This is a genomic window from Mycobacterium sp., assembly GCF_035697385.1.
Lineage (GTDB): Bacteria > Actinomycetota > Actinomycetes > Mycobacteriales > Mycobacteriaceae > Mycobacterium.
Map to the genome: position 1 here is coordinate 1 of NZ_DASSCY010000268.1, position 55,848 is coordinate 55,848.

Here is a 55,848-nt window from a genome sequence, read left to right on the forward strand (position 1 = left end):
AACGACCTGAGCAGGCGCTTTGACGGTACACGTTGCGGATATGCGTTCCTCAGTCACGAGGTGCGCTCGGCCAGCTCAGCCAGATGCTTCAGCGAGTTGTCCAGATGCTGCTGATCGAACGGCGGGAATGAAATTTCCTCCCGGATCGCCGGCGGCACGGCCGACCAGTCGTAGGTCAGCGTCACTGCTGTTTGATCCGGCCCGGCCGGCTCGAGGTCGTATCGCCAGATCCATCCGCCGAATTCGAGATTGGCATCGTCGGCACCTTGGCCGGGCAGCCACGCAATGGCGTGCGGCGGGTCGAACACCTCGACACGGTTGGCCACCTCGTAGTTCTTGTCGGCGTAGTTGGGGTTGTTGTAGTACATGGCCATCCGGAAGACCTGCCCCGTCTCGGTGAGCCGCTTGCCGACAAGCGGTTGCCGAACCCAGCCCGTCCCATCGATGGCCTGATGCTTCGACGGGTCTGCCAATACGTCGAACACCTTCTGGGCGGGCGCGTTGATCGTCGTGGCTGCGCTCATGGTTTGTTCAGTCATGCCAGTACAGACTGCGGGTGGCGCGAAAATTCATCGAAACTGCGCACAGATCGTCATTTCAGCGACGATCGCGATCTCACCGCAGTCTCGGCGCCAGGGCGGTTCCGCCACCGGTACACCTGAGCACGCATGGCGGCACCTATTTCTCGAAGCACGGGCTTGGCGGGGCCGTCGCGGACGCCTCGGCAGGCCGCCTTGATCAACCTGGTTGTCGTGAACAGCCCCGACGGGGGAAGCTCGTGGTTGAGCACCCGCAGCAGATCGCGGGTTGCGGTGGGATCGGTGGAAATATCGCGCAGCAGACGCGTGACGACCGGAGTGCACGCGCCAGGAGCACCCATATCCACTGCCAGCCAATACATTTCGTAGGCATCTGCATCTCGCCATCGCCACCACCGCTGGATCTCTCCATCGAGAGTGGTAGACCCAAAGCCCGCTTCGATGGCACCTGCCAGCCGTTCCGCTTGGCGGAACGCGTCGGAGATGCCTTGCGCGGGGGAGAAATCCTTGAAGTGGCCGGCATCGCCGACAAGTACCCAACCGGCACCGGCCGATTGCCGAAAGTAGCCGTGCCAGTTGGTCATCACCCGGATCGGCCCTTCGCGCCGCGCACCCGACAGTAGGTCGGCGAGCTCGGGCCAGCCGGCAAATCCCTTGCTGAAGTTGCGCTCGCGGTCGCTGTGGAACGCCTTCTGGTCGGCGACATCGACCGCGATTCCGGCCATATAGAGGCCCGAGTCTGTCGGGCTCGCAATGAAACCGAGCTTGCCTCGCCGACCCACGCGTAGGTGGCCTTCCCCGTCACTCACGCCGCGGAAGTACGCCCAGGCCGGTAAGCGACCCGGCGGCGTCGACAGGTATTCACCTGCGGCCACCGATTTGGCGATGATCGAGTTGCGTCCGTCGGCACCGACGGTCAACCGTCCGCGTATCGGGCCGTCGTCGGTACATACTCCCGCCACCCGGTTGCCGTCTGTGATGACATCAGTCACCCGGCAGCCGGTTCGAAGGTGCACACCGCTTTCTGCGGCCGCCGCCAGCAGGAGCGCATCCAAGGTCAGCCGCCGCATGCACAGACCCGGAGTGGGAAATTCCGGAGGATCGATCCGGCCGTCGACGCGGACGTCATCGTTAATCAGAGTGAATTTGGTGATCGGCGCCCCGCCCGCCGCATACGCGGAGTCAAGAACGCCGAGCCGATCGAGAATGCTCACCCCGACCGGCTGGATCACATGCGTCGACGGGGTTTCCCGCGGAAATTGCGCTTGGTCAATCAGACATACCTGCAGTCCGGCGCGGGACAGGAAGGTGGCTAACGGTGAGCCCGCGCAGCGCGCACCCACAATGACGACGTCATACGTGTCCATCTGCTCTCCCGTCAAGTCTTACCACTGGTAAGTATGCCTTCTGGTGTGGGAACTTATCAATGGTCAGATTGACGGGTAACTTGGATGCCGTGACGACCGATGCGAGCGCACCGCCGCCCTACCACCACGGAAACCTCCGACCGGTAGCGGTCGCGGCGGCAGTGGAAGAGGTGGAGACTGTCGGCGTTGCCGGGGTGAGTATGCGACGTATCGCGAGGCGTGCCGGGGTCTCGCACGCTGCGCTCGCCTACCAATTCGGCGACAAGACGGGCATCTTCACGGCGGTAGCCGCCGACGGATTTCGTCTTGCGGCAGAAATGATCGGCTCCGCGGCGACCGGGGCGGCGGGCTTTCTGCTCGGCGGGCTGAAGTACGTGGAGTTCGGCCTCACTCACCCCGGCCATTTCGAGGTGATGTTCCGTCCCTATCTCTATCGCGGTGACGATCCGGACCTCGCGTCCGCGCGTGACGCGGCATTCGATCTGCTGTACAGCAGCGCTCGCGCCAGTCTGGCCGCCGGATCCGATCACGTCACCGATGAGGAGGTCGCGGGTCTCGTCGTCGCCGGGTGGTCGTTAACTCACGGATTGGCGACCTTGGCGCTCACCGCGAATCTGCGGGATCGGATCGGCGACGACCTCGCGTCGTTCGCCCCTACTCTCATCAACGGAGTTGTCACCCTCGGCAACCTCATCCGACGAGACGGCCTGAACTTGGCGACAACCTAGAGGCCCAGCAGCTCCGGCAGGTCGGCCACCGAGTCGATCACGTGATTCGGCTGCATGGCGAATTCGTCTGCCGCCCAACGATCCAGCGTGTCCTGCCGGAACTTGCCCGTCCGGACCAGCACGCCGACCATCCCGACCACCTGCGCCGCAAGCACGTCGTTGTTGAGATCGTCGCCGACCATGTACATCTCGTCGGGCTCCACACCAAGGCGCCCCGCGGCGGCCAGGAATCCCTCGGGGGCCGGCTTGCCGACAGCCGTGGCTTTGCGGCCCGACGTCTCCTCCATCCCGATCAGGTACATGCCGGTGTCCACGCGCAGCCCGTCCGTGGTGGTCCACGCGGTACTCCGGTGCATCGCGACGACAGGCACGCCCTGGGCCATCCAGTCGTAAACCCACGACAGCGTCAGATGGCTGTACTCCGGGCCCGCGCCGCCGAGCAATACCACATCGGGGGTTTCTGGGGCTTTCGGGCCGCTGAATTCGTTCGAATAGACGATGTCGATGCCCGGCATGTCCTCGGCGATCTGGCCGCTGTTGACCAGGAAACACCGGGCGTCCGGATAGCGGCTGCGGACGTACTCCGCGGTCAGCACCGCCGCCGTGATCACCTCATCGGGCCGCACGGCCATCCCCGCCTCGGTGAGCAACTCGGCGATCTGCACCCGGGTGCGGGTGGTGGTGTTCGTCAGGTACGAGCACGCAATCTGCTTGTCGGCCAACGCCCGCACCGTTTCCGATGCGCCGGGAATCGGCTTCCATGAGGTCACCAGGACGCCATCGATGTCGAACAACACCCCACCGATAGCCATGGCCCGACAGTAAACGGCAAACGTCTCAGCGCAAGTCGGACCCCTCCTGTGCCCACGTGTTGTTGGCCACCCAAGGCGATGCGGCCGCCGCGATCGACCACGCCAGCTCCGCCGGGACGTCGATGACCTGGTAGCGCTTCACCCCCGCGGCGGTGGCCGCGATCAGCGTCGCCACCCCTGCCCGCCGCTGCAGCAGCGTCTGGCGCACCGTCCAGCCGATGATCCCCGCCGCGGCGATGCAGTCGCGGCGTCGTTCGGCGCTACCCGCCCGAGCCACCAGCCACCCGTCGCCCACCCGGTGCCCCAGCGACCGCGCCCTGTCGGCTGCCAGCGCTGCGCAGCACGCCGTCAGCACCACCCATCCCGGCCACACCCAAACCGGCCTCCAACCGATGAACGCCGCCACCAGCAGCACCGCCAAGACGACGGCAGGCACCGCAAGCGCCCTTGTCCATCGCCGTCGCGTCGCCGCGGGGCCGTGTGCACGCAGCGGGCCGCGCACCGCGTCGGGCCTGGCGATCAGGTCTGTCAACACGGCCTCGGCGGTGCCCTTAGGGCAGGGCGGCAGCAGCAGCGACGCCTCACCCGCGCCACCGACACCGGTCATCACTGCATCCAGGCGGGCGCCGCCGAACAGCCTGACCAACAACGGCTCTCGTATCGTGCCGCCGCGTAACCGGCGCATGTCGTAGGTGTGCTGACGCACCCGCACCAGACCGTGCTCGAGATGGAGCACATCGGCATCACGGCGCAGCACCAGGTTCCCGTATGTCACCAGCGACCGCACCACCGACAACATGACCGACGCGAACAACACGACGACCGCCACCACCGCCACGGTTGTGATGACACCGAATCGCTCGGCGGCGTCGCGCCCTGACTGCGCCAGCCGCGAATCTTCCAGTGTCACACCCAATCCCGCTTGATACGCCAGGCCAAACGCGGCGAGGATCATCGCCAGCCCGGTGAAGCTCAGCGGGCTGTAGCGCAGCCACGACGGCTGCCACCGGGCCAGTTCGCGGCCCGGCGAAGTCTGCGAGACCTCCGAGACTGCCAGTGAGTCGGCCAGCAGAATGGCCCGCAGCCGCGACACCTGCTCGGCCCGCACGGCGTCGAGCGAGAACGCTGCGTCAGCCCTGGCCTCCTGCCCGGTGCTCACCCGCAGCACTGCCAGCCCGAGCAGTCGGTGCAAAAGCCTGGCATCGGTGGACACCGACCGAATCCTGTTGCGCGGCACCGACAGAACCTTGCGTTGCAGCACACCAGTCCGCAGTTGCACCTCGTCGGGTGCGATCCGGTACGTCGTGGTGAACCACCGCGCAATGCCGAATCCGACGGTCAGCGCCAGCGCACCGATCGCCCACATCGGGTTGCCGGTCGCCGACCCGAGCACCAGCGACCCGATCAACACCGGGATCTGCCGCAGCACCTCGTGCACCGGATGCACCATCAGCATTCGCGGGCTGAGCCGCTGCCATTCCACGGCGGTCGTCACGTGGCGTCCTCGGCTCCGATCGCGGCGATGTCGGTGAGCTGCGCGACGATCCGGTCGGCGACGTCGGCGTCCAGCGCGACGATGCGCACCGCACCGGCCGACGATGCCGTCGTCACCGTCACATTGGCCAACCCGAACAGTTGATCCAGCGGGCCGCGCTCGGTGTCGACGGTCTGCACCCGCGAGATCGGCGCGATCCTGCGCTCCTGCACCAGCCAGCCGGAGCGGGTGTACACCGCTTTCTGATCGATGTCCCACCGGTGCACGCGGTAGCGCCACAGCGGCACCACGAAGACGAACACGATGATGCCCAGCACCGTGACCGCCGCGGCAACCGCGTGCAGCCATGCGAGGCGACTGTCGAGCAGGAACCACACCAGCTGGCCGATCACCAGCAGCAGCCACGGGATCGCGGCGCCGATCGCCCACACCAGCGGCGCTTTTCGGCTCGGCGGGTTCGCGGGATCGGCCAGCTTCGTCACGCCTGCGACGACGCCTTCTCCAGATGCAAACACTTGTCGACACTGAACAACTTCAACGTTCGCAGCGTCCGGCTCGGGACGAGGTCGGCCACGTCCGCAGTGGCGACGATGGTCGGCGCGTCGACCTCGAGGCGTTCACCATCGGTGACGACGGTGGCCGACCCTGCGGCGAGCACATTGCGCACCCAATCGGCCTGCGTTCCGTAGGGCAGCGCCACCAGGAAGCCGGTCTTGCTCGGCACGAAGTCGACCGGCGTCTGGTACGTCCTTCCCGATTTCCGTCCGACGTGCTCGATCACCGACGTTTGTTCACCGGCAGTGCCTGCGGTTCGGAGCACCCGCGGGTTCGTCACCGAGCGGTTGAAACGCCGGAGCGCATTGATCACAGGCGGAAGCTTCCACCGCATACCGATCACGAACGCTGTCAGCAGCAAAACGATGACACCGGCGATTGCCCCAACAGCCCGTATGGCCATGAAACCTCCCATTCGCGTTCCAGCGTAGGGAACCGCAGGCGCCTTACGCCCTGAGTATGTTGAACCCATGAGTGCCAAATGGACCGCGGCCGACATGCCGGATCAGTCCGACCGGGTTGCCATCGTCACCGGAGCCACCTCCGGTCTTGGATACGACACCGCAGCTGCCCTCGTAGGCAAGGGTGCACAGGTCGTGCTCGCGGTGCGCAATCTCGACAAGGGCAACCAAGCCGTCGACCGCATCAAGGAGGCGAGCCCGAACGCGGTTGTCGCGTTGCAGGAGCTCGACTTGACGTCGCTGGACAGTGTTCGAAAGGCGGCCGACGAATTGCGCGCCGCGTACCCGCGCATCGACTTGCTGATCAACAACGCGGGCGTGATGTACGTGCCGAAGAGAGAAACCACCAAAGACGGCTTCGAAATGCAGTTCGGCACCAACCACCTCGGCCATTTCGCGTTGACCGGGCAGCTGCTCGACAACATGCTGCCGGTCGAAGGCTCACGAGTGGTGACGGTCGCGAGTGTTGGGCACCGGATCATGGCCCGAATCCATTTCGAGGACCCGCAGTTGGAGCGCAAGTACAACCGCGTCGAGGCCTACGGGCAGTCCAAGCTGGCCAACCTGCTGTTCACCTACGAACTTCAGCGGAGGCTCAACGCAAAAGGGACTCCCACCGTCGCACTCGCCGCGCATCCCGGGTTCTCGGACACCGAGCTCATGCGGCACCTACCCGGCTTCATCCCCGACTTCCTCTGGCGCCCTTTCACACAGCCGGCCGACATGGGTGCGCTGCCCACTCTTCGCGCGGCCACCGACCCCGGCGCGCAGGGCGGCCAGTACTACGGACCCGACGGCATCGGAGAATCGACGGGCCATCCGAAAGTCGTTAAGTCAAGCGCACAATCGCATAACGAGGACATCCAGCGCCGGCTGTGGACCATGTCCGAGGAGCTGACCGGCGTCACGTATCCCGTCTGATGCGCTCCGTCGAAGAACACCGGCGCGTCGTCGCCGAGCTGATCACCCGCCGGCCACCGGTCGCCCTGCCGCTTGCCGAGACGCTGGGTCTGGTGCTTGCCGACGATGTCGTCGCGCCGCTGTCGCTGCCGGGCTTCGACAACTCGGCGATGGACGGGTACGCGGTGATGGCCGACGACATCGCCACCGCGACGCCTGAGCAGCCCGTGCTGCTGCCCGTCGCCGAGGACATCCCGGCAGGCCGCACCGACCCCCTCACGCTCAAACCCGGTACGGCACACCGCATTATGACGGGTGCGCCGGTCCCCACAGGTGCCACCGCCGTCATACCGGTCGAGGCCACCGACGGCTCGACGGACACCGTCGCGATCCGCTCGAGCGCGAAACCCAACCAGCACATCCGCCGCGCAGGCGAGGACGTCACGGCGGGCACCACGGTGCTTAGCGCCGGGCAGCTGCTCACGCCCGCCGCGTTAGGGCTTGCCGCCGCCCTCGGGTTGGGCGAGCTGACGGTCATCCCGCGGCAGCGGGTGCTGGTGATGTCCACTGGATCGGAGCTTGTAGCCCCTGGAACGCCGTTGCAGCCCGGCCAGATCTACGAATCGAACGCGGTGATGCTCGATGCCGCCGTCCGCGATGCGGGCGCGCACGTCGTGGCGTCACCGATGGCCGGTGACGACGTTGACGTCTTCCGCGACGTACTTGGCCGCTACACCGGCGAAGCAGACCTGATCATCACCACCGGCGGGGTGAGCGCGGGCGCGTACGAGGTTGTCAAGGATGCGCTCGGTAAAGAGGTCGACTTCGTCAAGGTCGCCATGCAGCCGGGCATGCCGCAGGGCGCGGGCACCGTGAACGGGACGCCGATCATCACGCTGCCGGGCAATCCCGTCAGCGCACTGGTGTCCTTCGAGGTGTTCATCCGATCACCGCTGCGCGCCGCGATGGGTCTGCCGAACCCCGAGCGTCCACGGCGCACGGCCGTGCTGACAGAAGCCCTCACATCGCCGCGCGGTAAGCGCCAGTTCCGCCGCGGCGTGCTCGACGCCGGGGCAGGCACGGTCACCAGTTACGGGCCACCGGCGTCGCACCATCTGCGCTGGCTGGCCTCGGCGAACTGCCTGCTGGAGATCGAAGAAGAGGTCGCCGAGGTGGCCGCGGGGTCGCGCGTGCACGTGTGGGACTTGGCGTAGGCGTATTGGCCGGGCGCCTCGCCCGTAGAATCGCTGCACGATGGCCAGACGCCCCGACCTCAGATCAGGCCCCGCGCGGCTCTTGGCGCTGGTGCGCACCACCATTCCTCCGATGCATCCCGCAGGCCTGCCCTTTGTGGGTGCGAGCCTTGCGGTCGCGGCACTCGGGCGAAAGAACCGCTGGCTGCGCTGGGTCGGTCTGACGTCGGCCGCTGCCAACGCCGCGTTCTTCCGTCATCCCCCGCGCGTACCGCCCACCCGCCCCGGTCTGGTCGTCGCACCCGCCGACGGGCTCATCTGCCTGATCGAGGAGGCGACGCCACCTGCCGAACTCGGCCTGCCCGCAACGCCGCTGCCACGCATCAGCATCTTCCTTTCGATTTTCGATGCACACGTGCAGCGCGCACCAATCGGCGGCGAGGTGGTCGCCGTCCACCATCGGCCCGGGAAGTTCGTCTCCGCGGAGCTGGAGGCGGCCAGCGAGGACAACGAACGCAACAGCGTCGTGATCCGCACCCCCGACGGCGTCGAGGTGATCGCCGTGCAGATCGCCGGTCTGGTGGCGCGCCGCATCGTGTGCGACGCAAAGGTCGGCGACAAGCTGGCGATCGGACACACGTACGGCCTGATCCGCTTCGGTTCCCGGCTGGACACCTACCTACCCGCCGGCTCCAACATCCTGGTGACCAATGGGCAGCGGGCGCTGGGCGGCGAAACGGTACTGGCCGAACTGCCATGATCAAACCCCGCGTCAGGGCACCCGTCGTCAGCCTTCGAATCCTGCCAAGCGCCATGACGGTGGCGGCCATCTGTCTCGGCTTGAGCGCGGTCAAGTTCGCGCTCGACGACCGGGCGACGGAGGCGATGGCCTTTCTGGCCGTCGCCGCCATTCTGGACGCGCTCGACGGCCGCATCGCCCGCGCGCTGAAGGCGACCTCCCGGATGGGCGAGGAGATCGATTCGCTCGCCGATGCCGTGAATTTCGGTGTCGCACCGGCATTTATCGTCTACGGCACGCTGCTGTCACAGTCGCGCGTTGGCTGGATCGTAGTGCTGTTGTACGCGGTGTGCATCGTGTTGCGGTTGGCCAGATTCAACGCGATGCTCGACGTGGATCAGCCCGCATACGAAAAGAAGTACTTCGTGGGTATGCCAGCTCCGGCGGGTGCCATCGGCGCGATAGGGCCGTTGGCCGCGAAAATGCAGTTCGGCGAGGGCTGGTGGACATCGGAACCGGCCGTGGTGATCTGGATGATCGGCGTCTCGCTGCTGGTGGTCAGCACCCTGCCGATGCGCAAGATCCACACGTTCTCGGTGTCGCCGAACATGGTCGCCCCGCTGCTGGCACTGCTGGCAATAGGCGTCGCCGCGTCAATCCTCTACGGGTACATCGTGATCCTGTTGATCATCCTGGCCTACGTCATCCACATCCCGTTCGCGATCCGCACCAGGCGCTTCCTGGCCGCGCATCCGGAGGTGTGGGACGACAAACCGCGACAGCAGCGTGCTGCGCGCCGGGCCATTCGCCGGGCACAACCTCACCGGCGGTCCATGATGCGGCTCGGGTTGCGCAGGCCGGGCTCTTGACGTGACCGGATTCGACTCTGGCAAGTTTCAAGCTGAACGGCCCGTGCCCAAGCAGCAACTCACTTTGACCGCGAGGCTGAACACCTCGGCCCTGGACAATCGACGAGGCGTCGTCCGGTTGCATCCGGAAGCCATTGCAGCACTTGGCATTCGGGAGTGGGATGCGATATCCCTGACGGGCGCGCGGACCACCGCGGCTGTCGTCGGGATGGCGCCTGCGGGGACACCGGCGGGCACCGCCCTTCTTGACGACGTCACGCTGTCCAACGCCGGCCTGCGCGAGGACACCACGGTGATCGTCGCCCCGGCAACGGTGCACGGCGCCCGGTCCGTGACGGTGGCTGGGTCGAATCTGGCCACCCAATCGATCTCACCGGCGACACTGCGTCAGGCGCTGCTCGGCAAGGTGATGACGGTAGGAGACACCGTCTCGCTGCTGCCGCGTGAGCTGGGGCCCGACATACCGACCTCACGCGCCACCTCGGCGCTGGCTTCTTCGGTCGGCATCACGTGGACGTCCGAGCTTCTCACCGTCACCGGCACGGACCCGGCCGGACCCGTTAGCGTGCAACCGAATTCATCGGTCAGCTGGGGCACCCCCGGGACCGTGGCCCCTCAGACGACGACGGGCCAGGCGGTCGTCACCACCCCGTCGAAGGCGCAGTCACAGTCGACGACGTTCAGCATCGACGATCTCAAGGGCGCCCAAACTCAGGCAGCTCGTCTCACCGAATGGCTCAAGCTCGCGCTCGACGAACCCGAACTCCTCAAAACCCTTGGCGCTACAGCCAATCTCGGAGTCCTGGTGTCCGGTCCCGCAGGTGTCGGCAAGGCGGCCCTGGTGCGGACGGTGTGCGCCGACAGGCGGCTGGTCGAACTCGACGGCCCCGAGGTGGGCGCGCTGCGCGCCGAGGACCGGCTCAAGAGCCTGGCGTCCGCGGTAGCGACCGTGCGCGACGGCGGTGGCGTGTTGCTGATCACCGACATCGACGCGCTGCTGCCGTCCACCGCGGATCCCGTCGCGACGCTGATCCTCACCGAACTGCGCACTGCGGTCGGCACCCCTGGCGTGGCGTTCGTCGCCACCTCCGCGGTGCCCGACAGTGTCGATCCGCGGCTGCGGGGTCCCGACCTGTGTGACCGGGAACTGGGATTGAGTCTGCCCGACGCGGCGATCCGCAAGCAGCTACTTGAGGTGCTGCTGCGCGATGTTCCCGCCACGGACCTCAACCTCGACGAAATCGCTGAGCGCACACCGGGTTTCGTGATCGCAGACCTATCCGCTGTGGTGCGCGAAGGGGCGCTGCGCGCTGCGGCGCGTGCCAGCGCCGACGGCAAGCCGCCGGCCTTGACGCAGGACGATCTGACCGGCGCGCTGAGCGTCATCCGCCCACTGTCGCGGTCGGCCACCGAAGAGGTGTCGGTCGGGTCGGTGACGCTGGACGACGTCGGCGACATGGTCGAAACCAAGCAGGCGCTCACCGAGGCGGTGTTGTGGCCGCTGCAGCATCCCGACACGTTCCAACGGCTCGGCGTCGAGCCACCGCGCGGTGTGCTGCTCTACGGGCCGCCCGGCTGCGGTAAGACGTTCGTGGTGCGAGCGCTTGCCAGCTCGGGGCGGCTGTCGGTGCACGCGGTCAAGGGTGCCGAACTGATGGACAAATGGGTCGGCGCCTCCGAAAAGGCTGTGCGGGAACTGTTCCGCCGCGCCCGCGACTCGGCTCCGTCGCTGGTCTTCCTCGACGAGATCGATGCGCTGGCGCCTCGGCGCGGGCAGAGTTTCGACTCCGGCGTCACCGATCGGGTGGTGGCATCACTGCTGACCGAACTCGACGGGATCGAACCGCTGCGTGACGTGGTCGTGCTCGGGGCGACGAACCGGCCCGACCTGATCGATCCCGCGCTGCTGCGCCCGGGGCGGCTCGAGAAGCTCGTGTTCGTTGCGCCGCCCGATGCCGATGCGCGGCGTGAAATCCTGCGAACGGCAGGGAAATCCATTCCCCTTGCCGAAGACGTGGACCTCGACGCGCTGGCCGATGACCTCGAAGGTTACAGCGCAGCGGACTGCGTGGCACTGCTGCGGGAAGCCGCGCTGACGGCGATGAGGCGGTCCATCGACGCGGCCGACGTGACCGCCGCCGACGTCGCGAAGGCTCGCGAGAACGTTCGCCCGTCGCTGGACCCGGTTCAGGTCGAGTCGCTGCGTGCGTTCTCGGCCGCGCGCTAGATCTGCGCGAGGACCCCTGCACGAGCAGACGCGAATGTCCCCAATTTTGCACGAAAATGGGGGCATTTGCGTCTGCTCGAAAATAGAACAAATGCCCTGGTCGGTGCTCCCGCCGAATCGGGGCATCCGCGAAAGTAGGGAAGTTGACGGAATCTGCCCGGAATCCGTCATATTTCCTACTCCCGGCGCAATTTTCATCCCCCACCGCGGAGCGGCACCTCCCCTTGGCGTCTGCTCGCGAGTGAACGGGCGACGCTCAGGGTGCCGGAATTCCGAACACCATTTCGACAGTGGTTCCGGTCGCGGAGTGGGTCAGCTCGACGCGATCGCTCAGGGCACGCATCAAGGGAATGCCACGCCCGCGGAACGGGTTGTCGCCGCCCGGTGGTTTCCAGGTACCGAAATCGACCACCGTCAAAATGATTTCGTCGCCCCGGACCTCCGCCTTGACCAACATTTCGCCGGAGTCGACCCCGCGATAGGCATGCTCGGCACTGTTTGTGCAAGCTTCGTTACCCGCCAGCACGATGTCCGCGGCGAGTTCTTCCGGCGCCCCCACCAGATCCAGCCACGCCGATAGCTGTGCCCGGATGTCACTGAGTCGATCCGGAGTCGCGGGCACTTCGATGAGAAGCGGAGCGGGCGGGCGCCGATGAATCACGATTGCCACGTCGTCGTCATACCCCTCAGCAGATGCGAGCTCACGCAGCACGGCGTCGGCGATCGTCTCAGCAGCCGAACCGAGCGTGTTGCTCAACACTTCCGCCGCGGTCTTGATCCCGGCGTCGATGGAGACTTCTTTCCGCTCGACCAAGCCGTCGGTGAACAGCATCAGGGTGGATCCCGGAGGCAGTTCATGGGTGGCCTGCGGGCGCGGATTGGTTCGCTGCACCGCCAATGGCACCGACCCTGCGTCGTCGAGCGAGATCGGCGCGGCGTCAGGCATCGCGAGCAAGGCAGGCAAGTGCCCGGCACTGCTGTATTGCAAAGTCCCAGAAGCGGTGTCGAGCAGCGCGACGAAGACCGTCGCGCAGTGGGCGCCTGGAATCAGGGCGGCCACCGAGTCCAATTCGTCGAGCAGTTGCCCCGGCTCGGCGCCGGTGAGCAGCAGCGCACGCGCCGAGCTGCGGAGTTGGCCCATCACCGCGGCGGCGGGTAAGCCCCGCCCGACGCAGTCGCCGACGATGATGCCGATCTGGCCATCGCGCACCTCGAGCACGTCATACCAGTCGCCGCCGATCTCCAACGGCGGCACCGCGGGCTCGTAGCGGACGGCGAAGCCGGCGGGGGGTTGCACGGCGGGCAGCATCGCTCGCTGCAACGTCAGCGAAGCCTCCCGCGCGTATTCGAACTGCTGGACGTGCTGCATGGCCAGGCTCAGGTGCCCGACCAGGGCCCTGACCAGGAGCCGATCGTCGGCGTCGATCCGGCGAGGAGCATTGTGTTCCAACCACAGCGCGACATCGCCGGCGCCGGAGAGCACCGTGAGTATCCCGCGGGCCCGCCCGGGCGATTCGGCCAACTCGACTGGCTGCACCGTCAGCGGCCTCCAGTGCCGCGCATCGGACAACGTATGGCGCAGCTGCGGATCGAGATCACGCCAGCTTGTTTCGGCAGGCTCACCCGCCGATTGAATGGTGGGGTCGGCATCGTTCTTCGGCCACATCACGGCCACCACACGGCGAAGGTCGATGGCCGAGCGGCACTCCTCGAGAAGGACGGCCAGCACCTCGGTCACACTTCGCGCGACACCGGCCGCCGTGGCCAGCCGGACCACCGCGCTGTCCCTGACCGCAGAAGCGCGCGCCCCGGTGATGTCGCGGATGGTTCCGACGTAGGCTCCCCGGTCAGCGCCGCCCTCCCTGACCGCGTTGATGCTGATCGCCACCCATGCGATATGGCCGTCGCCATGCCGAATCGGCGTCTCGTAGGACACGTTTCCCGTCTGCACCAGCGCAAGTAGCTGCTCAGCGGCCATCTGCTCGTCGACCACCCACGGGTGGTGCCATCCGTACGGCAAACCTTCGGCGCCGTAGCCGGTGATCTCGGCGAAGGCATCGTTGATCTCGATCACCGCGCCGTCTGGATCGGCGACGAAGAACCCTTCCTGCAGAGAGTTCACCAGCGCGCTGCGGAACGCGTCGCGATCGGCGAGGTCTTCGGCACGCGCCCGCTGCTCCGCGTAACGTCTTGTGCCATCAAGGAATCCGCGGGTGGCGACATCGAGAGGTACGAGCGTCTGAAGGAGGAACTGCAGCGCGGCCGAGCCGTCGTAAGGGGCGTTGGGGGCGAGCTCGTCAACCATCCGGAAATGGTTCTCGATGATCTCGAGCATGCTGACTTGTTCCATCAGCGCCTGCCTGCCGAGCTCGTACCCCGCCGCTAGCTTCGCCTCGTCACGCTCGCTTAGATAGGTGAGCAGCGCTGTGGCGTAACGACTTTGGAAGCCTTTGTCGGTTGTCATGTCGGAAGGCCCCGGTGGCGGGCGACGAGCACCAACGCGTCATCGGTCTCCCTGCCGTGCTCACGCAGGATCGTTTCGGCGAGCATGGCAGCTGATGCCGTGAAATCAACGCCGTCCAAATAGCCTTCGGCGATGCCGTCGCTGGCCATGACGAGCAGATAGCCGGGCCGGATCGGAATGTTCTCCGGGGGCGAGATATCTGGTATCTGGTAGCCGACGATCCCGCCGGCCAGGCGCGCCCCTGCGCGGCTCTCGACACCGCTGGGAGCCCTGACGAGTAGGTTGGCCGCAACGTTGCCGACGCCGGCCCATTGCATTGTCTCGGCGCCGAAATCGATGCGGGCCAACGTCATCGCGACCCCTCTGGTGGTGGCAAGTTGCCGATGGCACAGATCGATCAGCACGTTCAGTGGCTCACCCGCCGCACGGTTGATCACGCCGGCGGCACTTGTCGCGGCGGTGGCCGCAGCCGCACCGTGGCCCAGTCCGTCGATCACTCCAAATAGGGCGCCGCCGCCGAGCACGTCCACCGCGACCGGCTGGTCACCGCAGACCTCCTCGCCACCGACCGGACGGGACGCGGCTGCCCACTCGATCGGCCCGAACTGGCCGTGATCAATCATCGGAAGGAGTCCACTTCCACATCTCGACTATGGTGCCCTCCCCCGGCGCCGACTCCACGATCAACCGGTCCATCAGCCGGCGAGCGCCCGGCAAGCCGAGGCCAAGCCCGCGACCGGTGGAATAGCCGTCCTCCAAGGCCCTTTCGATGTCGGGGATGCCAGGGCCGTCGTCTTCGGCGCGCACCACCAGCGCCCGTCGACCATCGCGGAACTGCACACCCACCCGAACCTCGCCCTTGCCTGCGTAACTCGTGATGTTGCGGGCGACTTCGGAGATCGCCGTGGCGATCATCGTGACGTCCGTCAGTGAGAATCCGAGTTTGCGAGCGAGTTCATGGCCAGCTTGGCGGGCGGTGACGATGTCGTCGGGATGATTTACGTCGACCACGAAGTCAGACGTCACCGTCGCGCCCGATCGTCTGCTTCCGTGGCGCCAGTTGGCGGTTGAGCAGCGCGAGTCCCTCTTCCAAATCAAGTGCAGTGTGCATGCCGTCGAAGGCCAACCCCAGCTGAACCATCGCGAACGCGACCTCTGGCGCAAGTCCGACGATCACGGTGTCGGCGCCACGCAGCCGCGTCATGTACGCAACCGTCTGCAGCGAACGCGCGGCGTAGGAGTCCATGATGTCAATCGCGGTGAGATCGACGATGATTCCGTGCGCCCGAAACCGGCTCACATGCTCCATCAGGTCGTGCCGCAGCCGCTCTGTGTCGGAGTCAGTGAGCGCGGCCTGCACCGTGGCGATGAGGATCGTGCCCTGTTTGAGGATGGGTACTGGCATGGCGCTTTACGCGGCTCAGCCGTTCTGCTCGCCGGTGCGGGTGACCTCGTAGCCCAGGAGGCGTTCTGCCTCCTCGATGCCGCCCTGCAGGTCGCCGACGGCGTTCATCTTCGACAGGTCGAGGCCGATGGTCACCAGCGTCAGCGCGATCTCCGAGGACAACCCGGTGATGATCACGCTCGCGCCCATCAATCCCGACGCGTCCACCGTCTGCACCAAGTGGTTGGCCACCGTCGAGTCGATGGTGGGGACACCGGTGATGTCGATGACGACGACCTTCGCGCGGTTGGCGCGGATCGCGCGCAGCAGCTGCTCGGTGACCTGCCTGGCGCGCTGGCTGTCGAGAATGCCGATGATCGGCAGAATCAACAACTGCTCGCGCACCTGCAGCACCGGCGTTGACAGTTCGCGGATGGCTTCCTGTTGCTGGCGGATGATGCGCTCGCGCTCCTGGACGAAGCTGACGCCCACCGTGTTCGCGATGCGGTTGGCCGCAGGCTCATATGCGTCGAGAACACGGTTCAACAGGTCGAAGTCCGACTGATACTTCTCGAATAGCGAGCGCGCCAGCACGTCGCGTAGCAACAGCACGATGCCGAGCACCTCGTCGGTCTCGACACCCCGCGGGATGATGCGTTCGGACAGGTCACGCGCATAGGCCTGCAGCGCTTCGACGCTGCCGGTCTCGAGCACCTCGACGTAGTTGTCGTACACCGCAGTCGCTTCGGAGAAGAGCTCCTCCGGCGTCATCGCCGTGAGGAGTTCGGCCGCCGTGATGCGCCGAGCCCACTCCTCGCGCAACACGGTTCGGTTCTGCCGCAAATGCTTGACCAGCTGAGGCAGCAGGCCCTCAGTGGATATCCCGGCCTCTGTTGCGACATCGGTGACGGCGACGTCAGTCGACGATTCGGTCATCTGATCTCCCGGCTAGCGCTCGCGCGGACGAAGGGGTCGCGAGTCGCTAAGGGTGAGATTAGCTTGACGCTGCGGCCGGAATCCGGCGAAGTTTCATTCTCGGCGAATGCGCATGCAGGTTAGGCTCCACGGTGTCCGCCGTACGCGGCGAGTTGCCGGATAAGGAATGGGCATTTGTCTGAAACCGATGCGATCACCACCTCAGTCGAGCACCGCGACGACATCACGTTGCTCACGGTCGGTGAGGTAGTCGATTTGGCGACTGCGCCCGCTCTCGAAGATGCCATCGACGAACTGCTTTCCGAACAACCCAAGGCGCTGATCATCGACCTGTCCGGAGTCACGTTTCTGGCGTCGGTCGGCTTGAGGCTCTTGGTGAGCACGCATGAGAAGGTGAGCCCGTCGGGTCAATTCGCCGTGGTGGCAAGCGGTCCGATCACCAGCAGGCCGATTCAGCTGACGCGATTGGACGAGGTTTTCGCCATGTATCCGACGCTCGACGAGGCGTTGAGGAGCGTACGCGCGCGCATGGTCAACGGCCAGTAAACCCCGGCCGGCAGACATCTTGACAGTGACAAGTTAAGAGGACATAGTGTTCTTCAGAACTAGTCAGTGTCAAGATCCAGCACGGGAGGAACCATGACCGCTCCAACCGCCATCCGCGCCGGCGATCGCGAGCGTGAGCGCACTGCGGACCAGCTTGGGCAGGCGCTCGCGCAGGGCTACCTCGCCATGGACGAATACGAAACTCGGCTACAGGCCGCGTTTGCCGCCAACACCACCGCAGAGCTGCACCAGCTCGTCGGGGACTTGCCGCTCGCCCATCTGCGCCGCAACGATCCGCGGCGCCGGGCCGCCCGGCGCGCCGCAGCACGGCGAGGAGTGCGGATTCACGTGGCCGCTTACTTGGCGATGGTCGTCATCGTCCTGTCGGTGTGGCTTGCCGTCGGCCTGACGGCGGGCGCCTGGTATTTCTGGCCGGTCTGGCCGATCCTGGGCGCGGGCATCGGCGTGCTCTCCCATGCCATTCCGGTGCGCTTCGCGATGCCAGGGGCCATGTCATTCGGCTGTCACGCGGCTCCAATGATCGATTGCCGCTGACAGTTCGGCGGTATTGGGCATGCGTTCGCTGGCCCATGCGACGTAGCCGTCGGGACGAACCAGGATCGCGTCCGGCAGTTCGGGCTGCTTGTCGACGGTGTGCACAATGTCGGGCCTGTCGAGGTCGACCGCAACGGCGGTGAGCAATACGAACTTGCCTTCGCGCAGCAGCTCGTACACGCGCTTGCCGTCGGACTGGACGTCCGGCATTCGCCGGCCCACCAGCCAGTCCTCGTTACGCGAGCGCGGATAGGCGATGCCGATGCCGCTGAGGCGTTCGGCGAGCAGCCGCCGAGTTCGCGGCACCCTCGTCACGGTTCCGATGAGCACACTGCGCAGCAGGCGGCGAGGTTTCGAGTTGCCAAGCACCACCTGGTTGAACACGTCCGTCATCTTCAGCACGCCAGCTCCGACCGGATGGCGTTCCCTTTCGTAGGTGTCCAACAGCCAGTCCGGCGCGCGGCCGCGTGCAGCGGCAGCCAGCTTCCAGCCGAGGTTCATCGCGTCGCCGATACCGGTGTTCATACCCTGGCCGCCGAGCGGGGAATGCACGTGCGCGGCGTCGCCTGCGAGAAACACCCGGCCGTCCCTGTAGTGCCGAGCTTGCCGGCGCTCACTGAGAAACCTTGAGCTCCAGCGTATCTCGGTCATGCCGTAGTCGTCGCCGGCAATGCGCCCGAAGGCGTCGCGCATCTCTGCTTCCGTGACGGGTTCGGTCAACGGCGCTTGCTCGCGCAATCGGTCCCACACGATGGCACGGAACCAGCCGTCGCCGAACGGGATGACGAGCACCACGCCTTTCTCGTTGGCGACGCCGGCCAACGTCTCGGCAGGTGGCCGATCCAAGTGCACGTCCGCCAGCAGGATGTGCGTCTCGTACTGCTTGCCAACGAAGTCGATGCCAACCAGCCGTCGCACGGTGCTGTGTGCGCCGTCGCATCCGACCGCGTAGTCCGCGCGCACGGTGTCACCGCCGGCGCACTCGAGGCTCACCCCATCGGCGTCTTGCGTCAGCCCGACCACCTCCGCGCCCCGCACGATCTCAACGCCAAGTTGCTCGGCACGGGCCTGCAGTACCTTCTCCGTTCCGCTTTGCGGAACGATGAGCACCATCCCGAATCGGGTGTGAAGTTCACGAAGATCCAACTCCAGGCCGCCCGGCGGGGCGACCTCGTATACCGGCACACCGCGCGGAATGAGCTCGTCGGCAAGGCCGCGCGCGTCGAGCAACTCCAGGGTGCGCGCATGCACGGCGAATGCCCTGGTGATGTTGGGCATATCGCTGCGTTCTTCGAGCAGCCGTGCCTTGGCGCCGCCGAGCGCAAGCTCGCACGCCAGCATCAGGCCGGTCGGCCCGGCACCCACCACGACCACCTCGGGCATTGGCACATGGACAAGTTAGCCCGATGCCGCGTCCGTAGACTGGGTTTAATCCAAAGCCCAATAAGGCTGACACCCCGTTATCTGCTCTTCGCCCAAGAGCCCATCGCCGACCCGACGAGATCCGGAGTGCCATGCTCGCCATCCTGGTTGCCCACGCGGTCGCTACCGCGTTGGCTCCCCTGCTCGTCTACCGCTGGGGCCGGATGGCGTTCTACCCGCTGGCTTTGGTGCCGCTGGGTTCGCTGATCTGGGTTGCGCTGAACTGGCCGCGGGATGGCCACGCGCCGACAGCCAACCTCGAGTGGCTGCCGGAACTGTCGATGGACATCAACCTGCGGTTCGACGCGCTCGCCGCGATCATGAGCGTTCTCGTCCTGGCGATCGGCGCCCTGGTGCTCTTCTACTGCGCCGACTACTTCCACCATCACGACGGGCATGCCGAGAAGCGGCTTCCGAGTTTCGCCGCCGAGTTGGTCGCGTTCTCCGGTGCGATGTTCGGGCTCGTGGTCAGCGACAACATGCTGGTGCTGTACGTGTTCTGGGAGCTCACCACGGTGCTGTCGTTCCTGCTGGTGGGTCACTATGCAGAGCGCGCCAGCAGCCGGCGCGCCGCCACGCAGGCGCTTCTGGTGACGACGTTCGGCGGGCTGGCGATGCTGGTGGGCATCATCGTGCTCGGCAACATGGCCGGCACCTACCGGTTGTCCGAGCTGATCGCTTCGCCACCGACGGGCACGGCCGCGTCGATCGCCGTGGTGCTGGTGCTCATCGGTGCGCTAGCCAAGTCGGCGATAGTGCCGATGCACTTCTGGCTGCCCGGCGCGATGGCGGCGCCGACACCGGTCAGCGCGTACCTGCACGCCGCCGCGATGGTCAAAGCCGGTGTGTACCTCGTCGCCAGGATGACGCCAGGATTCGCCGACCTGCCGCCGTGGCGGCCGATGGTGATCAGCCTGGGTGTGCTGACCATGCTGCTGGCCGGCTGGCGCGCGGTGCGGGAGTACGACCTGAAGCTGATCCTGGCGTTCGGAACCGTGAGCCAACTCGGGTTGATCACCGTGATGGTCGGAACCGGCGGCGGGGACATGATGCTGGCCGGGCTGGCGCTGCTATGCGCTCACGCGATGTTCAAGGCCGCGCTTTTCATGGTCGTCGGCGTCATCGACCACGCCACCGGAACTCGTGACATCCGGCGGCTGGCCTGGCTCGGCCCGCGCAGCAGGCCGCTGCTGGTCATCGCCGTAGCCGCGACCGCCAGCATGGCGGCACTGCCTCCCTTCCTCGGCTTCGTCGCCAAAGAGGCCGACCTCGAAACGGTGATGCACAGCCCCGCGCTTGGCGCGTGGGCACCATGGGTGCTCGCGGGCATCGTCCTGAGTTCGGTGTTCACCACCATCTACAGCCTGCGGTTCCTATGGGGTGCCTTCGGCCGCAAGGGATTACCCGGGCCGAGCAGGCGGGTGTCAGAAATGCACCAGCCGCCTGCCACTTTCCTTGCCGCCCCGGCAATCCTGGCCGCGGCCGGTCTGCTGTTTGGATTGTGGCCGACCCCGCTCGACGGCGCGCTCGACGCGTACGCCGACACGGTGCCCGGCGAGGGCGACGAGTATCACCTGGCGCTTTGGCACGGGCTGGGCGCGCCGCTGCTGCTGTCCGCGCTCGTCCTTGCCATCGGCGTGGCGGCATTCTTCGGCCGAGCACGGCTGAGGCGATTGCGAACACTGCGAGCGCCGCTGGGCAACGCCGACCGCATCTACGATGCCGCCCTGCGCGGCGCCGACCTGATGTCCGTGCGACTCACCGCCGTCACTCAGCGCGGATCGGTCCCCGCGACGCAAGCGGTGATCCTGTCCACGTTGGTGCTGGTGCCGCTGGTGGTTTTGGCGCTCGGCGCCCGTGATCGCCCCGAATTCGCGCTGTGGGATTCGCCGTTGCAGGTGGTGGTCGGGCTGCTGATTCTCGCCGCCGCGGTCGGCGCCACGGCGATGCGCAACCGCCTTGCCGCGGTGCTGCTGGTCGGGGTGACCGGCTATGGCTGCGGCGCGATATTCGCGTTCCACGGCGCACCCGATCTTGCGCTGACCCAGTTCCTGGTGGAGACGCTGACGCTGGTGATCTTCGTGCTGGTGCTGCGAACTCTGCCCGCCGAGGCCGACAGCGCGAACATCAAGCGGTACCGGCTTCCACGCGCCGTGCTGGCGCTCTCGGTGGGCGCTACGGTCACCACGCTGGCCGCGTTCGCGATGGCCGCGCGCACCACTCGCCCGATTGCCGAATTACTGCCCGACGCAGCGTATTTCCGCGGACACGGCGCCAACACCGTCAACGTGCTGCTCGTCGACATCCGGGCATGGGACACCATGGGTGAAATCTCGGTGTTGCTGGTGGCGGCCACAGGGGTGGCGTCAATGGTGTTCCGGCACAGGCGTTTCGGGGCCGCCCCACGGGTTTCCGACGCGGGCCAGCCCGACATCGGGCGCCTATACGCGAGCGCCGACAACAGCCCTGCGGCCGGCGATATCACTTGGCTGCGGGGCAGCCAAGTGCGCGACCCAAAGTACCGCTCGCTGGTTCTCGAGGTGGCCACCCGGATGATCTTCCCGCTGATCATGGTGTTGTCGGCCTACTTCTTCTTCGCCGGGCACAACACTCCCGGCGGCGGCTTCGCCGGTGGGTTGACCGCGGGTCTGGCGTTGGTGTTGCGCTATCTTGCCGGCGGGCGTTACGAACTTGGCGAGACGCTGCCGCTGGACGCGGGCAAGATCCTCGGCGTCGGCCTTGGATTGTCCGCGGGCACCGCGGTCGGGTCGCTGCTGCTGGGTGCGCCGGTGTTGTCGTCGGCGTTGATCGAAATCGACGTGCCCGTGCTGGGCACGGTCAAGTTCGTCACTGCGCTGTTCTTCGATCTCGGTGTGTACTTGATCGTCGTAGGGCTGGTGCTCGACGTGCTGCGTAGCCTGGGTGCCCGCGTCGACGTCGAGATGAGCGAGGCGGTGGCGGCGCGATGACCACCTACCTGGTTCCGTTGGTCCTCATCGGCGGACTCACCAGCGCGGGCGTGTACCTGCTGCTCGAGCGCAACATGACCCGAATGTTGTTGGGCCTGTTGCTGGTCGGCAACGCGATCAACCTGCTGATCCTGACCGTCGGCAGCCCGTCGGGCAATCCGCCGGTCCGCGGCCGCACCAGCAACGGCGAGACCACCACCGCAGATCCGTTGGCGCAGGGCATGATTCTGACGGCGATCGTCATCAGCATGGGCATCGCGGCGTTCGTGCTGGCCCTGGCCTACCGGTCCTACCGGTTGACCACCGAGGAGGAAGTCAGCGACGACCCCGAAGACACCAGAGTCTCGCGGATGTCGGGCAAGGAAGCCGGCGCGCTCGACGAGGACCGACCGCGGCCCGAGCCCGCGCGCGACACCGACCTGCCCGACGAACTGGACGCGCTGCCGGGACTGGAGGGTTCGCGATGACGGCCAAGCGAGAAGCGAAGGCGGATCGCGCATGAGCACAGCTTCCGTATTGACGCCACTGCCGGTGCTGATCCCGACACTCGCGGCCGCGCTGACATTGTTCGCCGGTCGCAGGGCGCGGCTGCAGCGGGCGATCGCGCTGGCCGCACTGTCCGTCGTGGTGGCGGTGTGCGCTGCGCTGCTCTATCTCTCCGATCGCGACGGCACGCTGGCACTGCATGTCGGGGGTTGGGGTCAGACGGTGCCCGGCATGGGGCCGCTGGGAATCACGTTGGTGGTGGACCGGCTCTCGGCGCTGATGCTGGTGGTGTCGTCGATCGTGCTGCTGGCGGTGGTCGTTTACGCGATCGGGCAGGGTATCCGCGACGGCGATGTCAACCAGCCGGTGTCGATCTTCTTACCCACCTATCTCGTGCTGTCTGCTGGCGTGTGTACGGCGTTCCTCGCGGGCGACCTGTTCAATCTGTTCGTCGGGTTCGAGGTGCTGCTCTCCGCGAGCTTCGTGCTGTTGACGATCGGTGCCAGCCGGGAGCGGGTGCGCGCCGGAATTGCCTACGTGATGGTGTCGATGGTGTCGTCGATGGTGTTCTTGTTCGGCATCGCCCTGGTCTACGCGGCGACCGGAACACTGAACATGGCCGAGCTCGCGGTGCGGCTGGACGACGTGACAGCGGGCACCCGCACCGCATTGTTCGCCGTGCTGTTGGTCGGCTTCGGCATCAAGGCGGCCGTCTTTCCGCTGTCGACCTGGCTGCCCGATTCCTACCCCACCGCGCCTGCGCCCGTCACCGCCGTGTTCGCCGGCCTACTGACGAAAGTCGGTGTGTACGCGATCATCCGGGCGCACTCGCTGTTGTTCCCCAGCGGGGGCCTTGACCCGCTGCTGCTTGTTGCCGCGCTGTTGACGATGGTGGTTGGCATCTTAGGGGCGATCGCGCAGAGCGACATCAAAAGGTTGTTGTCCTTCACGCTGGTCAGCCACATCGGGTACATGGTGTTCGGGATCGCGCTGTCAAATGAGCTCGGAATGTCGGGCGCGATTTACTATGTGGCGCACCACATCGTGGTGCAGACGACGCTGTTCCTGGTGGTCGGCCTCATCGAGCGTCAGGCGGGCGCGTCGACGATGCAGCGGCTGGGCGGGCTGGCCGCCGCGAGCCCGCTGCTGGCGTTCGTATTCGTGGTGCCCGCGCTCAATCTGGGTGGTATTCCGCCGTTCTCGGGGTTCATCGGCAAGGTGGCGCTGCTCGAGGCCGGCGCCCAGAACGGCTCTGTGCTGGCATGGCTGTTGGTGGGTGGCGGCGTGGTCACCAGCCTGTTGACGCTGTACGTGGTGGCCAGGGTCTGGACCAAGGCGTTCTGGCGCTCCCGCGAAGACGCGCCGGAAGGTCATCTGGCGGCGGGGTCGCCTAGTGCGCTGTTGGACGACTCGGAGGAGATCGAACTGGTTCACCGTGACGACGTTGGCAGGATGCCGGTCGGGATGCTGTTGCCGACGGGCGCACTCATCGCGGTGGGGTTGACGCTGACCATCATGGCCGGGCCGATCTTCTCGTTCAGCGGTCGTGCCGCCGACGAGGTGCTCGACCGCAGTCAGTACATCACTGCCGTGGTGGGTCCGCGATGATGAGCGCTCGCGCGAAGAACGGACCGCAGATGAGACGCTACGCGCTGCGGGCCTGGGTTCTGTGCTGGCTGATCATGGTGTGGATTCTGTTGTGGGGCAGCATTTCTGCGGCCAACATCCTGTCCGGCCTGGCGATCGCGCTGGTGATCACGGTGCTGTTGCCGCTGCCTGCGGTGCCGGTCGAAGGCAGGGTTCATCCGCTGTCGCTGCTGCGCCTGATCGGCACCGTCACGTATTACTTGGTGCTGTCGTCGGTGCAGGTGGCGTGGCTGGCGGTCAAGCCGGGCCCACCTCCGCTGTCCGCGGTGTTGCGAGCCCACCTGGCGGTGAAGTCGGATCTCGTCCTGGCACTCGCGGTCACCATCTTCAACCTCATTCCGGGATCCATCGTGCTGGAGATCGACCAGTCCCGCCGGATGCTGTACATGCATGTGATCGACGTCGGCTCCGAACGCGGCATGAACCGCTTCTATCGACAGGTCGCCGATGTCGAGCGACTTCTGGTGAAGACGTTCGAGAGGCAGAAGGACTGGCGTCCGGCGGCTCGAGAGGAGACCCAGTGACTGTCGTATGGATCATCGCCGCGGTGATGTTGACCGCCGCGGCCGTCATCACGATGTTCCGGCTGCTGGCCGGGCCAAGCACGCTCGACCGGCTCGTCGCACTGGACACCCTTGTCGCGGTGACGATGTGTGCGATCGGCACGTGGGCGGCATTCAGCTTGGACACCACCGTGACGTACGGCCTGACCGCGCTGGCACTGATCAGCTTCGTCGGCTCGGTCAGCGTCGCGCGGTTCCGCGTGCCCGACATCGACAAGCCCGGCGCCGCAGGGAGATTGAGATGACCGCACTCGACGTCGTCACTGGCGTGCTGGTGCTCGGCGGCTCGACTCTCGCGCTCACCGCCGCGATCGGTGTGGTCCGTTTTCCGGACACCTTGACGCGGATGCATGCGGCGACCAAGCCGCAGGTGCTGGGTCTGCTGCTGGTGTTGGTCGGCGCAGCGATCCGGCTACGCGGCAATGCGGATGTGGGCATGGTCATTCTGACGGGCTTGTTCACGTTGATCACCGCTCCGGTGGTGGCAAACCGCGTCGGCCAACTGGCCTACCGGGAGCAGAACATTCGCGATGACCTGCTGACCAGGGACGAAATGCTTGAGGTCGCCGAAAACGGGGAAACCCGGGGCAATGGTCAGGACTGACGGCGACAGCTGGGACATCACCGAAGGCGTGGGTGCGACCGCGCTGGGCGTGGCGTGGGCGCGGTCGGAGGAGACGACGTCAGACTGCCCGCTGTTCACCGACCCCTACGCGCAGCTGTTCGTCGATGCGGCCATCGAGCGCGGATGGCGGCTTCCGCCTGAGTACATGCGTGAGCGGATCCGGGCGATCTCAGGCTACGCCGCGTCGCGCACGAAGTGGTTCGACGAGTTCTTCATTGCGGCGGGCGCCAACGGCATCGAGCAGGCCGTCATCCTCGCCGCTGGCCTGGACGCCAGGGGTTGGCGGTTACCGTGGTTGGGCGGCACTGTGCTCTATGAGATCGACCAGCCGAAGGTGTTGGAGTTCAAGACCGAGACGCTGGCTCGTCACGACGCCAAGCCGACTGTCGCGCGCTACGTCGCCGTGCATGCGGACCTCAGACAGGACTGGCCGAAGGCATTGCGCGAGGCGGGTTTTGATGCAGCTGAGCCGACAGCCTGGGCGGCCGAGGGGTTGCTTCCGTATCTGCCCGCCGACGGCCAGGACCTATTGTTCGAGCGGATACATCAACACAGCGTCAACGGCAGCCGCATCGCAGTCGAGGCGTTCGGCGCCGACTTCTTCGACTCCGACTATCTGGCCAGTCGTCGCGAACAGTTGCGGAAGATGAGGGAGGCCGCGGGCACCGACGATGACGAGATCCCGGATACAGAGGATCTGTGGTTCATCGAGGAGCGCACCGACATGGCCGATTGGCTGGCGGAGCATGGCTGGGACGTCACGTCATTCGGAGCGGCCGAACTGATGACGCGATACGGCCGGTGTTCACCAGGGCAGGCCGACGATGCATCGCCGCGCACCGTGTTCGTCGAGGGCAAGCTGACCTGTTAGGGCGCAGGCAAATTGCCGTCAGGTTGGGTCGCCTGTATCAGGTAACTTCAAGTGCATGCTGGTTGATCCCGAGATCCTGCGGGCCTTCGCCGGTCAGGTGGATACGGCGTCGTCGACGATCCGTGAAGCCGACGCCGGTAACAAGGTGAGCACCGCGGCCGATGGTCTGCCCGGGTCCACCACACAGTGGGCGGCGCGACTGGTCGGTGGGCATGTCACCGAGCAGGCCAACGCCATCGCGGCGAACGTCACCAAGATGGGCCAGGCAGTACGCGGCGCGGCCAACACCTACGAGGTCACCGACGAGGCGCTTGCGGGAAGCTTCAAGGGGATCTTCTAGAACCGTGCTCCCGTCACGTTCCCGGCTTGAAGGCTGGAACCCCGACTCGCTGGCGTACACCGGCCCGGCCGTCAAGACCGCCGGTGAATCCGTCGAACGGGCCGTGGACACGATCAACAGCAACATCAAGATCATGCCGGAGACGAAAGCGTGGTCCGGCGAGGGACACGAGGCGGCATCCGGGATGTTCGACCGCGCGCACAAGACAACGACCGCGTTCAGCGACTACACCGCCGCGATCGGTAACGTCCTCAGCGAGGGTGCCAGCACCATCGGCGCCGCCCGAAAAGCCCTGCTGGACAAGGCCGATCAGGTCGACGCGGGGCCGCTGAATGTTTCGGAGGGTTGGGTGGTGTTGATCGATTCGGGATCTCAGACAGCCGAGCAGATCGACCAGCTGATGAATCGGGTCGCGATCGAGCAGGCCGTCATCAACGCGCTCTTGGTGGCGGTCGGTGACGCCGATACCAGCACAGCTGACAAGGTGATGGCAGCGGCAAAGCCGTTTGGCTTCGTCGCCCCTGTCCCCGGTGGCCTGCCCGGCATGATGGTTCCCGGTGCGCAGCGGCCGGCGGACGAGGTGCCCAATCCCCGGGACGCCCTGGGGCTGGTGCAGCAAGCGACGGTCCGCGGTGAGGAGATGGCCACGACGGTCCGGGAGACAACCTCGAGGTACAACGAAGACGGTAACTTCGAGAAGACCCTCATCATGCAAGACGGAAGCAAGCATGTCGTCACCGAATACGCGCCCAACCCTCACAACCGCATTACCGACACAATGATCACCGAGGGTCACTATGACGCCGACGGCAATCTGATCTCGTGGACCACCTCGACGAGCACGCCCAGCGGCTACAAGAAGACAATCATGGACTGGGCGGACGGGACGCAATACGTCATCGACGAAACACCCGAAGGCGTGCGAAGTGGAGCGTTCACCTTGTCTGACGGCCGATATGGCGTTCTCCCACCGGATAGCCCGCTACTGGTGCAGACCATTCCTGACCGCGTTGGCGATGTGTTGACGGGTTTGGAAACGCACATCGATCGCGGCGGCAAGATCCCGATGCTTTCAATGGACGCAGTGGATAAGGTGGGGGTCGGCGCTAAATATGGCGGTCCCGCACTGGGCGTCATGTCATCGATGTATGACTTTCTCGCAGCGCCGACACCCGCCGACAAGTGCGTCTCGGTGTTCGCCGGCACCTTCGGGCTCGCCGGGAACGCAGCGGGTGCGGCGGGAGGCGCATTTGTGGGCGGCCTTATTCCCGCTCCTGGCACAGCTCCTGCGGGTGCCGTCATCGGTTCGATCGCCGCCGGCGAGTGGATGAAGTCCGTGGGAACCAAAGTCGGTGAGGTGCTGTGCGGCCCATAGACGCACTGCCTCCACCACCCAACTGGGACGCCAGGCTTTCCGCGATGGCGAAGTTCGGGGTGCTGATTCTCGCGGGCGGGGTTGTGTACAGCCTCGCTCAAACGGTGATCGCGTTGCAGCGTGGCTCCGCCCTAGCTGCTCTCACCGCCGGTGGAATGACAGTGACGTTCTCCGGATTCCTTGCCACTTTGGCCATCACTTGGTACGCCGCTCCGACGCACTATGCCGGGTCAGGTGACAGCGGAACGACGGTGCGCATCAACCCATTTATCCTCTGGTGCTGGGGAGTCACGTTGGTCGGTGCCGCAATCGGCTCGGCGTGCTACCTCGCGTTAATTTTGCGAGGACTGGACGAGTTGCCGTTGACGACCCCGGGGCGAGCGACTGTCACCAGGTACTTGATGATCACTCTGCTGGTCCTGTCTGTGACCGGATTGGTTGCGATGCTCAGGCGTCGCGGTCGCGCCTACCTGCGAATCGGCCCGGACGAAGTCGAGCACGCCGACATTTTTCGAACCCGCACCGCCCGCTGGGACGACATCGTCGACATCTCCGACAAAGCCGATCGACGGACCCGCAATCCGGTCGTCTTCGTGTTGAAGGACGCCAAACCGATCATCGTGCCCAACGCCGACCGCTATGAAACCAACTTTGGAGCACTGTATTGGATGGTCCGCCACTACTGGAAACATCCCGAGAACCGCGACGAACTCAGCGACGGCCGCGCACTCGAGCGGCTATGCAACGAGCAGTTCGCACCGGAGTAACTCGGGCCACCCCCAAAACCCAAGGCCGAAATCTCCTGCATAAGCTCCGTTTCGGCGACGAAAGCTACTCCGACAGCTGAAACTCGACCATCGCCGTGACGGTATCGACAGCGTCGCTCAGCGCCGCGAGTCTCGCCGCCACGGTCGGCGCGGAAAGTACCGCGTACCTATCCGCCTGCCCCATCGGGAGCCGGGAAGCCAACGCGTACAACCACATCGCGGCGTCACCTGACGCGTCCGCTCCGACCACGATGTCGCGCCCGTCGACCTCCGTACCTCGCGCGGCGGCGATGCGCTCGAACAGCGCGATCATCCGGTCCTCGACATCTCGGATCGCGTCGACATCAACTGCACCGGGCTCGTCGGGCCAGTGTTCGATCGTGGCCCGCGGGTACGGATCGTCGGGTTGCCATTCGAGCACCCGTATCCGCTCGCCCATCACACAGCGCAGGCGATAACGTCCGACGCCGAAATCGGCGCACTCGGTGATGTGGGCGAGCGCCCCGACGTCACTGCGCGTGTCCCCGCCACCGACCTCGCGGCCCGCCGCGATCAACACCACACCGAACGCCGGGTCCTCTGCGGCCAAACAGTCCGAAACCAGTGCGGAGTACCGCGGCTCGAAGATTCGCAACGGCAGTTCCTCGCCCGGCAGCATCGACACCTCGAGCGGGAACATCGGCGTGACGGCCACGACTAGATGTCCAGCTCTCCGACGAGCGCGTCGACCACCGACCGCAGATCGCCGTCGTGTTCTTCGGCGACGCGGCGCTGCCGTTGGTACGACGCGCCCAACCGATAGATGTCGGCGACGCCGGCCAGTTCGTCGACACAGGACAGCGACTTCGCCACCGGCTCCAAGCGATTCAACAGCTCGTCCAGATCCTCGGTGACAAGACGTTCGTTGCTTTCAGCGTCCAGGATGATCACCGCGTCAAGGCCGTAACGCGCTGCGCGCCATTTGTTTTCCTGCACGTGCCACGGCGGCATGCTTGGAAGCCGCTCGCCGGCATCGAGACGCCGGTCCAGGTCCGCAATCAGGCAGTGCGTCAACGCGACCAGCGAGCTCAGTTCGCGAATGTTGGAGACGCCGTCGAATATCCGGACTTCCACAGTGCCCAGATGCGGCGACGGCCGGATATCCCAACGGATTTCGTTCATGTGGTCGATGATGCCGGTCTTCTTCTGGTCGTAGACGAAGCGTTCGAACTCCGCCCATGTCTGGAAGTGAAACGGCAGACCTGCCGTCGGCAACTGCTGAAACATCATCGCCCGGTTGCTCGCATAGCCGGTGTCCTCCCCCGCCCAGAACGGCGAGGACGCTGACAACGCAAGCAGATGCGGGTAGTGGTTTAGCAACGACGTGATGATCGGCATCACCTTGTGCGCCGACGAGATGCCCACGTGCACATGCACACCCCAGATCAGCATCTGCCGACCCCACCACTGCGTGCGCTTGATCAATTCGGCGTAGCGCGGCGCGTCGGTCAGCTTCTGCGACGACCATTGCGCGAACGGATGTGTTCCGGCGCAGAACAGTTCCATCCCTCGGTCCCGCACGATCTTGCGCGCAGTACCCAGTGTCGACCGCAGATCGCCCATCGCCTGCGGCACGGAATCGCAGACACCGGTGACGATCTCGACGGTGTTGCGCAGCAGTTCCTTGTGCACTCGGGGGTTGTTCTCGCCGAGTTCCAAGATGACCGCGGCGGCCTCATTGCTCAGGTCGCGAGTTTCGGTGTCGACGAGGGCGAACTCCCATTCGACACCAACGGTCGGCCGGGGTGACCCGGCGAAGTCGATGTGGCTGCTAACCGGTGCCGATAACACCGCAGGCCACGCGCTTTCCGGCATCGCCGGTCGCCAGAGTGGTTTCGTCTGGCGGCGGGTTGCCGTTCACCTGCTGGTAGCGCTCAGGCGGAATGTTGGCGAAGTTGTCCGCCTTCTCGTGGATGATGATCGCCGTCTTCGCGCCGGCGAGCAGTTCCTCTGCGGTGAAGGCGTTCGTCGTCGTCACCAGCTGAGCCGAGCCGTCCTCACGAACCTGCAGGGAGGTCAGGTCGCCGCTGGCGGGATGTCCGGCGTGGCCGGGGACCTGGAAATGTCCACCGGCGGAGTTGAAGTCAGCGGGCGCACCGCCGGTCGGGGCGACCGAGTTGGCCTCGCATTTGCCGACCGAGTGGATATGCAGGCCGTGGAATCCCGGCGTCAGCTCGCCGGCCGCGGTGGTCTTCACGGTGACGGTGGCGTACCCGTTGGCGAATTCGATATCTGCAGTGGCCACCGTGGTGCCGTCGGCCATTTTCAGCTGGGCGGTGAGCTTCTCACCACTTGCGGCTTCACTGCCGCCGTGTCCGCCCTGGGCCTCGCCTCCGTGCTCGCCGCCGCCGGGCGATGCCGACGGTGACGGCGAGCCGGTCCAGATCGCGGGCGTGGTGCCGGGCTGCGTCGCCACCGGCTCATTGGGACTACACGCACTCATGGCGAGAACGGGGACAGCGAACAAGGACGCAGCGGCGACGGTCTTGAGCATGTGCAGAAGCCTAACCGGTGACCACCACGACTACGCCTGGCGGTTGCTCGGCCAACCCGGGGACCCGCGGCTCCACCGGCGCCTCGATCAGCCTGCCCACTTCCTCGGCGGCCTCTCGCTCGCCGGGGGCGTCACTGAAATACACCGTGGTGGCTGTCACGTCCGGCAAGGTCAGGTTGCCCGTCTCGGTGACGTTCCAGCCGGCCTCACGCAACCGGTTGGCGGTGCCTTCCGCGGCACCTTGAGTCTCCGAGATGTTGAACACCCGCACATCAGCCCTGGCCGCTTCCGCCGACGGCGACGGCGTCGGCGTCGCGGAGCTGGTGCTGACGGTGGTTGTGGCGATCGGCGACTGATCATCGGCGGAGTCGTCGCCCGAGCCCATTGCCTGGAATCCGACCAACAGAAACACCACGCCCAAAAACAGCAGCACCATGACCATGGCGCGCAGAGGCAGCCCGGAGGAATTTCGCTGGTTCATTACCGCCCACTGTATCGAGCCAGGGGCCTACGCCCGAAAAGGTCAGGTGAGGTCGAAGCCGAGCCGGCGCGCCGCCCGGGCCTTTTGCCGACTGGCCCGCAGCCGCCGCAGTCGCTTGACCAGCATCGGGTCCGCTACCAGCGCCTCAGGCCGGTCGACAAGCGCGTTCAGCACCTGGTAATACCGGGTGGCCGACATCGAGAACAATTCCTTGATGGCGTCTTCCTTGGAGCCGGCGTACTTCCACCACTGGCGCTCGAATGCCAAGATGTCGTGTTCGCGCCGGGTCAGCCCATCGCGGGGATCAAGATCATCCCCGGATTGCTCATTCCTCGCAATCGCGCCGTCCATCTCGCTTCTGGGCCCTTCCAACACTCGAAATGACATTGCTGTGTTTCGCGGCTCATTCAACCACGGGTTTCGAAGCTGAGGCGTCAGCTACACCCGCGAGTCGGGTGACAAGGATTGCCGACTTAAGCTCTCCCCCGTGGCTGTCGTACCCATCCGCATCGTAGGAGATCCCGTCTTGCGCACCGAGACCGAGCCGATACCCGTCGGCGACGACGGTTCGCTGCCTGATGATCTCGCGGACTTGATCCAGGACCTGTACGACACGATGGACGCCGCCAACGGGGTGGGGTTGGCCGCCAATCAGATCGGCGTCTCCAAGCGAGTCTTCGTCTACGACTGCGCCGACGCACGCGGACGAACCACCCGGCGGCGCGGAGTCATCATCAACCCGGTACTCGAGACCTCCGAGGTGCCCGAGACCATGCCGGACCCCGACGACGATGACGAAGGCTGCCTGTCGGTGCCCGGCGAATCGTTCCCGACCGGCCGGGCGGACTGGGCCCGGGTGACCGGCCTCGATGCCGACGGCACCGCCATCACGCTGGAAGGCACCGGGCTGTTCGCGCGAATGCTGCAGCACGAGACCGGTCATCTGGACGGGTTCCTTTACCTGGACCGGCTTGTCGGCCGGCACGCCCGCAGCGCAAAGCGGGCGGTGAAGTCGAACGGCTGGGGAGTCCCCGGCCTGAGCTGGACGCCGGGCAAGGATCCCGACCCGTTCGGCCACTGATGCAATTGCCTGCCGTCGGCACCCGGGTGAGTCTGCGCTACCGGCTGCCGGCCGGATCGGTGCCGCCGCTGACGGATGTGATCGGGCACCTGTTGGACGTCGGCCCGACGCTTCGGGTGCGCACCAAACGCGATGACATAGTAGAGATCGCCGCGGCCGATGTCGTCGCGATCAAAGCCCTTGCGGCAGCACCGGTGCGGACGTCCCAGATCCGGGCGACGGAGCACGCCGCCGCGTTGGCGTGGCCAGGCGTCGAGCATCAGTGGCTCGACGGGTGGCTGCTGCGGGCCGCCGGTGGGCATACGCATCGCGGCAATTCGGCTGTGCCGCTTGGTGTCGAGGCCGACCTTGGGACGCTGCCCTCGATCGTCGAGTGGTACGCATCGCGCGGCTTGACGCCGTGGCTATCGGTTCCGGATCGGCTGTTGCGGTTGCCCAGTGGTGTCGAGCCGCATCTCGAAACGGTGGTGATGGTCGGCGATCCGCCGACGGGCGAACCAGATTCGACGGTGACGCTGATCGCGCAGCCCGATACGCAGTGGCTGCGACTGTATGAGCGTGACGTTCCCGTCGACGTGCTGACGGCCGTCGTCGACGGCGAGGTGACGTTCGCGTCGATTTCCGGTGCGGCAGTGGGACGCGCGGCGGTGACGGATGCACCCGACGGCACCCGATGGGTGGGCATCTCGGCAGTGCGAGTGACCGAGGGCCAACGCCGCCGCGGCCATGCCCGAACGCTCTGCGCGGCATTGCTGGGGTGGGGTTTGGGGCGCGGTGCGACGCGCGCGTATGTGCAGGTTCTGGTCGACAACGCCGCGGCGATCGCGCTGTACGAGTCGATGGGCTTCAGTACTCAGCACCGGAGCCGCTACATCGATGCTCGTAGCCTGTAGCCATGCGGCTCGCCACGTGGAACGTCAACTCCATCCGCGCCAGGGTGGACCGCGTCGTGGACTGGCTGGAGCGTGGCGATGTCGACGTGCTGGCCATGCAGGAGACCAAGTGTTCTGACGAGCAGTTCCCGGCGATGCCGTTTCTTGCGGCGGGCTACGAGGTGGTGCACTGCGGATTCAATCAATGGAACGGCGTGGCGATCGCGTCGCGTGTCGGGTTCGACGACGTGCAGGTCGGCTTCGACGGCCAGCCGACGTGGAGCGACAAGCCGGAAGTGGAAGCCGCTGCGGAGGCGCGGGCTTTGGGCGCGACGTGCAACGGCGTGCGGGTGTGGAGCCTCTATGTGCCGAACGGTCGATTCGTCGGCTCGCCGCACTATCAGTACAAGCTGGAATGGCTTGCGGCGCTGCACGAAGCAGCGCGCAAGTGGTTGGCAGACGATCCGTCTGCGCAGATCGCGTTGGTCGGCGACTGGAACATCGCACCCACCGACGAAGACGTGTGGAGCGTGGAGTTCTATCAGCACAGCACCCATGTCACCCCACCCGAGCGCGCGGCGTTCAACGCGATTGTCGATAGCCAATTCAGTGACTTGGTAAGGCCTTTCACTCCGGGTCCTGCGGTCTTCACCTACTGGGACTACACCCAGCTGCGGTTCCCGAAGAACCGCGGCATGCGCATCGACTTCATCCTCGGCTCCCCTGCGCTGGCAGAGCGTGTGACCCACGCAGAAATCGTGCGCGAGGAACGCAAAGGCAAGGCACCCAGCGACCACGCACCGGTGATGGTCGAACTCGCGTGACCACCTGTGGATAACCTTCTTCTTGTCGGCGGTCCAACGACACGGACCGGTGCACGTCAAACTGCGCAATTGGTTGTCGACCGCAGGTTCAAAACCCGCAAATTGCATTCGGCCCAAGATTAAACTCACGTCCTTGTCGGCCGGTTTGCTAGCCCGGGGACGAGGGGGCCAAATGAAAAACGACAATGAAGCCGAATTGCGCTTGGCGCTCGTGTGTTACGGCGGCGTCTCGTTGGCTGTGTACATGCACGGCGTCACTAAGGAACTGCACAAACTGATTCGCGCCTCGCGCAGATTCAACGAACACCCAGCAGAGAATCCGTTCCGCGGCGGCTCCGAGGCGGTGTACTTCGAGGCATTAAAGGACCTCGCTGCCGCTGGCCGAAGGGTCGATGTGAGCATCGACATCATCGGCGGCGCCTCGGCGGGCGGCATAAACGGTGTTGCCCTCAGCAAGGCGCTCGCCCAGGACGCGGACCTGGAACCGCTGACAAAGATATGGATCGAAGAGGGCGATTTCCGCAAATTGTTACGCGCTCCGTCGTTCGCCGGCCTGCACGCCCAAGTCGCCATGGACCTCGTGGCACAGCTCGCCAACCTGTTCAAGCCACGCTCACCTCTGCGTGGCGAACGGATGTCAGAGTTGCTTCTCAGCGCGTTGAGGGATATGGACCAAAACCCCGACACATCCGGCCTGTTGCGCTCGGACGGGAAGCTCCAACTCTTCGTCACCGCCACCGATTTGACCGGATTCGAGGTGCTGGTTCCCTCTGGGGCCGGCGGTGCGAGTCAGCGCGATGCATATAGCGCGCAAGTATTCGAATTTCATGGTGAACCCGGCGACCTCACCCACTTCGGACCTGAATACACAGCCACCCTGGCTTTCGCCGGACGAGCAACGGCGAGTTTCCCAGGCGCATTCGCTCCCATCGGCCAGAAGTCCTTCCAAGCCGAGACCAGAGAGCCGCATCTGGCGTTGCACACCAACGTGTTTCGCTACGACTATCCCGACCCCGAGCGAGCGGAGAGCGCGGTATTCGTCGACGGCGGTGTGCTCAACAACGCTCCGTTTGACGTCGTAATCGATGCGATTGGTCGGCGGTCCGCCGAAACGCAGGTATACCGCCGACTGGTCTACATCCAACCCGATCCGGGTCGCAGACTCGATGAGATGGCCAATCAGACGGTTTCACAGGACCGGCGCTGGCTGCCGGATCTGTGGGCTGTGTCGGGGGTTCGCGGCAGCCACCCGATAGTGCTGGATCTGCTGAAGCTTCGCGACATGAATTGGCGCATCGCCGAAGTCGCCGCCATCGCGGATCGCCAGATGAACTACGTCCAGATGCAGATCGCCGAGGCGCGAAAAGCGATGACGCCTCATGTCGGTGCGACGGTTCCGAGAGGGAGTGCAGAATCCCAGCGCGCGGCGACGGCGGAGACGCTCACAGAAATCAAAGCCGCGCTCGGCGGCAACGACGACGTGCAGGAACTGTCGGACAAGTTGCACAAGCGGGCAGAACTCGCCCTCGGGCCTGCATGGCAGACCTACCAGCGGCTGAAGTTCGAGGCCACCGCCCGCCGCCTAGCGGTCGAGCTGGCCTTCCGCTTCGGGTTCCCCCACAAGTCCGGGCGAGCGAGCTTCGGCCGCGCCGCCATGTTGGCGTGGGCTCAGCGGACGGCGGATTGGATTGACGGCGGAGACGCGCTAAGCGAAGAATTGCGGGCGACCGATGTGCCCTATCGCGAGCGGCGGTTGATGTTCATCATCGCCGGAATCAACGATCTGTACCCCAAGGACGGCCCCAACCGCGGAGCTCCTCCGCCGCGGGAGTCATTGGATTCTCTGAAGACGCAAGCGTGGGGGATTCTCACCGGCCTTCGGGTCAAGACGAAGAACGTCGTGCAGGCCCTCCCACAGGAGAAAGTGGAGTTCCTCTCTGACTTCGACAATAAGACGATGCTCGACAAGCCCGAGGACTTCGCCCTCCAACGTAGGTCAGAGTTCGACGCGCTGTTCGATGCGTACCGCGTCGCCTTGGCCGGCGTACTGGGAAACGACAGTGCTCGCCTCTGGGAAGAGTTTCGGAAGGGCACCGCCACTTGGACCAACGAGGAGGCCGAGCAGGAATTGCTCAGCCGCTACCTCGGCTTCCCGCTGTGGGACGGCATGATATTTCCGACGATCACATTGACTGAGCTGCCTCAGTTCACACCGATCGGGGTATCGCAGTTCAGTCCGCTTGAGGCCCGCGCCCTCACGGCGGTCGACGAGCACGGCAATGAGGTCCCCAAGCTGCAGGGCATTCCGCTACATCACTTCGGCGCCTTCCTGGACCGGAAGGCTCGCGAAAATGATTACCTCTGGGGAAGATTGGATGGAGCCGAACTGATCCTGCGCACCCTGCGAGACGTCGCTCCGCAGACGTCGGGTGCAGGTGCGCTGGGACGCTTGGGCGACGTGCTCACCGCGGTCCTCGACAGCGAGCGCGGGCTCAAGAAAGTCCCGCAGTACCTGTGGGACCACCTCGACAAGCAAGTCAAAGAGCTGACCAACACTGACACGCGTTGACCGAGCCGGGTGTGACGGGACAGTCCATCACCCGAACAGCGGGAACGCGCGCTTGCGCGCCAAGGCATCCATGCCGCGCTGGATGGTGTTCTGCACTTCCCAGTACTTCTCTTCGACGTACCCGTCGTCGTCGGCACGCTGCGGATCATGATCCAGTTCGACGGCCGGCATCAGCCGAGTGCGGATTTTGGCCGGCAGTGGGAACTGCGGCAGCGCCGCCGGCGCGATGCCCCACGGCAGCGAGACCGCAAGCGGAAACACCTTGATACGCAACAGTTTGTCCAGTTGCAGCGCACGCGACAACTGATCGCCGCGAATCAGCACCGGCATCGCGTCGCCACCGCCGACGGTCGCGATCGGCACGATCGGCACACCGGCGCGAATCGCCATCTTCACAAAGCCCTTGCGGCCGGCCAGATTAGCGCGATCACGCTCAGCCCATGGCCGCAGCGAATCAACCTCACCGCCGGGCCACACCGCGACGTCGCGTCCCTCTGCCAACGCTGTGGCCATCGAGTCCGGCGCCGCCGGGAGCACACCCATCGCACGGAAGTAGCGGCCGATCAGCGGGATAGCCATCAGCGCATCGTGGGCGGTTCCGTGCAGCGGCCTTTCCTCACCGAACCGACGCCACCACTGAACGCCGACTGTCCACGCGTCCCACACGAAGGGCGCACCCGAGTGAATTCCCACCAGCAGGACTGGCGGCTCAGGAAGGTTCTCCCAGCCGTCGAACTCCATCCGGAACCAATAGTCGACGAGCGCGTTCCAGAAGTATTTCTGCCGCTGCATCGTCGCCTCGTCCGGCCCGCTCAGCTCCCATTCGCCGGCGCGTTTGTTCAGCCAGCCGGTAAGACCTTCGTCGTGCTGACGACGCCGGGCATTCATCTGCACGCGCGCTTCTTCGGCTTGCTGCTGTGCCTGCTGTCGAACTTCGCGTGGCCTGCTGTCGCTCGTGGTTGTCATGTGAATCGGGATACCCGGGCTGGCTGTGGATAACTCGTAGTCAACCTACTTGGCGGTGGCAGTGCTGGTCGCGACGCCGCACCATCAACCGGTCGACTCCGTAGTGCGTGCGATCGACCCGGAGGCAGCCAAGGAATGCCAGGTGGGGCCGATGATGACGCCACATCAGCATCTCCGCGCAGAATGCCCAACCTTTTCAATGTCGCGAGCCAAGTACCTCTTCGCATACCCGTCGTCGTGAATCCGTAGCGGTGATGGGCGGGTAGTGGTCATGTCGCGACCCGCTCGGTTGGCTGCTCAGATCTGGTCGCGGCGCGGCGATTTCGCCAGTGCTCTAATCGCGAAGGCAGTTGCCGGATGATTTCCGGTGAGACGAACGCGAGATACAGCACGAACATGGCCGGGCTGAAGAAACCAACGGCAACGGTGACCAGAATGATGGAGTGCAGTACCAGGCCGACGACCAGCACCACGGGCCGGCATCGCCGGTTCCAGACCAGTATCCCGATCATCAGCTCGACAAGCAGTGTGCCCCATGTCGCGACGTTCATCAGGAGCGCACTGGTGGAGATCCATTGCGGGGTCGGGATTATCAACATGTCTTCGAGCCGAAGCGCATACGACATCGCTGTGCCGTCGGGCCATTTCTCGCCGGTCATCCGGCTCTGGAAGGTGGCCAGGTAGATCAGCGTCAGCTGAACTTGCATGAGCCGAATCGCCCACGGCGCACGGATCTGGGCCGACCAGAACGACCCGGTCGTCCGGCGCTGATCCAGTGATAGCGCTGTCCCGCACGGCGACAGCGCGAGAATCAGCGCCTCGACGCGTATCAGGTTGTCACCTGAGTTGAAAACGTAGGGATTGCGGAATTCGAACGACATGACGAGGACACAAACGATCAGCGCGGCCAGTCTGCTGTGCCACCCGACTGTCAACGCGATCGCGGACACCAGCAGTAGCGTCCAACCGATGATCAAAGCCCGGTCATCGGTCCAGATCTCGAAAACCCCCCACTCGAAGGGCCTCGTGGGTTGCTGTGCAACGACGCCGTCCGAGCTGAAGAGAGCGTCCAAATCCGGCGTCAGCGACAGCGTCCACAGTGTTGCGAGAGCGCCGAAGGCAATTCTGACGGCGCCGAGGGTGTAAGCGGGTTCGGGGCGAAACCAGAATGTCCGCCACCTGTCAGTGAGTGCTCTGATGAGGGATCCGGAGGTGCGAGCCGATTCGGTCATGGCCGGCCGTTCAGGGCTTCGTCGTAGATCGTCTCCACCGTTACGGTTTTGGGACCATCCTCGCCCGGAGCCGGCAGGAGTTCATTGCTGAACAACATCTGAACGCGCACAGGACGTTCCGCGGGAGTGGTGAGCTCGCGGACGACCCAGTGCGCGATTCCCGGCCGGCTGGCGGGCACGCGGATCGCCTGCTCCTTGAGTTTTTGCCAGTGATACCAGGCAAACGGGCCGATCACCCGATCGCCGCGATGCCAGGTCCACACGCGTTCAGAGCCGTCGGCCATCGTGACGCGTACCTGCATGTCCTCGAGACTCGAAACCGGCTCTGGCGCATACATTCGCCAGTTTTGCTGCAGCCCGGTCGCGGCGGCGATCGGACGCAGTGTTGGCGTCATCGTCCGCTTGATTGGGGAATCCGGCAGGTTCCACACCACCCCGATGAGGACGATCAGGGTCACGATCCCGCTGATTATCGCCTCGCCGACAACTGACCTCTCAAACCGTTGCCCGAGGCCCGACAGCTTGTTGACGACCGGGCTGCGGTGTCGTGTCGGGCCTTTGCCTAGAAGAACCACCATCCGCCACTGCCGCTGCGGCCGCCCGGGCGGCCCGACAGCCCGAGCAAGCCCAGGAATGCACTGATGAGTCCGCCAAGGAAGGCCAGCGCCCGCGAGACGAGATCCCCGAAGAAGCCGAAGAAACCGCCCGGAGTTCCGGAGGTGTTGCCACTGGTCCCACCCGAGGCGCTCCCACTCGTCCCACCCGAGGCGCTGCCACTCGTCCCACCCGACGCGGTCCCACTCGTCCCACCCGACGCGGACCCACTCGTCCCACCCGAGGCGTCGCCGGTCGTAGCGTTGGTCAGCACTACGGGTGATGGCGGCTCGGCCGGTTGGTACAGCGCGAGGCCACAGACGGCCAGTCCACCAGCGAACAACACCACGCCACCTCTGCGACGCATGGCCGCGAACGACGATTGTCTACGCGTGGCGGCGGGATCCAAACGGTGTCTGGGCAACGGGCGTTCGGCGGCCGGTCGGACGGCGGAAGATTTGCGGGTGGGCACTCGTCATCGCCTCCGTGTAGACGCTAAATCCAGCGGATTTGACGCTAGTGACAACGCGGTATCGCTTGAATCAGGTGATTCCCTACGTTTTGCGCCAGAACCGAGCATCAACCGCGGCGGTGACTCGCTGAGCAGGAAATCCTGCTTCGCGACACACGTCGGCAACGGATTGCTCGGACGCGGAATCGAACACAGCCAAGACGATCTCGTCGCTGGGTATGGCAAGCGTGGCAAGCAGGCTCACGGGGGACCCGGAGGCGGAGACGGACGCCGCACACTCCATGAGGCGCGCGACGCTGAGATCGAGCGGCTCATCGGCGATTGCGGGCCGATACCACTCGACGAGGAAATGCTCGAGTGCCGGCGCGGCGATGCTCATCGCGTCAAGCTAAGTCAAATGCTCGCACGGTGAATCAGGTGTTTCCCTACTCATCGGCTCTGCCCATGAGCCGCCCGAGCTCGGCCCGCGAGCGGATACCGAGCTTTTGATAGATGCGAGACAGGTTGGTCTCCACCGTTTTCGGGCTAATAAACAACGCCGCTGCCATCGCGCGATTGGTGACACCTGTGGCCGCGAGTTCGGCGACACGTTGCTCCGAAGCGGTGAGTTCGGCTCGTGTCCGGGTGCCGCTGGCCCGATTCAGTTCTGCGCGTGCACGTTCCGCCCACAGCGGCGCGCCCAAATCCTCGAATGTCGCCAACGCCTCCCGCAGCGTCGTCGACGCGGCGTCCCTCTTCCGTTGGCGACGCTGGAGCTGACCAACCAGCAACTGAGTGCGGGCGCGTTCGAACGGCATAGGCAGCCGATCATGGTGGGCCATCGCCGCCTGGGCGGCAAGGCTGGCCGCGTCGACGTCGCCGTGGGCTGCCAGCAGCATGCCGCGGCACCGAGCGCCCACTGCCTGCATCCAGGCGCGGTCAAGCCGGGCGCCGTTGCGTTCGAGCACGCCGACGAGCGGCTCCGCGTCGGCGAGCCTACCCAGTGCAACCAGGGATTCGACGGCGTCAGGGACGAACGATGCGGCGGGAATCTCCGTCGCATCGGGTGAAACGTTGAGGTTGTACAGCAGGGGCGCGACGGCGCTCAGCGCGGCGCCGTAATTGCCAAGGGACACCTCGAGGAAACCCAACGTGGTGAGCGTCCAGACCACCAAAAGGTTTGCGCCGCTTCGCTGGCTGGCCGCGAGCGCCTCGCTGGTGTCGTGCCGGGCCTGGGCCTCTCGGCCGGCGTAGGTGGCCAGCGCGGCCCGAATGGTCATCGCCACAAACAACGGGACGTCGCCGCCCAGCTGCAGGGCCCGCTCCACGGTGTCCTCAGCGATCAGGGCGGCGCCGGTGAAGTTGCCCCGCCAAATTTCGACCAGAACACTGTGCACGGCAACGAACATCAGTTCGTTCTCTTCGCCGCGCTCGACGCAGCGCCGCCGAATGGACGCCAACTCGTGGTGGGCCGCATCGAGCCGCCCGGTCCAGCCCAGCAGCATGGCGTTCTGCATGCTGGGGCGGAAAGCCATCGGGATGTCGGCGTGGTGGTCCTCCAACTCCACCGCGCGGGCCAGGCTGGCCTCGTCAAGACCGTCGCCGCGCAAGAACCACAGAATGGCCCGCATGCTGAGTGCCTGACTCAGAGGATGCGGCTGCCCAAGCCGTTCGGCATGAACGACGGCGTCCTCGATGCTGCGCGCAGCGGCACCGAAACGCCCCGCGTTGTATCGGATGTACGACAGTGCAATCAAGAGCCGCGTTCGCAGCGCGAGATTGTCTCCCGCGTCGTCCAATGCGCGCTCGAGCACGCTGGCGGCCTCCACGAAACCGTCGTCGAAAAGATGCACAAAACCAAGCAGGCTGGACGCCTGTGCCCGCAGCGGGCCGGGGCCCAGCTGCGCGATGGTGTCCAGGAGCAGAGCCCGTGCTCGCCCGGTATCGCCGGCGTTGAAGTGGTGGCGTGCCAACTCGATCCGGCGTTCCGGGGTGTCACCGCCGAGTCCGATTGCGAGCTCCAGGAGTTCTGCTGCGGCGGCAGGAGCTCCTCGCTTGCGCGCCAATTCTGCGGCGGTATCCAGCGAGTTCAACGTGAGCTGGTCGCCTGTCGCGGCAGCCAGCGCCAGGTGCCTGGCCTTGAGTTCAGGCTCCTCGATGATCTCGGCCAGGCGGCGGTGCATCGCACGGCGGCGGGCTGTGGTGGTGTCGCTGTACACCCCACGGGTCAGAAGCGGATGGCTGAAACGCACACGGTGTCCATCGATTTCGACAATGCCCTTGTCCTGAGCCTCCTCGAGAACCGCCAGTATGTGTGCGACGTCAGTGTTGTTCGCTCGCCCTATCAACTCGACCGTGGGATCGCCGAGGCACGCCGCGGCAAGCAATACCTCCCGAGCGTCGACTGCCAAGGCACCGATCCTGGCCCGCACCAACTCGGCGAGGGTATTCGGCAACGATGCTCTACCACGCGTCTTCTGGCTATCCATTGCCCTCGCCAGCTCGATGGCATAAAACGGGTTACCACCCGAAACATCGTGAATCTGGGTCATTTTCGGTCGCGAGAACGACCGCCCGAACCGCTCGGATAGCACCGCATGCAATGCGCCTGTGCTCAGCGGACCCACGCGAATGCGGTTCAGCCCGTCTGGCCGACTCAGTTCCAGGCCCGGTCCTACCCGGCCACTGCCCGGACCGGTGCGCACAGTCGCGAGAAAACCAACCGGGCAGGTAAGCCGTCGCGCGGCCCACGAGACAATGCCCAAGCTGGTCGGATCGAGCCACTGCAGATCGTCGACCGCGATCAACACCCGCGACTCTTCGGCGAGCCGCTCCACGACGGAAATAAAGCCTGCTGCCACGGCACGCCGATCGGTCACCGGGCCGTCGGCGCTGACCCGCAATAGAACCCGGTCGATCGCAAGTCGCTGCGGCGGCGGGAGATGCCCAAAAGCAGCCTCGTCCAACTCCTCCAACAGCCCTGCCAATGACGAATATGCCAACACTGATTCCGCTGCCGTCGCCCGCGACGACAACACCCGAAACCCAAGGTCGTACGCGCGTTCCAGTGCTGCCAACCACATGGTGGTCTTGCCGATACCGGCCTCACCCTCCACCATGAGCGCCGCAGGCCCCGATGAAACCGAGGCGAGGAAGTCGTCAACCGCCCGCGATTCCGCCTGACGGCTAACCACCTGCGTGGACACGAACGAATACTGGCAGCCGGCTGCTCGCACGTCCACTCGGGCTAACTCCTTACGCAGGCGTGAATGGGGTACGAACAGCTAAATAATGCAGAATTCTCCAGACTCGCAACTCCTGGATTGGAAAGAACGCTGCTCGCACGGAATCACTCTTCGGTGCGCCGGGGACCGGCGCACGAGTACCCCACTACCTGTATTGCGCGGCGCGCCGTATTCGCGCCACCAGGTGTTTCCTATTCATCGGCGCCGCCCATGATCCGTCCAAGTTCAGCACGCGAGCGGATGTTGAGCTTGCGATAGATCCGGGAAAGGTTGGCTTCCACTGTTTTTGGGCTGATGAACAGCGCAGAGGCCATTTCGCGATTGGTGATGCCTGTGGCTGCGAGCTCTGCCACCCGCTGCTCCGAGGCGGTGAGTTCGGCCGCCCCGGTCCGGGTGCCGGTGGCCCGTTTCAGTTCTGCGCGAGCCCGATCCGCCCACAGACGCGTGCCCAGGTGCTCAAAGGCCGCCAGCGCCTCCCGCAGAGTGGCCCCCGCGGCGTCCCTATGTCGCTGGCGACGCTGAATCTGTCCCATGACCAACTGTGTTCGTGCCAGCTCGAACGGCATCGGGAGGCGTTGATGTTCACGCAGCGCGCGCTCTGCGGCCGATCTGGCCCCTTCGAGGTCACCATGAGCCGCCAGCAGCATGCTCCGGCAGCGTGCGCCAACGGCGAGCATCCACGCGCGGTCGAGCCGATCACCGTTGCGTTCAAGCACATTGACGATCTGCTCTGCGTCATCGAGTCGTCCGAGTCCAGTCATCGCCTCGGCCGCATCGGGTAGATACGCTGCGGTGATGATCTCGGTGGAATTCGGCAGCCGCTCGAGACCGGCCAGCAACGGCACCAGCGTGCGCAACGCCGCCTCGTAGTTGCCGAGTGACACCTCGAGGAAACCCAGGCTTGTGATCGGCCATTCGGACAATCGCTGCGAGCCGCAACGCTTTGCCCCTGCGAGAGCGTCCATCGCATCGCGACGAACCTCATCCACTCGGCCGGCGTACGCCCCGTTCGTTGCCCTGATCGCGAGGGCGATGCACATCGGCAGGTCGCCATTCAGTTGGAGCGCCCGTTCCGTGCTGTCCTCCGCGATGAGTTCGGCTTCGGCGAGCTTGCCCCGCCACACCTGAATGAGCGCGATGTGAAAACCGAGATAGATGAGTTCACTCTCCTCACCGCGTTCAATGCAGCGTTTTCGGATCACGGCCATTTGGCGTGCCGCGTCGTCCAGCTGTCCGGTCCATGCGAGCAGAAAGGCATTCTGCACAGCGGGGCGAGCGGAAAGCGGAACATCCGCCGCCTCGTCGCCCAGCTCGAGAGCGTGTCGCATTTCTGCCTCGTCGACACCTTCACCGAGTACGAAGCGCAACGTCACGCGCATGCCGAGTGCTTGACTCAGCAGGTTCGGCTCGCCGAGGCGGTAAGCAAGCGCCACCGCATCGTCGGCGCGGCGGCAGGCCGACTCAGGTTCCCCGCCGTTGAGCAACGCATACGCCAGCATGACCGACATCCGCACTTGGCTGGTGACGTTGTCCTCTGCCTCGGCCATGGCACGTTCCAGCAGGGCCGCAGCCTCGAGGAAGCTGTCGTCCTGCATTCTGACGGCGGCGAGCAGGAGCATAGCCTCGGCGCGCATCTCACCCGGTGCCAGTCGGTCGATGGCTGACTCGAGCAGACTCCTCGCGCGGGCTGGATCCCCCGCTTCGAAGTGATGGGCGGCAGACCGGATGCTGCGCTCTGGTGTGTCGCCGCCAAGTCCTATCGCCAGTTCGATGAGGTCAGCCGCCGCGTCCGGCGCACCCCGAGTTCGTGCCATCTCGGCTGCTGAATCAAGCGCACGTAATGTGCGGTCGTCGCCGCTCGCAGTGGACAGCGCCAGATGCCTGGCCTTGAGCTCCGGTTCGCTAACAACGTCGGCGAGGCGACGGTGCATTTCTCGGCGGCGTGAGGGTGTGGCGTCGGTGTACGCACCTCGACTAAGCAGAGGATGGCTGAAATTGACTCGGTGACCGTCGATTTGGACGATTCCCTTGTTCTCCGCCTCCTCAAGGACCGCCACGGCATCAGTATCGGTGGCACGCGCGATCAATTCCAACGTGGGTGTAGCCAGGCAGGCCGCCGCAAGCAGCGCCTCGCGACCGTCGGCGCTCAGACCACCCAATCTGGCTCGCACCAAATCTGCGAGGCTGCCGGGCAGCGCCGTCTCATTACCCCAGGTGTGGTCCTCCATGGCACGTCCCAGTTCCAGCGCATAGAACGGGTTGCCGCCCGAAAACTCATGTATACGACGCATTTTCGGCCGTGAGAACGACCGGCCGAGGCGCTCAGAAAGGACGGCGTGCGTCGCCCCGAGACTCAACGGGTGTACGCGAATTCGGCGATTGCTGTCCGGCCGTCGTAACTCCAGCGATGATCCCGCGTCGGCGTATTCGGGCGCGTCGCGCACGGTGGCAAGCACACCAATTGGCCCCGTGAGTCGCCTCGTGGCCGATGAGATGACCATCTTGCTCGGCGGATCGATCCACTGCAGATCGTCGATGGCCACCATGACGGGGGACTCCTCAGCGAGCCGTTGCACGATCGAGAGAAACGCTGCTTCGACGGCCCGCTGGTCCGTCACGGGGCCGTCGGCGGCGCTCGCGCGCAACAGAACACGATCGATGGCAAGACGTTGGGGCGGTGGCAGACTTGCAAAAGCAGCATCGTCCAACTCATCAAGCAGCGCGGCCAGTGACGTATAGGCGAGCACCGACTCAGCCGACGTCGCACGCGTTGACAGCACCTGAAATCCGAGTTCGCGTGCTTGTTCCAGCGCCGCCAACCACACGGTGGTCTTTCCGATTCCCGCCTCGCCCTCCACCACCAGCGCCGCTGGTCCGGAGGGCACAGCCGCAAGGAAGTCGGCAACGGCCCGGGACTCGACCTCGCGACTGACCATATTCGCAGGCACGAGTTAGGTCTCTCTGATCTTCATGCTTCGGCTCTGGCCATGATCCGCCCGAGTTCGGCACGCGAACGGATATTGAGTTTGCGATAAACCCGGGAGAGATTGGCCTCCACCGTTTTTGGACTGATGAACAATGCGGCAGCCATCTCCCGATTGGTGACACCCGATGCAGCGAGTTCGGCGACGCGTTGCTCGGTCGCGGTGAGTTCGGCCCGGGTCCGGACTCCGCTGGCCCGTTCCAACTCTGCGCGCGCGCGTTCCGCCCACAGCGGTGTGCCCAGCTCCTCGAAGGTCGCCAACGCCACCCGCAGCGTGGCCGACGCCGCCTCCCGCTGCTTCTCCCGACGCTGAAGCTGACCCATGAGCAGCTGAGTGCGGGCCAACTCGAACGGCATCGGGAGCCGCTGGTGTTCCGCCAGCGCGCGCTCTGCTGCAGCGCTCGCCGCTTCGACGTCGCCGGTGGCTGCCAGCAACATGCCGCGGCATCGCGTGCCGACTGCGAGCATCCACGGGCGGTCCAGTCGGCTGCCGTTGGCCTCGAGCAACTCGACGAAGCGCTCGGCCTCGTCGAGTCGCCCGAGGTGGATCATCGCCTCGATCGCATCGGGCAGGAACGGCGCAACCAAGATCTCGGTTCCGTTGGGCGCCGCGTCGACCACGCGCAGCCAGGGTTCGAGGGTGTCGAGGGCGGCCTTGTAATTGCCAAGAGATACCTCGAGAAACCCCAGCGCGGTGATGGGCCATACCGTGATGAGAAAGGGGGAATCACTCTGTTCACAGATCTTGAGTGCCTCGCTGGCGTGGCGCCGAGCCTCAAGTTCTTGTCCGGCGTATGCGGCCAGCGCGGATTGCAGCATCGGCGCCACCGCAAGTGGTATGTCGCCGCCGAACTGCACGGCTCGTTCCGTCACGTCCTCGGCGATCAGCGCGCACTCGGCGAAGTTGCCCCGCCAAATCCCGTTGAGGCCAGCGTGTAACGCGAACATCAAGAGTTCGATTTCGTCACCGCGCTCGATGCCGCGCCGACGAATAGCCAGCAACTCGTCGCGCGCCTTATCGAGCTGACCCGACCCGCCCATCAGCACTGCGCTTTGCACGGTTGCGGCAAGGAGAGCGGACATCGGCGCTTCGCGGTCCTCCAGCTCGAGGGCCCGCGCCAAGGCGGGTTCGTCCAGACCATCGCCAAGATAGAAGCTCACAAGCGCGTGCATGGCCAGGGCCTCACTCAGCAGCTGCGGTTGTCCAATCCGCTCAGCTGTTCGCACGGCATCAGCAATGCAATTTGCGGCGTCGTCGCGACGGCCAACATTGAATCGTACGTACGCGAGCGGCACCAGGATTTGCACTCGTAATACCGGATCGTCGCCAGCATCATTGAGAGCCTTGTTCAGCAAATCGGCAGCTTCACGAGAACTGCCGTCCAGCAGGCTCCATAGCCCAAGAAGTCGTAATGCCGCGGCTCGCAACGACTTCGGCGCGGGACGTTCGATGATGTTGTTGAGGAGCGCGCGGGCTCGTGCGGCTTCGCCTGCATTGAAATGATGTACTGCGGCTCGGATCTGGCGGTCAGGTGTGTCGCCTCCGAGGCGCATCGCGAACTCAAGGAGTTCAGCTGCGGCGATTGGGGCTCCGCGCACTCGGGCCAATTCGGCGGCGGTGTCGAGCGAGTCCAGCGTCAACTGGTCTCCGGTCGTTGCGGCAAGGGCGAGGTGCCTGGCCGTGAGTTCGGGGTCGTCGACGATCTCGGCCAGTCGACGGTGCATCTCCCGGCGGCGCGCTGGGGTTGCCTCGCCGTATACGCCGCGGACGAGGAGCGGATGGGCGAAACCGATGTGCTGTCCATCGATTTCGATGATGCCTTTGTCTTCGGCCTCCTCCAGGATCGCCACCACGTGCTCGATGTCAGTTTCGATGGCACGGGCAATCAAGCCCACTGATGGATCGGGTACACAGGCGGCGGCGAGCAATGCACGCCGTGCGTCGGCCGTCAAGCGGCCGATCCTTGATCTCACCAGCCCGGCGAGTGTTCCCGGCAATGACGTGACGGCATCCGTGGAACCGTCCTCCATGGCGCGTGCGAGTTCGAGGGCGTAGAACGGATTGCCGCCCGAAACTTCGTGGATCTGCAGCATTTTCGGGCGCGAGAACGATTGTCCGAGGCGATGAAACAGCAGTTTGTGCAATGCACCAACGCTCAGCGGGGGCACCCGGAAGCGACGGAGTCGGTTCGGCTCGCGAAGTTCCAACGCCACCTTCGGCCCGTCGGCGCCTGCACCAGTGCGCAGTGTGGCGAGCACACCAACTGCACCGGAAAGCCGACGCACAGCGGATGAGATGACCTGCGCGCTCGGCGGATCAAGCCACTGGAGGTCGTCTATCGCTACCAGCACCGCCGAACCCTCGGCGAGGCGCTTGACAACGGATAGGAATGCGGCTGCGACCGCGCGCTGGTCGGTCACCGGACCATCGTCCCTTACACGCAACAGAACCCGATCCATAGCTATGCGCTGCGGAGGTGCCAGCCCGGCGAAGACGTCGTCGTGAATTTCATCCAACAAGTCGGCTAACGAGGAGTAGGCGGCAACTGACTCTGCCGACGTCGCCCGCGTCGACAACACGCGAAACCCGCGCTCATGCGCCCGCTCGACAGCAGCTAGCCACACTGTGGTCTTGCCGATGCCCGCCTCGCCCTCGACGATCAGCGCGGACGGCCCGGCAGTCACGGATGCGAGGAACTCACCCACGGCCTGGGTTTCGACATCACGACTCACCACTTGCGTGGCCATGTGTGGATCTTGTCAGCCATCCGCCAGTGGGTCCACCGGTATGGCTAACTCCATTGTTGTCGTATACACCGCTGATGAGCATGGAGTCTCGTACGTTCCATTGCGCACTCGCAACGCCGAACTGCCTGCTAGTGCGGGTCACGCCTCGTTGTCGGCGTAGCGACCCGGGTTGAACAGCGACGCGATCAAGCCGATCACCATCATCACCGTCGCCGCGCCGAACACCACTACGAGGCCGGTGTGGAACGGCTCGGTGATGAGATGCGGAAAGAATGTCTGGCCGGTCAGCACGTCGGCGTTGACGCCGGGCTGCTGCAACGCGCCCGACGGCCCCAGCAATTCGCCAATCGGGTTGTAGCCCAAGAACGCCGCGAACAGGCTGCCAACCGGCGGCAGATTCGCCACTTCGTGCGCCACCGTCGCCGACACACCCTGCTCCTGCAGCCCGGCGCTCATCGCGCTCGGCAACGTGTTGGCGAGACCGACGATCATCAACGAGAAGAAGATTCCGATCGACAGTGACGAGCCCGCATTGAAGAACGTTGCGCGCACACCCGACGCGGCACCACGTTCGGCAGCCGGAACGCTCGACATGATCGCCGCGGTGTTGGGCGCGGTGAAGATGCCGCCTCCCAGTCCGTTCAGGAAGATCAGGAGCGCGAAGACCCAGTAGTTGAAGTCGACGGGGATCATCATCAGCGCGACGAACGAGCCCGCCATCAGCGCCATCCCGCCGACGGTAAACGGCCGGGCGCCGAAGCGGTCCGACAGCGACCCGGCAATTGGTCCTGCGACAAGGAAGCCCACCGTGATCGGCAGCATGTAGATGGCCGCCCACAGCGGTGTGGATTCAAACTCGTAGCCCCGCAAGGGAAGCCAGATACCCTGCAGCCAGATGATCAGCATGAACTGCAGACCGCCACGGCCCACGGACGACATCAGGCCGGCGAGGTTGCCCATCCCGAACGCGGTCGACCGGAACAGCCGGATGTTGACCATCGGCTGGGCCACCCGCAGTTCGATGAGGCAAAACGCCACCAGCAATGCCAGCCCGATCCCGATCGCGCCAAGCACCCACGGGCTCGTCCATCCCGTTGTCGAGTTGCCGTAGGGCTGGATTCCGTAGGTGATCCCGACCAACACGACCGTCAGTCCGACACCGAACGTCACCGTGCCCGCCCAGTCCAACCGCCCGGGCGTCCGTACCCCGAGCTCCTTCAGCGAGCGCACGCTCCAAATCGTGCCGAGGATGCCGATCGGCACGCCGACCCAGAAGATCGCGCGCCAGTCCCACTCGGACAACAGGCCGCCGATGAGCAGGCCCAGGAACGACCCGGCCACCGCCGCCACCATGTTCACGCCGAGCGCCATCCCACGCTGGTTGGCCGGGAACGCGTCGGTCAGGATCGCCGACGATGACGCCATCAACATCGCGCCACCGACGCCCTGGACCACCCGCCAGGCGATCAGCCACAGCGCTCCCGCGTCGAGGTGCAGCGGATCGAAGGACAACGCGATCGCCGAGAGCGTGAACACCACGAAACCGATGTTGTAGATGCGGACCCGGCCGAACATGTCGCCGAGGCGGCCGAACGGGACCACCAGCACGGCCGTCACGACCAGGTAGCCCATCAGCATCCACAGCAGATAACTGACGTTGCCCGGCGCCAGCGGGTTCAGGCCTATGCCGCGGAAAATTGCCGGAAGGGAGATGAGGACGATCGACGCGTTGATCGTCGCCAGCAGCGTGCCCAACGTGGTGTTGGACAGCACCACCCACTTGTAGAAGGGGTGATCGTGGTCCATGCGCCGGCGTCGGCGAGCGGTCTCGGCTACGGCCTGTTCAGGATCAGCGACAACTGGGGGTTTGGTGGGCTCAATCTCAGTGGTCAAGTGTCTTCGCTTATGTGTCGACGTCGTTAGTTACGTATCAAAACACATATATTAGCTATGCAAATCATCGCAAGCAATTCCTGTTCCCAGTGACCGGGCACGGCCGACTGCGCTAGGTTGGCCAGTGTCCGAACGCGGGAGCGCACACCAAGTGCGCTGAGAGGACGGCTGGGGCCGTCGACCGTACGAACCTGACCGGGTAATGCCGGCGTAGGGAGAAGAAATGACTGGCGTTGTTGTCGATCCATCTGTGACCACTGGCCCCATCGCGGGCAGCACGAAGATTTATCGGGACGGGGTTCCGTTTCGCCGGGTGAACCTGTCCAACGGCGAGCACCTCGACCTGTACGACACCTCCGGCCCGTACACCGATGCCGACGCGGTCATCGATTTGCACGCGGGCCTACCGCCACGGCCAGGCGTCGTGCGTGACCGCGGCACCCAGTTGCAGCGGGCACGTGCGGGCGAGATCACCGCCGAGATGGCGTTCATCGCCGCCCGCGAGGGTGTCCCGGCCGAGCTGGTGCGCGACGAGGTGGCCCGCGGCCGCGCCGTGATCCCCGCCAACCACAACCACCCCGAGAGCGAGCCGATGATCATCGGCAAGGCGTTCGCGGTGAAAATCAATGCGAATATTGGCAATTCGGCCGTCACGAGCTCGATCGCCGAAGAGGTCGACAAGATGGTGTGGGCAACGCGCTGGGGCGCCGACACCATCATGGACCTGTCGACCGGCCGCGACATCCACATGACCCGCGAGTGGCTACTGCGCAATTCCCCGGTGCCCGTCGGCACCGTGCCGATCTACCAGGCACTGGAAAAGACCAATGGGGATCCCGCGGAGCTGACGTGGGAGCTGTACCGCGACACCGTCATCGAGCAATGCGAGCAGGGCGTCGACTACATGACGGTGCACGCAGGCGTACTGCTGCGCTACGTTCCTCTGACCGCCAAGCGGGTGACCGGCATCGTCAGCCGTGGCGGATCGATCATGGCGGCCTGGTGCCTCGCGCATCACCAGGAATCGTTCCTCTACACCCACTTTGAGGAACTGTGCGAAATCCTGCAGCGCTACGACGTGACCTTCTCTCTGGGCGACGGGCTGCGGCCCGGTTCGATAGCCGACGCCAACGACGCCGCCCAGTTCGCCGAGCTGCGCACGCTTGGCGAGTTGACCAAGATCGCCAAATCCCATGGCGTACAGGTGATGATCGAAGGACCCGGACACATCCCGATGCACAAAATCGTGGAGAACGTGCGGCTGGAGGAAGAGCTGTGCGAGGAAGCGCCGTTCTACACTCTGGGCCCGCTGGCCACCGACATCGCGCCGGCCTACGACCACATCACTTCCGCGATCGGCGCAGCGATCATCGCCCAGGCCGGCACCGCGATGCTGTGCTACGTCACGCCCAAGGAGCATCTGGGCCTGCCGGACCGCAAGGACGTCAAGGACGGCGTGATCGCCTACAAGATCGCCGCCCACGCAGCCGATCTGGCGAAGGGCCACCCGCACGCGCAGCAGCGTGACGACGCTTTGTCACGGGCACGGTTCGAGTTCCGCTGGAACGACCAGTTCGCGCTGTCGCTCGACCCGGACACCGCCCGGTCCTTCCACGACGAAACCCTGCCTGCCGCACCTGCGAAGACAGCCCACTTCTGCTCCATGTGCGGGCCGAAGTTCTGCTCGATGCGCATCACCCAGGACGTGCGTGACTACGCCGCGAAGCACGGCCTAGACACTGAGGAGGCGATCGAAGCCGCGATGGCCGAAAAGTCGAAAGAGTTCGCCGAGCACGGCAACCGGGTTTATCTTCCACTCGCATGACCACACTTGCGCCGACTGTGCGGTTTCGTACGCAACACGCCGATGAGGCCGTACGAAACCGCACACTCGCGGCCGCGGCGGGGGCGGCACCGTGACATTCCTGCCGCTGACGCCACCGGGCGAAACCCCGCTACGGGTGATGACGATCGCCGGGTCCGACTCCGGCGGCGGCGCGGGCATCCAGGCCGACCTGCGCACCTTCGCGTTACTCGGCGTGCACGGCCTGGTCGCCGTCACCGCGGTGACGGTCCAGAACTCGGTGGGCGTCAAGGGCTTTCACGAGATTCCCCTTGAGGTCATCGCGGGCCAGATCGAGGCGGTCGCCTCCGATATCGGTGTCCAGGCCGCAAAGACCGGCATGCTGGCGTCGTCGGCGATCATCGACACGATCGCCGAGGCCTGGCGCGGTCAAGGCCTTGCCGGCACGGTGCCCCTGGTGGTCGATCCCGTGTGCGCATCCATGCACGGAGATCCACTGCTGCATCCCAGCGCGTTGGATTCCCTTAAGGGCCAACTGTTTCCGTTGGCGACGCTGGTGACGCCCAACCTCGACGAGGTTCGTCTGCTCACCGGAATTGAAGTCATCGAGTCGAATTCCCAACGCGACGCGGCCCGTGCCCTGCACGCGCTCGGCCCGCAGTGGGCGCTGGTCAAGGGCGGGCACCTGCGGTCCTCTTCGCATAGCCCGGACCTGTTGTTCGACGGCACCGATTTCTACGAGTTCGACGCAACCCGCATCGACACCGGCAATGACCATGGTGCAGGTGACACGCTCGCGGCCGCGGTGGCCAGCGCTCTCGCGCACGGCTACGAGGTGCCAGACGCGGTGGAGTTCGGAAAGCGCTGGGTCACCGAGTGCCTGCGCGCTGCATACCCATTGGGCCACGGCCACGGCCCGGTGTCGGCATTGTTCAGACTGAACACATGAACCTCGAGCAGATCGCCGGCATCGCGCACGAGCCCAAGGGCAAGGCCAAAGGCACCGTCGTGCTGACCCACGGTGCAGGCGGCAGCCGGGAGTCGCCGCTGCTGAAGAAGATCTGCGATGAGTGGGCCAGCCGCGGCTGGCTGGCGGTGCGGTACAACCTGCCGTATCGCCGGCGTCGACCAAAAGGCCCGCCGTCCGGAGCCGCCAAGGCCGACCAGGCCGGTGTCGTCGAGGCCATCGAACTGGCGCACACACTGGCCGCCGGACCCGTCATTGCAGGCGGTCACTCCTACGGCGGCCGCATGACATCGATGGTGATCGCGAACGACGCGGCAGAAGTCGACGTGCTGACCCTGTTCTCCTATCCCCTGCATCCGCCCGGCAAGCCGGAGCGCGCCCGCACCGAACACCTGCCGCTGATCTCGGTGCCGACGGTGTTCACCCATGGCACGTCCGACCCGTTCGGGACGATCGACGAGCTGCGCCACGCCGCGGCGCTGATCGCTGCCCGCACCGAGCTCGTCGAGATCACCGGCGCCCGCCACGACCTGGGCTCGAAAACTCTCGACGTCCCGGCGCTGGCGGTCGACGCGGCGCTCCGGTTGCTCGTGTAATCGCCTGGTCAGACCGCCTCGTGGCGTGAAATTTGCTGCTAAGGTCACCGCGTGAGCATGCCGCCGGGCAATCCGCCGCCATACGGTCCACCTCCGTCAGGGCCGTATAACCAGCCGCCCTCGGGACCGTATAACCAGCCGCCGGGGCCCCAAGGCCCGTACCCACCTCCTCCGCCGCCGCCCTATGCCGGGCAGCCGCCCGGATACGGTGGCCCACCGCCGAAGAAGAAGACGCGGTGGGGCCTCATCATCGGAATAGTGGCCGGGGTCCTCGCGCTGTTCGTCATCGGCGCCATCGTGTTGGTGTTGGTCATCGCCAAGGACACGGTCACCGCGACGGACGTCCAGGTCGGCGATTGCTTCGCCGAGATCCCTGACAGCGCAAGGGTATTGACCATCAAGACCGTGGATTGCGAACAGCCGCATGCCGGCGAGGTCTACGCGGTGCTGAATATGCCCGACGGCGACTTCCCCGGTGAGGCCGCAATCGAGGAGTACCAGAACAAGTGCGAGCCGGAACTGGCCGCCTACTCGCCCGATGCCATGACCGACGACTCAATACAGATGTATGTGCTGTATCCGACCGCGGAAACATGGGAACAGGGCGACCGCGCGGTGACCTGCGTCGCGACCCTGGACCCGCCGCGGACGGGGTCGATCAAGGGCTGAGCCGGTCGTCGAAGTTAGCGGTACCTGAGGTACCGTCTGGGTCATGTCTTCGGAGCAATTCGACGTGGTCATCGTCGGAGCCGGCTTCGGCGGGATCGGCGCGGCCATCCAGCTCAAGCGGTTGGGTTACGACAATTTCGTGATCCTCGATCGCGAGGATGACCTGGGCGGCACCTGGCACGTCAACCGCTACCCCGGCCTTGCCGTCGACGTGCCCACCACTACCTACTCCTACTTCTTCGAACCGAACCCGAACTGGTCGCGGCTGTTCACCCCGGGACCGGAGATCAAGCGGTACGCCGACGACGTCGCCGACAAGTTCGACGTGCGCAAGCACATGCGGTTCAACACGGTCGTCGAAGGTGCGCGCTGGGACGAGGAGGCGAGCGCCTGGCGGGTCACGGTGGCCGATGGTGAGACGCTCACCGCGCGCTACCTGATCACCGCGACCGGCTTCCTATCTCAACCCAAGGTGCCCGACATCCCGGGCGTAACCGACTTCGCC

The 55,848-nt window shown here is 65.3% G+C and carries 53 protein-coding genes and 1 riboswitch; of the genes, 27 read left to right on the forward strand and 26 right to left on the reverse strand.

Annotated elements, in window-relative coordinates:
- Positions 1–53 precede the first annotated feature (53 nt).
- Positions 54–539, reverse strand: coding sequence for an SRPBCC family protein (locus VFH65_RS22455; RefSeq protein ID WP_353324358.1), 486 nt, complete (start codon positions 537–539; stop codon positions 54–56).
- A 53-nt stretch (positions 540–592) separates the two neighbouring features.
- Positions 593–1,906: an FAD-dependent oxidoreductase gene (locus tag VFH65_RS22460; RefSeq protein ID WP_353324360.1), complete on the reverse strand. Its 1,314-nt coding sequence runs from the start codon at positions 1,904–1,906 to the stop codon at positions 593–595.
- 89 nt (positions 1,907–1,995) lie between these two features.
- Here VFH65_RS22460 and VFH65_RS22465 point away from each other — a divergent pair, with 89 nt between their 5' ends.
- A complete protein-coding gene (locus VFH65_RS22465; protein WP_353324361.1) occupies positions 1,996–2,634 on the forward strand; it encodes a TetR/AcrR family transcriptional regulator in 639 nt (212 codons plus the stop codon).
- Here the strand turns inward: VFH65_RS22465 and VFH65_RS22470 are convergent.
- The 4 genes from VFH65_RS22470 to VFH65_RS22485 are packed head-to-tail and all read right to left on the reverse strand — an operon-like array spanning position 2,631 to position 5,899.
- The gene (locus VFH65_RS22470; protein WP_353324363.1) at positions 2,631–3,446 is read right to left on the reverse strand and encodes an HAD-IIA family hydrolase; all 816 of its coding nucleotides are present in this window, start codon (positions 3,444–3,446) and stop codon (positions 2,631–2,633) included. The two genes, VFH65_RS22465 and VFH65_RS22470, sit on opposite strands and share 4 nt — an antisense overlap.
- A gap of 25 nt (positions 3,447–3,471) precedes the next feature.
- The gene (locus tag VFH65_RS22475; RefSeq protein WP_353324443.1) at positions 3,472–4,902 is read right to left on the reverse strand and encodes a PH domain-containing protein; all 1,431 of its coding nucleotides are present in this window, start codon (positions 4,900–4,902) and stop codon (positions 3,472–3,474) included.
- Between the two features lie 35 nt (positions 4,903–4,937).
- Positions 4,938–5,456: a PH domain-containing protein gene (locus tag VFH65_RS22480; RefSeq protein WP_353324365.1), complete on the reverse strand. Its 519-nt coding sequence runs from the start codon at positions 5,454–5,456 to the stop codon at positions 4,938–4,940.
- A complete protein-coding gene (locus VFH65_RS22485; protein WP_353324366.1) occupies positions 5,420–5,899 on the reverse strand; it encodes a nitroreductase family deazaflavin-dependent oxidoreductase in 480 nt (159 codons plus the stop codon). Before VFH65_RS22485 ends, VFH65_RS22480 begins: the two co-directional genes overlap by 37 nt.
- A gap of 67 nt (positions 5,900–5,966) precedes the next feature.
- Between VFH65_RS22485 and VFH65_RS22490 the strand changes: the two genes are divergently transcribed.
- The 5 genes from VFH65_RS22490 to VFH65_RS22510 are packed head-to-tail and all read left to right on the forward strand — an operon-like array spanning position 5,967 to position 11,885.
- The gene (locus VFH65_RS22490; RefSeq protein WP_353324368.1) at positions 5,967–6,878 is read left to right on the forward strand and encodes an SDR family NAD(P)-dependent oxidoreductase; all 912 of its coding nucleotides are present in this window, start codon (positions 5,967–5,969) and stop codon (positions 6,876–6,878) included.
- Positions 6,878–8,071 carry a gephyrin-like molybdotransferase Glp gene (gene glp, locus VFH65_RS22495; protein ID WP_353324369.1) on the forward strand — a complete coding sequence of 398 codons (1,194 nt, stop codon included), beginning with the start codon at positions 6,878–6,880 and terminating at the stop codon, positions 8,069–8,071. The genes VFH65_RS22490 and glp overlap by 1 nt, the downstream gene beginning before the upstream one ends.
- A gap of 40 nt (positions 8,072–8,111) precedes the next feature.
- Positions 8,112–8,810, forward strand: coding sequence for a phosphatidylserine decarboxylase (locus VFH65_RS22500; protein WP_353324371.1), 699 nt, complete (start codon positions 8,112–8,114; stop codon positions 8,808–8,810).
- Entirely contained in the window at positions 8,807–9,658 is an 852-nt protein-coding gene (pssA, locus tag VFH65_RS22505) for a CDP-diacylglycerol--serine O-phosphatidyltransferase (protein WP_353324373.1), read from the forward strand. Before VFH65_RS22500 ends, pssA begins: the two co-directional genes overlap by 4 nt.
- Position 9,659: 1 nt before the next feature.
- Entirely contained in the window at positions 9,660–11,885 is a 2,226-nt protein-coding gene (locus tag VFH65_RS22510) for an AAA family ATPase (protein ID WP_414688486.1), read from the forward strand.
- Between the two features lie 256 nt (positions 11,886–12,141).
- Here the strand turns inward: VFH65_RS22510 and VFH65_RS22515 are convergent, their stop codons facing one another.
- Genes VFH65_RS22515 through VFH65_RS22535 form a run of 5 tightly spaced genes read right to left on the reverse strand, consistent with a single transcriptional unit; the run spans position 12,142 to position 16,669 of the window.
- Positions 12,142–14,349 (reverse strand): SpoIIE family protein phosphatase, encoded by a 2,208-nt coding sequence (locus VFH65_RS22515; RefSeq protein WP_353324376.1) that lies wholly within the window; start codon positions 14,347–14,349, stop codon positions 12,142–12,144.
- Positions 14,346–14,972 carry a SpoIIE family protein phosphatase gene (locus VFH65_RS22520; RefSeq protein WP_353324377.1) on the reverse strand — a complete coding sequence of 209 codons (627 nt, stop codon included), beginning with the start codon at positions 14,970–14,972 and terminating at the stop codon, positions 14,346–14,348. Before VFH65_RS22520 ends, VFH65_RS22515 begins: the two co-directional genes overlap by 4 nt.
- Complete coding sequence (locus tag VFH65_RS22525; RefSeq protein WP_353324379.1) at positions 14,965–15,375, reverse strand: anti-sigma regulatory factor; 411 nt, start codon at positions 15,373–15,375, stop codon at positions 14,965–14,967. The genes VFH65_RS22520 and VFH65_RS22525 overlap by 8 nt, the downstream gene beginning before the upstream one ends.
- Complete coding sequence (locus tag VFH65_RS22530; RefSeq protein ID WP_353324381.1) at positions 15,365–15,754, reverse strand: STAS domain-containing protein; 390 nt, start codon at positions 15,752–15,754, stop codon at positions 15,365–15,367. Before VFH65_RS22530 ends, VFH65_RS22525 begins: the two co-directional genes overlap by 11 nt.
- A gap of 15 nt (positions 15,755–15,769) precedes the next feature.
- Entirely contained in the window at positions 15,770–16,669 is a 900-nt protein-coding gene (locus VFH65_RS22535) for an STAS domain-containing protein (RefSeq protein ID WP_353324382.1), read from the reverse strand.
- 174 nt (positions 16,670–16,843) lie between these two features.
- Here VFH65_RS22535 and VFH65_RS22540 point away from each other — a divergent pair, with 174 nt between their 5' ends.
- Both VFH65_RS22540 and VFH65_RS22545 read left to right on the forward strand, forming a co-directional pair.
- Positions 16,844–17,215 carry an STAS domain-containing protein gene (locus VFH65_RS22540; protein WP_353324384.1) on the forward strand — a complete coding sequence of 124 codons (372 nt, stop codon included), beginning with the start codon at positions 16,844–16,846 and terminating at the stop codon, positions 17,213–17,215.
- 93 nt (positions 17,216–17,308) lie between these two features.
- Entirely contained in the window at positions 17,309–17,770 is a 462-nt protein-coding gene (locus VFH65_RS22545) for a DUF1707 domain-containing protein (protein WP_353324386.1), read from the forward strand.
- Here VFH65_RS22545 and VFH65_RS22550 read toward each other — a convergent pair.
- Positions 17,729–19,153, reverse strand: a complete 1,425-nt coding sequence (locus VFH65_RS22550; protein ID WP_353324445.1) for an FAD-dependent monooxygenase — start codon at positions 19,151–19,153, stop codon at positions 17,729–17,731. The genes VFH65_RS22545 and VFH65_RS22550 overlap by 42 nt on opposite strands.
- 131 nt (positions 19,154–19,284) lie before the next feature.
- Here VFH65_RS22550 and VFH65_RS22555 point away from each other — a divergent pair, with 131 nt between their 5' ends.
- The 10 genes from VFH65_RS22555 to VFH65_RS22600 are packed head-to-tail and all read left to right on the forward strand — an operon-like array spanning position 19,285 to position 28,835.
- On the forward strand, positions 19,285–22,161 hold the full coding sequence (locus VFH65_RS22555) for a Na+/H+ antiporter subunit A (RefSeq protein WP_353324387.1): 2,877 nt from the start codon (positions 19,285–19,287) through the stop codon (positions 22,159–22,161).
- Positions 22,158–22,628, forward strand: a complete 471-nt coding sequence (locus VFH65_RS22560) for a Na(+)/H(+) antiporter subunit C (protein WP_353324389.1) — start codon at positions 22,158–22,160, stop codon at positions 22,626–22,628. The genes VFH65_RS22555 and VFH65_RS22560 overlap by 4 nt, the downstream gene beginning before the upstream one ends.
- A gap of 31 nt (positions 22,629–22,659) precedes the next feature.
- Positions 22,660–24,255 (forward strand): Na+/H+ antiporter subunit D, encoded by a 1,596-nt coding sequence (locus VFH65_RS22565; RefSeq protein WP_353324390.1) that lies wholly within the window; start codon positions 22,660–22,662, stop codon positions 24,253–24,255.
- A 29-nt stretch (positions 24,256–24,284) separates the two neighbouring features.
- A complete protein-coding gene (locus VFH65_RS22570) occupies positions 24,285–24,818 on the forward strand; it encodes a Na+/H+ antiporter subunit E (protein ID WP_353324392.1) in 534 nt (177 codons plus the stop codon).
- A complete protein-coding gene (locus VFH65_RS22575) occupies positions 24,815–25,102 on the forward strand; it encodes a monovalent cation/H+ antiporter complex subunit F (protein ID WP_353324394.1) in 288 nt (95 codons plus the stop codon). Before VFH65_RS22570 ends, VFH65_RS22575 begins: the two co-directional genes overlap by 4 nt.
- A complete protein-coding gene (mnhG, locus tag VFH65_RS22580) occupies positions 25,099–25,461 on the forward strand; it encodes a monovalent cation/H(+) antiporter subunit G (protein ID WP_353324396.1) in 363 nt (120 codons plus the stop codon). Before VFH65_RS22575 ends, mnhG begins: the two co-directional genes overlap by 4 nt.
- A complete protein-coding gene (locus VFH65_RS22585) occupies positions 25,448–26,353 on the forward strand; it encodes an SAM-dependent methyltransferase (RefSeq protein ID WP_353324398.1) in 906 nt (301 codons plus the stop codon). Before mnhG ends, VFH65_RS22585 begins: the two co-directional genes overlap by 14 nt.
- 55 nt (positions 26,354–26,408) lie before the next feature.
- A complete protein-coding gene (locus tag VFH65_RS22590) occupies positions 26,409–26,693 on the forward strand; it encodes a type VII secretion target (RefSeq protein ID WP_353324399.1) in 285 nt (94 codons plus the stop codon).
- A 4-nt stretch (positions 26,694–26,697) separates the two neighbouring features.
- Positions 26,698–28,068: a WXG100 family type VII secretion target gene (locus VFH65_RS22595; protein ID WP_353324401.1), complete on the forward strand. Its 1,371-nt coding sequence runs from the start codon at positions 26,698–26,700 to the stop codon at positions 28,066–28,068.
- Positions 28,056–28,835 (forward strand): PH domain-containing protein, encoded by a 780-nt coding sequence (locus VFH65_RS22600; RefSeq protein ID WP_353324402.1) that lies wholly within the window; start codon positions 28,056–28,058, stop codon positions 28,833–28,835. The genes VFH65_RS22595 and VFH65_RS22600 overlap by 13 nt, the downstream gene beginning before the upstream one ends.
- Positions 28,836–28,899: 64 nt before the next feature.
- Here VFH65_RS22600 and VFH65_RS22605 read toward each other — a convergent pair whose 3' ends face one another.
- Genes VFH65_RS22605 through VFH65_RS22625 form a run of 5 tightly spaced genes read right to left on the reverse strand, consistent with a single transcriptional unit; the run spans position 28,900 to position 32,200 of the window.
- Entirely contained in the window at positions 28,900–29,514 is a 615-nt protein-coding gene (locus tag VFH65_RS22605; RefSeq protein WP_414688487.1) for an LON peptidase substrate-binding domain-containing protein, read from the reverse strand.
- Positions 29,515–29,531: 17 nt separating this feature from the next.
- Positions 29,532–30,689, reverse strand: coding sequence for a glutamate--cysteine ligase (locus tag VFH65_RS22610; RefSeq protein WP_353324405.1), 1,158 nt, complete (start codon positions 30,687–30,689; stop codon positions 29,532–29,534).
- Complete coding sequence (sodC, locus tag VFH65_RS22615) at positions 30,646–31,368, reverse strand: superoxide dismutase[Cu-Zn] (RefSeq protein WP_353324407.1); 723 nt, start codon at positions 31,366–31,368, stop codon at positions 30,646–30,648. The genes VFH65_RS22610 and sodC overlap by 44 nt, the downstream gene beginning before the upstream one ends.
- Positions 31,369–31,378: 10 nt before the next feature.
- A complete protein-coding gene (locus VFH65_RS22620; protein WP_353324408.1) occupies positions 31,379–31,849 on the reverse strand; it encodes a LytR C-terminal domain-containing protein in 471 nt (156 codons plus the stop codon).
- A gap of 42 nt (positions 31,850–31,891) precedes the next feature.
- Positions 31,892–32,200 carry a DUF3263 domain-containing protein gene (locus tag VFH65_RS22625; protein WP_353324409.1) on the reverse strand — a complete coding sequence of 103 codons (309 nt, stop codon included), beginning with the start codon at positions 32,198–32,200 and terminating at the stop codon, positions 31,892–31,894.
- Positions 32,201–32,336: 136 nt separating this feature from the next.
- Here VFH65_RS22625 and VFH65_RS22630 point away from each other — a divergent pair, with 136 nt between their 5' ends.
- The 4 genes from VFH65_RS22630 (at position 32,337) to VFH65_RS22645 (ending at position 37,195) form a co-directional block, all read left to right on the forward strand.
- Entirely contained in the window at positions 32,337–32,930 is a 594-nt protein-coding gene (locus VFH65_RS22630; protein WP_353324411.1) for a peptide deformylase, read from the forward strand.
- Positions 32,930–33,823, forward strand: coding sequence for an N-acetylglutamate synthase, CG3035 family (locus VFH65_RS22635; protein ID WP_353324413.1), 894 nt, complete (start codon positions 32,930–32,932; stop codon positions 33,821–33,823). The genes VFH65_RS22630 and VFH65_RS22635 overlap by 1 nt, the downstream gene beginning before the upstream one ends.
- A gap of 2 nt (positions 33,824–33,825) precedes the next feature.
- Positions 33,826–34,626, forward strand: coding sequence for an exodeoxyribonuclease III (locus tag VFH65_RS22640; protein ID WP_353324415.1), 801 nt, complete (start codon positions 33,826–33,828; stop codon positions 34,624–34,626).
- A gap of 172 nt (positions 34,627–34,798) precedes the next feature.
- Positions 34,799–37,195, forward strand: a complete 2,397-nt coding sequence (locus VFH65_RS22645) for a patatin-like protein (RefSeq protein WP_353324417.1) — start codon at positions 34,799–34,801, stop codon at positions 37,193–37,195.
- Positions 37,196–37,222: 27 nt separating this feature from the next.
- Here the strand turns inward: VFH65_RS22645 and VFH65_RS22650 are convergent, their stop codons facing one another.
- The 9 genes from VFH65_RS22650 to VFH65_RS22690 all read right to left on the reverse strand — a co-directional run bounded on the left by VFH65_RS22650 (position 37,223) and on the right by VFH65_RS22690 (position 51,220).
- Entirely contained in the window at positions 37,223–38,161 is a 939-nt protein-coding gene (locus VFH65_RS22650) for a lysophospholipid acyltransferase family protein (RefSeq protein ID WP_353324419.1), read from the reverse strand.
- A gap of 269 nt (positions 38,162–38,430) precedes the next feature.
- The gene (locus VFH65_RS22655) at positions 38,431–39,393 is read right to left on the reverse strand and encodes an HTTM domain-containing protein (RefSeq protein WP_353324421.1); all 963 of its coding nucleotides are present in this window, start codon (positions 39,391–39,393) and stop codon (positions 38,431–38,433) included.
- The gene (locus VFH65_RS22660; protein WP_353324423.1) at positions 39,390–39,851 is read right to left on the reverse strand and encodes a hypothetical protein; all 462 of its coding nucleotides are present in this window, start codon (positions 39,849–39,851) and stop codon (positions 39,390–39,392) included. Before VFH65_RS22660 ends, VFH65_RS22655 begins: the two co-directional genes overlap by 4 nt.
- A 104-nt stretch (positions 39,852–39,955) precedes the next feature.
- Positions 39,956–40,333, reverse strand: a complete 378-nt coding sequence (locus tag VFH65_RS22665; protein ID WP_353324425.1) for a hypothetical protein — start codon at positions 40,331–40,333, stop codon at positions 39,956–39,958.
- A gap of 208 nt (positions 40,334–40,541) precedes the next feature.
- Complete coding sequence (locus VFH65_RS22670) at positions 40,542–40,838, reverse strand: hypothetical protein (RefSeq protein ID WP_353324427.1); 297 nt, start codon at positions 40,836–40,838, stop codon at positions 40,542–40,544.
- Positions 40,839–40,884: 46 nt separating this feature from the next.
- Complete coding sequence (locus VFH65_RS22675; RefSeq protein WP_353324429.1) at positions 40,885–43,644, reverse strand: helix-turn-helix transcriptional regulator; 2,760 nt, start codon at positions 43,642–43,644, stop codon at positions 40,885–40,887.
- A 230-nt stretch (positions 43,645–43,874) separates the two neighbouring features.
- On the reverse strand, positions 43,875–46,619 hold the full coding sequence (locus VFH65_RS22680; protein WP_353324431.1) for an ATP-binding protein: 2,745 nt from the start codon (positions 46,617–46,619) through the stop codon (positions 43,875–43,877).
- Positions 46,620–46,651: 32 nt separating this feature from the next.
- Positions 46,652–49,414 (reverse strand): ATP-binding protein, encoded by a 2,763-nt coding sequence (locus VFH65_RS22685; RefSeq protein WP_353324432.1) that lies wholly within the window; start codon positions 49,412–49,414, stop codon positions 46,652–46,654.
- A gap of 138 nt (positions 49,415–49,552) precedes the next feature.
- Positions 49,553–51,220 carry an MFS transporter gene (locus tag VFH65_RS22690; protein WP_353324447.1) on the reverse strand — a complete coding sequence of 556 codons (1,668 nt, stop codon included), beginning with the start codon at positions 51,218–51,220 and terminating at the stop codon, positions 49,553–49,555.
- A gap of 211 nt (positions 51,221–51,431) precedes the next feature.
- Positions 51,432–51,541: riboswitch (TPP riboswitch) on the forward strand.
- On the opposite strand from VFH65_RS22690, the gene thiC reads away from it, so the two are divergent.
- From thiC to VFH65_RS22715, 5 genes are all read left to right on the forward strand, one after another.
- A complete protein-coding gene (thiC, locus tag VFH65_RS22695; RefSeq protein ID WP_353324434.1) occupies positions 51,531–53,132 on the forward strand; it encodes a phosphomethylpyrimidine synthase ThiC in 1,602 nt (533 codons plus the stop codon). (Overlaps the previous riboswitch by 11 nt.)
- A 91-nt stretch (positions 53,133–53,223) precedes the next feature.
- Positions 53,224–54,060 (forward strand): bifunctional hydroxymethylpyrimidine kinase/phosphomethylpyrimidine kinase, encoded by an 837-nt coding sequence (gene thiD / locus VFH65_RS22700; RefSeq protein WP_353324436.1) that lies wholly within the window; start codon positions 53,224–53,226, stop codon positions 54,058–54,060.
- Positions 54,057–54,674, forward strand: coding sequence for an alpha/beta family hydrolase (locus VFH65_RS22705; protein ID WP_353324438.1), 618 nt, complete (start codon positions 54,057–54,059; stop codon positions 54,672–54,674). Before thiD ends, VFH65_RS22705 begins: the two co-directional genes overlap by 4 nt.
- A 51-nt stretch (positions 54,675–54,725) precedes the next feature.
- A complete protein-coding gene (locus VFH65_RS22710) occupies positions 54,726–55,343 on the forward strand; it encodes a septum formation family protein (protein WP_353324440.1) in 618 nt (205 codons plus the stop codon).
- 43 nt (positions 55,344–55,386) lie between these two features.
- Positions 55,387–55,848, forward strand: a 462-nt coding sequence (locus tag VFH65_RS22715; RefSeq protein ID WP_353324441.1) for a flavin-containing monooxygenase, incomplete at its 3' end; no start/stop codon positions are given.

What these genes read in the sequence shown, in the direction of transcription:
- VFH65_RS22635 (WP_353324413.1), top strand. Translation starts at nt 32,930, where the DNA reads ATGCAATTGCCTGCCGTCGGCACCCGGGTGAGTCTGCGCTACCGGCTG.
- VFH65_RS22470 (WP_353324363.1), bottom strand. Translation starts at nt 3,446, where the DNA reads ATGGCTATCGGTGGGGTGTTGTTCGACATCGATGGCGTCCTGGTGACC.
- VFH65_RS22680 (WP_353324431.1), bottom strand. Translation starts at nt 46,619, where the DNA reads ATGGTCAGTCGCGAGGTCGAGTCCCGGGCCGTTGCCGACTTCCTTGCG.
- VFH65_RS22610 (WP_353324405.1), bottom strand. Translation starts at nt 30,689, where the DNA reads ATGCCGGAAAGCGCGTGGCCTGCGGTGTTATCGGCACCGGTTAGCAGC.
- VFH65_RS22640 (WP_353324415.1), top strand. Translation starts at nt 33,826, where the DNA reads ATGCGGCTCGCCACGTGGAACGTCAACTCCATCCGCGCCAGGGTGGAC.
- VFH65_RS22460 (WP_353324360.1), bottom strand. Translation starts at nt 1,906, where the DNA reads ATGGACACGTATGACGTCGTCATTGTGGGTGCGCGCTGCGCGGGCTCA.
- VFH65_RS22560 (WP_353324389.1), top strand. Translation starts at nt 22,158, where the DNA reads ATGACCACCTACCTGGTTCCGTTGGTCCTCATCGGCGGACTCACCAGC.
- VFH65_RS22590 (WP_353324399.1), top strand. Translation starts at nt 26,409, where the DNA reads ATGCTGGTTGATCCCGAGATCCTGCGGGCCTTCGCCGGTCAGGTGGAT.
- VFH65_RS22500 (WP_353324371.1), top strand. Translation starts at nt 8,112, where the DNA reads ATGGCCAGACGCCCCGACCTCAGATCAGGCCCCGCGCGGCTCTTGGCG.
- mnhG (WP_353324396.1), top strand. Translation starts at nt 25,099, where the DNA reads ATGACCGCACTCGACGTCGTCACTGGCGTGCTGGTGCTCGGCGGCTCG.
- VFH65_RS22515 (WP_353324376.1), bottom strand. Translation starts at nt 14,349, where the DNA reads ATGACAACCGACAAAGGCTTCCAAAGTCGTTACGCCACAGCGCTGCTC.
- VFH65_RS22475 (WP_353324443.1), bottom strand. Translation starts at nt 4,902, where the DNA reads ATGCTGATGGTGCATCCGGTGCACGAGGTGCTGCGGCAGATCCCGGTG.
- VFH65_RS22670 (WP_353324427.1), bottom strand. Translation starts at nt 40,838, where the DNA reads ATGAGCATCGCCGCGCCGGCACTCGAGCATTTCCTCGTCGAGTGGTAT.
- VFH65_RS22535 (WP_353324382.1), bottom strand. Translation starts at nt 16,669, where the DNA reads ATGACCGAATCGTCGACTGACGTCGCCGTCACCGATGTCGCAACAGAG.
- VFH65_RS22565 (WP_353324390.1), top strand. Translation starts at nt 22,660, where the DNA reads ATGAGCACAGCTTCCGTATTGACGCCACTGCCGGTGCTGATCCCGACA.
- VFH65_RS22705 (WP_353324438.1), top strand. Translation starts at nt 54,057, where the DNA reads ATGAACCTCGAGCAGATCGCCGGCATCGCGCACGAGCCCAAGGGCAAG.
- VFH65_RS22555 (WP_353324387.1), top strand. Translation starts at nt 19,285, where the DNA reads ATGCTCGCCATCCTGGTTGCCCACGCGGTCGCTACCGCGTTGGCTCCC.
- pssA (WP_353324373.1), top strand. Translation starts at nt 8,807, where the DNA reads ATGATCAAACCCCGCGTCAGGGCACCCGTCGTCAGCCTTCGAATCCTG.
- VFH65_RS22570 (WP_353324392.1), top strand. Translation starts at nt 24,285, where the DNA reads ATGAGACGCTACGCGCTGCGGGCCTGGGTTCTGTGCTGGCTGATCATG.
- VFH65_RS22655 (WP_353324421.1), bottom strand. Translation starts at nt 39,393, where the DNA reads ATGACCGAATCGGCTCGCACCTCCGGATCCCTCATCAGAGCACTCACT.
- VFH65_RS22685 (WP_353324432.1), bottom strand. Translation starts at nt 49,414, where the DNA reads ATGGCCACGCAAGTGGTGAGTCGTGATGTCGAAACCCAGGCCGTGGGT.
- VFH65_RS22485 (WP_353324366.1), bottom strand. Translation starts at nt 5,899, where the DNA reads ATGGCCATACGGGCTGTTGGGGCAATCGCCGGTGTCATCGTTTTGCTG.
- VFH65_RS22690 (WP_353324447.1), bottom strand. Translation starts at nt 51,220, where the DNA reads ATGGACCACGATCACCCCTTCTACAAGTGGGTGGTGCTGTCCAACACC.
- VFH65_RS22605 (WP_414688487.1), bottom strand. Translation starts at nt 29,514, where the DNA reads ATGTTCCCGCTCGAGGTGTCGATGCTGCCGGGCGAGGAACTGCCGTTG.
- VFH65_RS22530 (WP_353324381.1), bottom strand. Translation starts at nt 15,754, where the DNA reads ATGCCAGTACCCATCCTCAAACAGGGCACGATCCTCATCGCCACGGTG.
- VFH65_RS22650 (WP_353324419.1), bottom strand. Translation starts at nt 38,161, where the DNA reads ATGACAACCACGAGCGACAGCAGGCCACGCGAAGTTCGACAGCAGGCA.
- VFH65_RS22625 (WP_353324409.1), bottom strand. Translation starts at nt 32,200, where the DNA reads ATGGACGGCGCGATTGCGAGGAATGAGCAATCCGGGGATGATCTTGAT.
- VFH65_RS22645 (WP_353324417.1), top strand. Translation starts at nt 34,799, where the DNA reads ATGAAAAACGACAATGAAGCCGAATTGCGCTTGGCGCTCGTGTGTTAC.
- VFH65_RS22455 (WP_353324358.1), bottom strand. Translation starts at nt 539, where the DNA reads ATGACTGAACAAACCATGAGCGCAGCCACGACGATCAACGCGCCCGCC.
- VFH65_RS22490 (WP_353324368.1), top strand. Translation starts at nt 5,967, where the DNA reads ATGAGTGCCAAATGGACCGCGGCCGACATGCCGGATCAGTCCGACCGG.
- sodC (WP_353324407.1), bottom strand. Translation starts at nt 31,368, where the DNA reads ATGCTCAAGACCGTCGCCGCTGCGTCCTTGTTCGCTGTCCCCGTTCTC.
- VFH65_RS22585 (WP_353324398.1), top strand. Translation starts at nt 25,448, where the DNA reads ATGGTCAGGACTGACGGCGACAGCTGGGACATCACCGAAGGCGTGGGT.
- thiC (WP_353324434.1), top strand. Translation starts at nt 51,531, where the DNA reads ATGACTGGCGTTGTTGTCGATCCATCTGTGACCACTGGCCCCATCGCG.
- VFH65_RS22545 (WP_353324386.1), top strand. Translation starts at nt 17,309, where the DNA reads ATGACCGCTCCAACCGCCATCCGCGCCGGCGATCGCGAGCGTGAGCGC.
- VFH65_RS22520 (WP_353324377.1), bottom strand. Translation starts at nt 14,972, where the DNA reads ATGATTGATCACGGCCAGTTCGGGCCGATCGAGTGGGCAGCCGCGTCC.
- glp (WP_353324369.1), top strand. Translation starts at nt 6,878, where the DNA reads ATGCGCTCCGTCGAAGAACACCGGCGCGTCGTCGCCGAGCTGATCACC.
- VFH65_RS22550 (WP_353324445.1), bottom strand. Translation starts at nt 19,153, where the DNA reads ATGCCCGAGGTGGTCGTGGTGGGTGCCGGGCCGACCGGCCTGATGCTG.
- VFH65_RS22620 (WP_353324408.1), bottom strand. Translation starts at nt 31,849, where the DNA reads ATGAACCAGCGAAATTCCTCCGGGCTGCCTCTGCGCGCCATGGTCATG.